The organism is Curtobacterium sp. ME-Dv--P-122a (assembly GCF_030209645.1).
Taxonomy (GTDB): Bacteria; Actinomycetota; Actinomycetes; order Actinomycetales; family Microbacteriaceae; genus Curtobacterium; species Curtobacterium flaccumfaciens.
Genome location: NZ_JARVRO010000013.1, coordinates 227099 through 284022, shown reverse-complemented (window position 1 = coordinate 284022; position 56924 = coordinate 227099). Strand labels below are relative to the sequence as shown.

The window sequence follows — 56924 nt, the reverse complement described above, 5'->3', positions numbered from 1 at the left end:
CAGCCCGGCATCGAGACCGACGACCAGATCGCCGGCTGGCGCCGCGTGACCGACGCCGTGCACGCCGCCGGCGGCACGATCGTCATGCAGCTCATGCACGGCGGCCGCGTCTCGCACACCGACATCTCGCAGACCCCGCGCATCGTCGCCCCGTCCGCCATCGCCGCCCCCGGGCAGACGCACCTGGCTGACGGCTCGAAGGCCGACATGCCCGTCCCGCACGAGCTGACCACCGCCGAGGTGCAGGAGGCCGTGCAGGGCTTCGTGCAGGCCGCCCGCAACGCGATCGCCGCCGGACTCGACGGCGTCGAGGTCCACGGCGCCAACGGCTACCTGGTGCACGAGTTCATGTCGCCGGTGTCGAACACCCGCACCGACCAGTACGGCGGCTCCCCCGAGAACCGCGCACGCTTCGCGATCGAGGTCACCACCGCCATCGCCGAGGCCATCGGCGCCGACCGCACCGGCATCCGCCTGTCGCCCGAGCACGGAATCCAGGGCGTCATCGAGGACGACGCCGCCGACGTCCGCGCCACCTACACCGCCGTCGCCGAGGGCCTCGCGCCGCTCGGCCTCGCCTTCGTCGACGTCCTGCACGCCGAGCCGACCGGCGACCTGGTGCAGCACGTCCGCCGTACCGCGGGCGCGCCGTTCATCGTGAACTCGGGCTTCTCGTCGCTCACCACCCGTGACGAGGCCATCGCGATCGTCGACGGCGACCACGCCGACGCCGTCGCCGTGGGCCGCGCCGCGATCGCCAACCCGGACCTCGCGCACCGCTGGGAGCACGACGCCGAGCTCAACGAGCCGCGTCCGGAGCTCTTCTACGGCGCGACCGCCGAGGGCTACACCGACTACCCGTCGCTGGCCGAGGCGCGCGCGACCGTCGCGTAGTCGACGCACCACCTGACGGACGGGAGGCCCGTGGCGACACCGCCACGGGCCTCCCGTCCGTACCGGGGCCACGTCGCAGGCGTGCGCCGACGGTCAGTGGTCGAGGACCGACATCGAACCGACCACCGCGACGGCCAACGGTCCGCTGTAGGACACGCAGACGACGCCCATCCACACGGCCCCCGCCCACGTCGCTCGCAGACGGCTCTTCCGCCGGTCGCGGAGCACGAGGCGACGCCCCGCGGCGGCGATCGCGTCGGCGTGCCCGTCCTCGAGCAGCGAGCGGTCGTCCTGGTACCGGGAGGCGGCGCGCACGATGCGCGGCACGACCTCGCCCAGGACTGCCTCGACCTGCATCCACGGCGCAGGGCGCGACCAGTCCGCGGCCCCCGGCGCCGAGAAGACCAGCCGGTCGTCGACCATCTCGACGTTCCAGCCGGCCGCGTGGTCGACGAGCGCTGCCATCACGTCAGGGGTGAGGACGTACAGCGCGTCCCGGCCGTAGTCCTCCGGCGCCCACACCCGGAAGTGCCGGTCGAAGTCGCCCTCCAGCGACATCCGCTGCCGGTGGCGGAGCACCACCGGCAGGTCGCTGCGACGACCGTCGTTCGCCGTGGCGTCGAGGAGCAGGTGCGGCAACGCTCCGGGCAGCCGGACGGCCAGGTACGTCCAGTCCCGCGAGACCATCCAGCGCCGCAGGACGCAGCCGAACTCGACGTCCGGGACGCCGTCGACGTGCACGGGGGCGGTGCCGAACCGGGGGTGGACACGGATACCGGAGGAGCGCGGGGTGATCATCGAGTCGAGCGGCTTCGGACGGACCGGACGCGCCGGGTACCCACTGGCCTCCCCCGTCAGCACCGCCCGGACCTCGTCCGGACGCAGGGTCCGAGGTCGTTCGCCCCGGACCAGGAGCACGACGAGCCCGACCACACCGGCGACGAGCACCACGAACCAGGCCACCCAGTGGACGACGTCGCCGACACCCGCACCGTTGTGGACGAGCCCGGTGCCCCAGACCACGAGCGCGGACGCGAGCCACGCGAGCGGGACCTCGATCGCCAGGAGCAGCGCGTTCCACCACCACGGGGCCTGTCGCGGGCGGCGCATCCGCGGCCGTCGCGCCGTCTCCGCCGCGAACTCGTCGTCGGACGCGGTCAACCAGCGCAGGTCCATCGGCCCCCCTCTGGAGAAGGATCGTAGCGTCCGCGCCGAGAACGCCCGGCGGAGCCGTCCACGTCTCCTAGGATCGACGCAGTGAGTACAGCAACGCCGGGCGAGCGGGGCCCCGCGCACCGAGCGCGCGACACCACGCGGTGGGACATCCAGGGCCTCCGCGCGTTCGCCGTCCTCGCGGTCGTCGTCTACCACCTGTGGCCGGGCGCCCTGCACGGCGGGTTCGTCGGCGTCGACGTCTTCTTCGTGATCTCCGGCTTCCTGATCACCGGGTTGCTGCTGCGGGAACAGCTGGCGACGGGCACGATCCGGCTCGGACGGTTCTGGTCGCGCCGGGCCAAACGCCTGCTGCCGGCCGCGTTCCTCACCATCGTCGTCACGGGCATCGCGGTGCTCGTCGCCGTGCCGAGCGCGCTGTGGGGGCAGTACGGGCGTGAGCTGATCGCCTCGACGGTGTACCTGCAGAACTGGGAGCTCGCGGCGAACGCCGTCGACTACCTGGCGTCGGCCGACGCCCCCTCACCGTTCCAGCACTTCTGGTCGCTGTCGGTCGAGGAGCAGTTCTACATCCTCCTGCCGCTCCTGCTGCTCGGCGTCGGGGCACTCGCGCGCCGTCGGTTCACGCCGTTGGCGACCGCGCGGCTGCTGCTCGGCAGCGTCGTCGTGCTGTCCCTCGTGTGGAGCATCGTGCAGACCGCCACCGACCCCGGCGTCGCCTACTTCTCCACCGGCACCCGCGCGTGGGAGTTCGCACTCGGCGGTCTCGTCGCCACCGTGCACCTGCCCGAGGTCCGCACCGAGGTCGCCCGACGGGTCCGCCTGGTCGCCACCGGCATCGGCGTCGTGGCCCTCGCACTGTCCCTCGTCGTGATCACCCCGGAGACGGCGTTCCCCGGGATCGCGGCGCTGCTGCCGGTCGCCGGTGCGGCACTGGTGCTGTTGTTCGGTGCGGGGACCGAGTTCGAGGACGTCGGGGCGCTGCGGCCCGTCGCCTTCTTCGGTCGGATCTCGTACGCGCTCTACCTCTGGCACTGGCCCCTCGTCGTCATCCTGCCGATCATGCTCGGCCGTCCGCTCGACTGGGCGACGAGTTCGGCGGTGCTGCTCGTCGCGATCGGTCTGGCCACCGTGACGACGATCTGGTTCGAGGAACCCGTCCGGTTCTCGACGTGGCTGCGGGACCTGCAGCCCCGGGGCGTCGTCTCGCTCGCCGTCATCTGCAGCTTCACCGTCGTGACGCTCGGGGCAGCCACCCTGACCGCCGTCTACGTGCAGGAGGTCAACGCGACCACGGTCACGAAGCAGGTCACCGCGGAGCAGGAGGACGACGACGAGTCCTGCTTCGGTGCCGCCGCGCGCATCGGGTTCGCCGACCCCTGCGTCGACCCCGAGCTCGCCGACGTCCGTGTGCCCGCTCCGGCCGTGGCCAAGGACGACGACGACAACCGCGCCGAGTGCTGGAGCGGCACGTTCCGGCCCTGCGTCCTCGGCAAGGCCACCGGCTGGTCGAAGCACCTCATCGTCATCGGCGACTCGCACAGCAACGCACTGCTCGGCGCGTACGAGAAGATCGCCGACGACAACGGCTGGCGGATCGACCTGGCCGGCGCCGGCGGGTGTTACCTCACCACCGCGCAGCAGGACTCGCTGAGCCCCTCGTCGATGCGGGGCTGCAACTCGTGGAAGCACGCCGCCATCGACTACGTCCGCGAGCACCGCGACGCCGACGCCCTGGTCGTCACCCACTCCACCACGCAGATGCCGGTCAGCCTGCCGCCCGGACCGGCCCGCGACAAGGCCACCCGCAACGGCCTGGTCGACGCGTGGGAGCAGGCCGCCGGTGACGAACTGCCCGTCATCGCCGTCCGTGACAACCCGGTGCCACGCCCCGACGTCGTCGCCTGCCTGAGCACGATGTCCGGGCCGACGACGGACGCCTGCGACCGGTCGCGCGCCGAAGCACTCGGCACGACGGACTCGTCGGTCGAGGCCGTCGCCGCGTTCCGGGCAGCCGGGGGCAAGGCAGCGTCGATCGACCTGAGCCGCTACTACTGCACCGACACCACGTGCCCCGCGGTCGTCGGGGGCGTCCTGGTCTACCGGGACAGCACGCACATCACGGCGACGTGGGCGTCCTCGCTCGAGCCGTACCTGGAGCGTGCGCTGCGGGACCGGTTGGCGGCGTTCGCGCGCTGAGCCGGGCGGCCCGAACGGGGGGACTGAGCGCTTCATCAGACGATCGTCTGCCGAATTGCAGGACCGTCCCAAGTTGAGGGACGAAGTTGCTCGGACCATGCCGCGGCCATCAGCATCGCACAACGCGATCGACGGCCAGCGGACGCTCGAGGCAACTGAAGGGGCACCCCCGTGCACATCTCGCGCCGAACTGCGCTCATCGGCATCACCGCCACCGTCCCGCTCGTCACGACCGCGCTCGCGGCCCCGGCCGACGCCGCCACCCCGTCCGGCGCGGCCGGCTCCACAGGGTCGACCGGTTCCTCCGGCTCCGCCGACTCGGGCGTCCTGGCCGTGCAGCGCTGGCTCAACACGACCTTCGGGCACCTGCACGGATGGGTGCACGTGGACGAGGACGGGCGGACCGGCAGCGGCACCGTGCTCGGGATCGTGCAGGCCACCCAGTCGCTGCTCGGCATCTCCCCCGTCGTCGCGACGTTCGGGCCGACGACCCGTCGGAAGCTCGAACAGCACGGCGACGTCGGGGCCGAGACGGGCGACGACGCCGCGACCTGGCGCCGGCTCGTCCAGGCCGGACTGGTCTGCAAGGGCGCCTCGACCGTCACGCTCACCGGTGAGTACGACGCAGCAACCGTCGCGGCCGTGCAGGCGCTCCGATCCGACCTGGGTGCCGAGCCCGGCGCGCTCCCGCTGTCGGCCCACCTGTTCGGCGCGCTCCTGACCGTCGACCCCGTGCGACTCGCCTCCGGCGGGTCCCGAGCGGTGCGCGCGGTGCAGCAGTACCTCAACCGCACCTACGCCGAGGCGACCGGCGGCGCGTACGGCAGCACGAGCGGACTCGTCGACACGAGCACGTACTCGGCGGCGATCCGCGCGGTGCAGGTCGCGGTGGGCGTCACGGTCGACGGTGCCTGGGGCCCGGGGACGGCTGCCGCGCTCCGTGCCGCGGGACCGAGCGTCGTCGGGGTCGGGGCCACCGGCGCCTGGGTACTGCTCGTCAAGGCGCTCCTGGTGCTGAACGGCGAGCGCGTCGTGTTCAGCAGTGCCTACTCGGCGGCGGACGCCGCGGTGGTCCGTGCGTTCCAGCAGTTCCAGGCGTTCCCGCCCGCCGAGCAGACCGGGACGTGCGACGCCGGCACCTGGGCCGCCCTGGCCGCGAGCACGGGAGACCCGGACCGCGCCACGACCGGTGCCGACACCGCGGTGCGCCTCGACGACGCCCGCGCGGCGGCCGTCCGGGCGTCCGGTGCCACCAGCGTCGGCCGGTACCTCACGAACCACCAGCGTTCCGGGGCACTCGACAAGGCCCTGACCCCCGAGGAACTCCGTGTGATGGCGAGCGCCGGGCTCGGGCTGTGGCCGATCTTCGAGGAGGGCGGGTTCGCTGCCTCGTGGTTCACGGAGGAACAGGGCGTCCGCGACGCCCACCGCGCCCACGACGCGGCCCGGAAGCTCGGGATCCCGAAGCAGACCACCGTCTACTTCGCCGCCGACTTCGACGCGACCTCGGCACAGGACGAGTCGCTCGTGGTGCCGTACTTCCGTGGCGTCGCCGCCGGCCTGCGGGACCGGGGGAACCTGTACAAGGCGGGCGTCTACGGCTCCCGCGCCACGTGCACCGCCGTGAGCAGCGCCGGACTCGCGCACTTCTCGTTCGTCGCCGGGATGTCGCCGGCCTGGGCGGGCAACCAGCTCGAGCCACTGCCGGGCAACTGGTCGCTCAACCAGATCCAGAACCGCACGGTCGGGTCGGGCAACGGGTCCACCGAGATCGACGCGGTGGTGGACTCCGGGCGCGACCCCGGCGTCCCCGCGGCTCGGCTGGCCGGCTGACGGACTGCCGACCGGGATCGAGCACCGCCGTGACCACCACGACCCCGCGTGACGACGAGCCGCACGCCGTGTTCCCGCACCGTGCCACCTACGTCTTCTCGAACTTCGAGGAGGCGATCTCGATGGACTGCTACTGCGACGAGGGCGCCGACCACTTCGGCGTCTACCCGTTCTACGACGAGGTCATCAAACCGATCATCGACGATCTGACCCGACGCGTCCGGCGCCGGTTCGGGAAGGAAACCCCGTGAACACCGCACACCACACCACCCCGACCACCGCCCGGCGCCGCAGCCGCCGGACCGCCGCGACGGCCCTGGCCTTCGGGCTGCTCGCGGCGGGCATCGCCCTGCCGACCTCGGCGGCGAATGCCGATCCCCTGCCCACGTCCGCCGAACCGACGGGTTCCACGATGACCATCTCCCACGACGGTTCCCGTCCCGCGGCGTCGACGGCACAGCTCGACACCATCGGCACGCTCATCCTCCGACGGCTCGAGCTCGCCGACCCGGTGGCGGAGTCGAAGTGGCTCAGCGGCAAGCCGGTCGCCGACCCGGTGCGCGAACAGGCCGTCGTCGACGAAGCGGTGACCCTGGCGGAGCAGCAGGGCGTCGACCCCGTGCTGGTGACCCGGGTGATCCGCGCACAGATCGCCGCGAGCAAGGTCGTCCAGCGCGGCCTCATCAACCACTGGACGCACAACCCGTGGACCGCACCCACGACGGCACCGGACCTGACGACCATCCGCCCCCAGCTCGACGCCATCGACACGGACCTGGTGACCGCGCTCGGCCAGGCCCAGACCGTCGCCCAGGACCACCGGTGCGCACACCTGGTGGACGCGGAGCGGAAGCACCTCGACGTCGGACTCGACTCGCTGCACCGGAAGGGGATCGACGTGGCCTGGCACACGTTCTGCGCTGCCTGACGCGGGCAGGGGACGGGCCGTCATCATGAGCGGCCCTAAGATGTGGTGTTCACTGATCGCTCAGCTCCGGGCGAGGAAGGACACCGCGCCAGATGAACCAGCGGCAGCTCGCCATGGAGGCGTCTCGTCGAGCCATCATCGACGCCGCAGGGCAGCAGTTCGCGGCCTTCGGCTACGAGGCGACCACGTTCTCCCGTGTCGCCGAGGCGATGGGGAAGCCGAAGTCGGCGATCGGGTACCACCTGTTCCCGTCGAAGAAGGACCTGGCGACGGCGGTCATCGAACTGCAGCAGCAGCGCTGGCGTGAACTCTTCGACGCACTCCCCGCGCAGCCGGGCATCGAGCGGCTGACGGTGTTCCTCCTGACCACCGGGATGGACGTCCGCCGGGGTTCGGTCGCGGGCGGCGCGGTCCGGCTCCTGCACGAACTCGGCAAGGCCGGCGTGCCGGTGCCGCGCGGCTTCGACTGGTTCGAGATGACGCGGGGCGAACTCGTCAGCGCCGGGGTCGCGGCGGCGGACGTCGACGCGGCCGCGGTCCAGCCGTCCGTCCTGCTGCTCCTCAACACGACGCTGGGCATGGTGGACGGTTCGACGCAGCTGACCGACGACGAACTCGTGGCGCAGCTCAAGGCGCTGTGGGCACCGCTCTTCACGTCGTTCGGCATCGCCGGTGCGTCCGAGGTCATCGAGGCGGCCCAGCCGTACACGCCCGCCACTTCGTGAGCAGGAACGGTCGAGTCCGTCTCGGGGACTCGACCGTTCCTGCTCACGAAGTCGCACGGAGCTGACGCGCGACGGACGGACCCGTGCGCGCACGCCGGCCGGAACGCCGGAACGACGAAGGGCCCCGGTGGAATCCACCGGGGCCCTTCGTCGTTCTGCTTGCCTGTGCGCTCGAAGGGACTCGAACCCCCAACCTTCTGATCCGTAGTCAGATGCTCTATCCATTGAGCTACGAGCGCGTGGCCTTGCGGCCGTGGAAGACTCTACAACAGGTGCGGCCCGGGCGCCAATCGAGCCCCTCCGGCCCCCGTGCTCGGCGTGTCGCGAACGGTCTCCGACGGCCGCACCGTCACAGCGCCGCGGGCTCCTCGTCGAACACCTCGGCCAGGAACACCCGGAGCGCCTGCCACGACCGGCGGTCGGCACGCTCCTGGTACTGCGCGCCGTGGTCCGGGGCGTCGGTGCCCGGCACGGCGAACGCGTGCATCGCGCCCGAGTACGTCACGACCTGCCAGTCGACGTCCGGCGCCGCCCGCATCTCGTCCTGCCACGCGTGCACGGCCTCGTCCGGCACGACGGGGTCGGCGCCCCCGGTGAGGACGAGCAGCTTCGCCCGGATGTCCGCGGCGTCCGAGGGGTCGTGCGCGATGAGGCCACCGTGGAACGCCACGGCCCCGACCAGGTCGGCACCGGTCCGCGCGAGTTCGAGTGCGGTCGAGCCACCGAAGCAGTAGCCCATCACGACGACGCGGGCGGGGTCGACGTCCGGGTCGGCGAGCAGTCGCTCGAGCCCGGCGGTGGCGCGGGCGCGCAGCAGGGGCAGGTCCTGGTAGAAACCGCCGGCGACCTGGGCCGCGGTGTCGTCCCCGGGCCGGACGCCGGCTCCGTAGATGTCCGCGCCGAACGCGACGTAGCCGAGCCGGGCGAGCATCGTCACCCGGGCCTCGACGTGTTCGTTCACGCCGTGCCAGTCGTGCACGACGAGGACGGCCGGACGACGGCCCGCGATCGCGGCGTCCTTCGCGAGCACACCGAGCAGTTCGGTGCCCTCGTGGTCGTAGGGGACGTCGTCGACACGGATGTCGGCGCCGGCGGGTTCGGGAACGGTCTGCAGGACGTCGTCGGTGGTGTTCACGTCGCCCGACGCTACGCCGCCACTCGGGCTCAGGCCTCGATGTTGTCCCAGCCGTCCGGGCCGACGGACCCGGCGGCGTACTCGTCGAGGGGTGTCTTGCCGGCCTTCCACGCGTCGAGGAACGGCCCGACGACCTTCCAGCCCTGCACGGCGCTGTCACCGCGGACCGACAGCGTGGCGTCGCCCTCGAGCACGCCGGCCAGCACCTCGCCGTAGGCGCTCAGGCGCCCGGGGTTGAACGTCACCTCGAGGCTCGTGTGGTCGATCGTGTACGGGTCACCGGCGCCGTTGACGTTGAGCTCGAGCTGCATCTCGTCCGGGGCGATCCAGATGCGCAGCCGGTCGGGCAGCTCGGTGCCGGTGAGCCCCTCGGGCACGTGCGGGGAGTCCTTGAACGTGATGACGATCTCGCGGCGCTGCGCGGCGAGCGCCTTGCCGGACCGCAGGGTGAAGGGCACGCCTGCCCAGCGCCAGTTCGCGATCTCCAGGGTGAGCTGGGCGAGGGTCTCGGTGCCGAGCGACGGGTCCACGCCGTCCTCGTCGACGTACGACGGCAGCTGGCGGTCCCCGACGGTGCCGGCGGTGTACCGGGCGCGCTTGCCGGCCGTGACGACGTCGCCGCCCCACGGTCGGACGGCCCGCAGCACGAGCTCCTTCTGGGTGCGCAGGTCGTCGGCCTTGATCGAGGCGGGGGCCTCCATCGCGACGACGGCCATCACCTGCAGCAGGTGGCTCTGGATCATGTCGGTGAGCGCCCCGGCCTTGTCGTAGTAGCGCGCCCGGCCCTCGAGCCCGAGGGTCTCGTCGTAGACGATGTCCACGCGCTCGACGTGCTGCGACGACAGCAGCGGTTCGATGATGCGGTTGGCGAAGCGCAGCCCGAGCAGGTTGAGCACGGTGGAGCGGCCGAGGAAGTGGTCGACGCGGTGGATGCGCTCCTCGGGGATGAACGAGTGCAGCAGGTCGTTCAGGTGCGAGGCGCTGTCGGCGTCGGTGCCGAACGGCTTCTCGAGCGCCAGGCGCGTGCCGGCGGGCAGGTCGAGGTGGGCGAGCTGCTCGCAGCTCTTCTCGGTGACCGCGGGCGGCAGCGCGAAGTAGATCGCGGGGTCATGCTCGCACACGGCGAGCAGTGCGCGCAGGTCGTCGGGGTCGGTGACGTCGGCCTTCCGGTAGGTCGAGGCGTCGACCACGGCCTGCAGTCGCTCCGGCAGCGCTGTGTCACCCGAGGCGCCCTCGTCCTCCTCGTTCTTCGACGCCTGCGCGTTCTCGAAGGACTCGCGCACCTGCGCCTTCCAGTCGGTGTCGGACAGGTCCTCGACACCGGCCCCGACGAGCTGGACGTCCCAGTCGTCCTTCACCTGGAGCAGGGTGGCGAGGCCGGGCAGGAGCAGGCGCTTGGACAGGTCGCCGCTGGCTCCGAGGATGAGCAGGCTGGTCTGGAGGCTCGACATGCAGCAGACGGTACTCATCGGCCCCGGTGGATGACCGGGCCGCTACGGTGGTGTCATTCCGGCGCGAGGGAGCACCATGAGCAGTGGGTACGAAGGGCGACGCCTCCGCGTCGCCGTGGTCGGGACGGGCATGATCGCCGGCGTCCACGCCCGGGCGGCCCGGGCCTCCGGTGCCGAGGTCCTCGGTGTGCTCGGCCGGAACGCCGCCCGCTCCGAGCAGGTGGCGGCGCAGCTCGACCTGCCCCGTGGCTACGCCTCCCTCGACGAGGTCATCGCCGACGTCCCCGACGTCGTGCACATCTGCACCCCGAACGACCAGCACCACCCGCAGGCGCTCGCGGTGATCGCGGCCGGCATCAACGTGGTGTGCGAGAAGCCCCTGGCGATCGACCCCGCCCAGGCCGCCGAGCTCGTCGCCGCCGCAGCCGAGGCCGGTGTCGTGGCCACCGTGCCGTTCGTGTACCGGTACCACCCGATGGTCCGCGAGATCCGGGCGCGCATCGCCGACGGGGAGCTCGGCCGGCTGCTCGCGGTGCACGGCCACTACCTGCAGGACTGGATGCTCGACGAGGACGCCTCGAGCTGGCGGGTCGACCCGACCTCGAGCGGGCTGTCCCGCGCGTTCGCCGACATCGGCTCGCACTGGTGCGACCTGGTCGAGTTCGTCACGGGCGAGCGCTTCGCCTCGGTGTCCGCCGCGACCGACATCGTCTACCCGACGCGGCCGGCGGCGTCCGGTCCGTCGTTCTCCGGCTCCCCCGACCCGGACCCGGTGGCCGACGCGGCCGAACGCGCCGAGGTCACCACCGAGGACACCGCCGTCGCCACCTTCCGCACCGCCACGGGCCGCATCGGGAACGTCGTGATCTCGCAGGTCGCGTCGGGCCGGAAGAACCGCCTGTGGTTCGAGGTCGACGGCACCCGCGGCAGCGCGGCGTTCGACCAGGAGCAGCCCGAGTCCGCGTGGTTCGGCAACGAGCGCGGCGCCCAGATCGTGGTCCGCGACCCGTCGCAGGGGTACCCGGACCAGCGCCGGCTTGCGATCGTGCCGGCCGGGCACCCGCAGGGGTACCTCGACGCCTTCGCGGCCTTCGTCGCCGACACCTACACCGCGGTCCGCACCGGGGTGGCCCCCGACGGACTGCCGACGTTCGCGGACGGCGCCCGCTCCGCCGACATCATCGAGGCCGTGATCGGCAGCGCGGCCGAGACGACCTGGCGGGAGATCCGGTGAAGCTCGGCATGCTGACCGCCTGCCTGCCCGGCTGGTCGCTCGACCGGATCGCCGGGTTCGCCCAGCAGCAGGGCTACGAGCGGCTCGAGGTCGCCGTCTGGCCCGGCACCGGCGGCCGCGACTTCGAGGCGGCGCACCTGCCGGTCGCCACCTTCACCGACGAGGACGCCCTCGCCACCCGCGCCCTGCTCGACCGCACCGGTCTCGAGATCTCCGCGCTCGCGTACTACGAGAACAACCTGCACCGGGACCCGGAGCACCGGGCGGCGGTGCGGACCCACCTCAAGCACGCCATCGACACCGCACAGACGCTCGGCATCCCGTACGTCGGCACCTTCATCGGCCGCGACACCACGAAGTCCGTCCGCGAGAACATGGCCGAGGGGAACCGGGTCCTGCCTGAGCTCGTCGACTACGCCGGCGAGCGGGGCGTGCGGCTCATCATCGAGAACTGCGTGATGGAGGGCTGGCACCCCGACGGGTACCCCGGCAACATCGCGTACTCCCCCGAGCTCTGGGGCTGGGTCACCGGCCTGGGCTTCGGCCTGAACTGGGACCCGTCGCACCTGACGTGGATCGGCATCGACCCGGTCGAGACGATCCTGCCCTTCGCCGAGCACATCGTGCACGCCCAGGCGAAGGACCTGGAGCTGTTCCCCGAGCGGCGCAACGAGTACGGGTTCTTCGGCAAGGTCGACAAGGGCGACGACCCGTGGGACATGGGCTGGTGGCGGTTCCGGGTGCCGGGCCGCGGCGTCGTGGACTGGCCGCGCGTCGTCGACCGCCTCTACGAGGCGGGCTTCGACGGCACGCTGAGCGTCGAGCACGAGGACCCGCTCTGGGGCGGCACCGACGACCGGGTGCTCGAGGGGCTGCGCATCGCGCACCGCACGCTGCGTCCGCTGATCGCGCAGGAGCAGTAGCGAGCGCCCACCGGCAACGAGCACAGGGCCCTGGTCTGGAGGCCCGGATCACGTGACCGACGTCGGTCACGTGACCCGCGCCTCCCGTCCACTCCGCGTGGACCGACCACGCGTGTTGCCGATGTGAACGTCGTGTGACGAGTTCGGCAGGGGGCTGGCGAGTCGCCTGTGCGTCTTCGTAGGTTCGACGGCGATGAACACTTCCCACACCACCGGAACCGCCGGTGCGACGACCCGACGACGCCTCGGCGCCGGCGCGGCCCTCGCCACCGCCGGGGTCCTGGTCGCACTGTCCGTCCCGTCCGCAGCCGTCGCCGCCGAGGGCGACACGACGATCGACATCATCGACGTCAACGACTTCCACGGTCGCATCGAGTCCGAGGGCACCGCCGCCGACAAGGCCGCCGGTGCTGCGAAGCTCGCCGGCGTCGTGCAGTCGTACCGCGAGGCCAACCCGAACACGATCTTCGCCAGCGTCGGCGACAACGTGGGCGCCTCGACCTTCACCTCGCTCATCCAGCAGGACTCCCCCACGATCGACGCCCTGAACGCCATGGACCTCGACGTCAGCGCGATCGGCAACCACGAGCTCGACAAGGGCCAGGACGACCTGACCGGCCGCATCGAGGACCGCGCCGACTGGCCGTACGTCTCGGCGAACATCGTCAAGGCCGGCACGACCGACCCCGCGTTCACGCCGTACTCCATCGTGGAGAAGGGCGGCGTCAAGGTCGGCTTCATCGGCGCGACGACCGAGGACCTCATCCCCGGGCTCGTCAGCCCCGGTGGGGTCGAGGGCCTCGCGATGGCCCCGATCGTCAGCCAGGTCAACCGGTACGCCGAGCAGCTCACCGACGGCAAGGACGACAACGGCGAGGCCGACGTGCTCGTCCTGCTCGTGCACGAGGGCGCCACCACGAGTGCGCTCACCGACGCCACCGGCACCGGCGCGTTCGGCAAGATCACCTCGGGCGTCTCGTCGAAGGTCTCGGCCATCGTGTCGGCGCACACCCACGCGACGTACAACCACTCCATCGCCGGCCCCGACGGCACGAAGCGTCCGGTGATCCAGGCCGGGTCCTACGGGGTGAACCTCGGACACCTGCAGCTCACCGTGGACGCCGACAAGCAGCTCACCGGCATCACGTCGTCGGTCACCTCCGTCAACGAGGACAAGCGTGTCCCCGCCGACACCACCTCGGTCAACGCCGTGAGCGACATCGTGACCGCCGCGAAGGCCGTCGCCGACGTCAAGGGCGGCGAGAAGCTCGGCGAGATCACGGGTGACCTGCGTCGCGCCGTGCAGTCCGACCGCAAGGCCGAGAACCGCGGCGGCGAGTCCGTCCTGGGCAACTACATCGCCGAGGTCCAGCGCAGCGCCACCGAGCGGAACGGCTCGCAGGTCGCCTTCATGAACCCGGGCGGTCTCCGCACCGACATGGTCTACGCGTCCAGCGGCGCCGGCGACCCGGACGGCACCGTCACCTACAAGGAGGCCGCGCTCGTCCAGCCGTTCGCCAACACCCTGGTGACGAAGGACATGACCGGCCAGCAGATCAAGAACGCCCTCGAGCAGCAGTGGCAGCCGGACGGCCTCGAGCGTCCGTTCCTGAAGCTCGGCGTCTCGGACGGCTTCGCGTACACCTACGACCCGTCGAAGGGTCGCGGCGAGCGCATCACCGGCATGACCCTCGACGGCACGGCGATCGCGCTGGCCGACACCCTCAAGGTGACCGTCAACTCGTTCCTGTCGACCGGTGGCGACAACTTCGCCGCCTTCGCGACCGGCACGAACGTCGCCGACTCCGGCCAGGTCGACCTGCAAGCCCAGGTGGACTACTTCCTCGCCAACCCGAAGGTCACGCCCCCGGTCGACCAGCGCGCCGTCGGCGTCACGGTCACGCCGACCCCGGCCGGTGGCTTCCAGCCCGGTGACGCAATCGAGCTCGACCTGTCGTCGCTCGTGTTCAGCAGCGAGGACCCGGCGAAGGCCGGCACCGTCTCGGTCACCGCGGACGGCAAGGAGCTCGCAACGTCAGCGATCGACCCGACGATCACCGACAAGAACGACGAGCAGGGTCGCGCGACCCTGACCGTCACGGTCCCCGAGATCGAGGCGCCGGCCGCACGCGCTGCCGCCCGCACCGCCGGCTCCGTCTCCCTCGCCGCGGTGGCCGAGCCGGTCGCCACGACGGACGCACCGCTCGTCGTCACCCTGCCGGGTGGCCAGACCGTCACCCTCGCCGTGACGATCCCGGTCGCCGCAGCGGTCGACCCGACCGACCCGACGGACCCGACCGACCCCACGGACCCGGTCGACCCGACCCCGGCTCCGACCCCGGACCCGGGCGGCGGGGTCATCCCCGGCCCCGGCGCGGGTGACGGTGACGACGCGGGCATCGGTGGCGTCGGCGGGACCGACGACGACCCGCGCGCCGGTGGCGACCTCGCCTACACGGGTGCGGACCTGACCGCTCCGGCGATCGCGGCGGGCCTGCTCCTGCTCGCCGGGATCACGGCACTCGTGGTCCTCCGCCGCACCCGCGCACGACGTGCCGCGACGGTCCTGACGGACTGACCCACAGTCTGCGGGCACACACGCGAACGGGCCGTCTCACCCTGGTGAGGCGGCCCGTTCGCGTCGGTCAGGAGGCCCGGGGCACGTCCGGCGCACACCTCGCGCGACCCGGCGGTCACGGTTGCTGTCCCATCCCGGTCGATCACTGCGGATCCGCGGATCCGCGGGGTACTCTCGGGGTTGTCGCACCGCGACGCGTCGTGCCGGGTCGCTTTCAGCAAGTCGACGGTGGTTCCGTTCGGCGAGACTCCGCGACGCGGGCGTCCTCCGCCTCCAGGGAAACGGCGGAGGGCGCCCACCCCTTCGGGTCAGCGACGCAGCTCAGCGGAAGAGCTGCTCGCCGATGTACGACCCCTTGCGGGGTGCCGGCGGCACGGCGAACACCGCAGAGCCGATGTGCGAGACGTACTCGTTCAGCCGGTCCGAGGCGCCGAGCTTCCGCTGCAGCCGCGTGAAGTGGTCCGGGTCGTTCACGTAGGCGATGAACAGCAGCCCGGCGTCGAGCTGGCCGTACTCGTTGAGCCCGTCGGTGTAGTTGTACGGCCGGCGCAGGATCTTCACGCCGCCGTTCGCCTCGTGCGCGGCGAGGGCGATGTGCGACGTCGCGTCGATCTTCGTCGCACCGTCGTCGTCCTTCGCGTGGAAGTCCGGGGTGGTGTGCTCCTGTCCGCCGGAGAGCGGCGCGCCCTGGATCTTCGTCCGCCCGAACACCCGCTGCTGGTCGCTGACGACGTCGGCGTCCCAGGTCTCGATGTTCATCCGGATCTTCCGCACCACCTGGTAGCTGCCGCCGGCCATCCACCCGGCGTCGCGGTCGAGCCAGACGAACCGGTCGTGGTCGGCGTCGGTCGTGATGTTCCGGGTGCCGTCCTTGAACCCCATCAGGTTGCGGGGCGTGCTCTGGTTCGGCCCCGCCGATGCTCGGCCGAAACCGAGCACGGTCCAGCGGACGGTCGCGGTGCCGCGGGCCATCCGCGCCAGGTCGCGCACCGCGTGGTACGCCACCTGGGGGTCGTCGGCGCAGGCCTGCAGGGACAGGTCCCCACCGGTCAGGCCCTCCTGCAGGTTGTCGCTCGGCAGCGTCGGGATGTCGGCGAGCGAGGCCGGACGGCGGTCGGCGAGCCCGAAGCGCTCGTCGAAGACGCCGGGTCCCAGGCCCACCGTGACGGTCAGGGACGCCGGCCCGAGGTCGAGCGCCTCGCCGGTGTCGGCACCGACCCCGTTGCCGTGCGCCGGCTCGACGCTGCCGACGGTCTTGCCGGCCTGCAGCTGGGCGATCGCGGCCGACCAGCGGGCGAGGAGCACCTGCAGCTCGGTCGTGACGGTCGTCGACAGGTCGAACGTCATGTAGACGCAGTACCGCTGCGGGGTGGTGCGGATCCCGCCCTGCGGCTGCCGTGCCGCGGTGGCGTAGAACGGCTGGCTCTGCGACAGGTCGATCGACTCGTCGCCGTTCGCCACCGCCGTGAACGGGTTCACGCCGGTCGCCGCGGTGGCACCGCCGATGCCCGCTGCCGCGCCGACCCCGGCACCGGCCACGGCCAGGCCGGCGCCGAACAGACCACGGCGGGAGACGTTCGCCCGCGGTGCCTCGTCCACCCGGGGTGCCTCGTCCGGCTCGGTCACGCGGTCGCGACCTTCTCGGCCAGACGGGACAGCGGGTCCTGCAGCGCCTGGATCTGCTGCGAGATCGTGTTCGCGTCGGACTTCTTGGTGGCGGCGTCCCACGTGGCGAAACCGCCCAGGTCGTCGGCGTCGCGGTAGCCGTCCATCATCGTGTTCGTGGCGTCGAACTGCTTGGCGATCTGCTTCGTCAGGGTCGGGTCGAGCTTGGTCAGCCCCGGCTTGAGGTACGCGAAGGCCTGACGGGCACCCTCGACGTTGGCGGCGAGGTCGACGAGGTCGATGTGGCTGTACGCCTCTTCCTCGCCGGTGATCTTGTTCGACTGCACCTCTTCGAGCAGGCCGGCGGCACCGTTCGCCAGGTCCTCCGGCTTGTAGTCCAGCGTCGGCACGAGCTTCGCGAGCAGCTGCACGTCCTCGGTCAGGTCCGCGGCGGTCTGCTTGGTCGACGCGGTGATCTTCCCGGCCTGGAACAGGTCCTTCTCGACGGCGTGGAACCCGCTCCAGCCGACGGCCGGGTCGAGGTTCGAGGCGCGCATGTCGATCAGGTAGTCGAGGTTGCCCGCGTTGTCGGTGGCCTTGAACCCCTTCTTGACGAAGCCGTCGACGTCGCTCTCGACGTGCTCGTAGAACGGGCGGGCGTTCGCGTAGTCGGTCTTCGCCGCGTCGAGGTCGCCGGCGTCGATGTGCTTCTGCAGCTGCTCGACCGCGGCGACCATGTCGGTGACCTGGCCGTCGACGTAGGTCGCGTAGCCCTTCGTCCCGTCGCGGAGCAGGGTCGAGGCGCTGCTGTTCGCGGTCGACGCTGCCTTGCCGGTGACGGTGAAGTCCGTCAGCTCGGTCTCGGCACCGGGGCAGTACACCTGGTACTTCCCGCCGGTCAGCGTGGCGGTGAAGCGGACGGCGTCGAGGCCGGGTGCCAGGTTCTCCTTCTCGCCGAGGATCCGCTGGTCCTGCAGCAGCTCGACCTCGGTGATCGCGGTCGAGGACTCGTTCTTCACCGTGAAGGTGACGGGGCCCGCCGGGACCTTGGTCGAGGACACCGCACAGGCGTCCTGCCCGTCGTTGGTGAGCGTGATGGTGACGCGGGAGACCTTCGCGTCGCCGGAGCCGGAGCCGCCGGCCTCGGCGGACCCACCGGCGCACCCGGTGAGTGCGAGGGCGGTGACGGCGCCGAGGGCGCCCAGGGTGATCAGGGGTCGGACGGGCTTACCGAAGGACATGGTCGGTGCTCCTTGCAGGGTCCGCGGCCGGAGGGCCACGAGCGGGGACGGGTTCGGGGGTGGGGGTGGTGGGGAGTCGGCGGCGACGGCGGTCACGGAGGGCCAGCAGCGCCTGCGCGGCGGCCGCGATGCCGAGGGCGATCGGCAGCCAGGCCTTCCAGAGCAGCAGGTCCGCGGACCGCGAGTCCGCTGCGGCCACCGAGGCGGCCGACCGCTCGACGCGGGCGTCGGGGACGGACCAGACGGTGCGGTCCAGGGTCGTGGTGCGCGCGGCCGGGAGGCCCCCACCGCTCAGCGTCAGCACCTCGCGTTCGTCGCGGGTCGCGTCCAGGACCCCACCACGGACGGTCCACAGGGTCACCGTGTCCCGCACGGCCCAGCGCGCCGCGAAGGGGCCGGGGTTCGTCGACGGGGAGACCCCGACGGGCAGGCGACCGAACAGGGTGACGAGGTCGTCGAGCGTCAGCGTCGACGGCCGGTCGGCACCGCTCCCCTGCTCACTGGTTCCGTCCTGCACGACGCGCCACCGGTCGGCGGCCACGCCCGCGCGGGTGACGCGGCGGTGGGCCGACGTCGGCAGGGTGATCCGGGCCTCCCGGCCGGTGCCGGCCACGCGGAGGACGCCGGACGCACCGTCGACGCTGGCCGAGACGGAGCTGGCGTCGCCGCTGACCGCGGTGGTGCGGGGCAGGTCGCCCCCGCCCGTCGGCACGGCGATCGCGAGTGCCGCTGCGGCCACGGCGAGTGCGCCGGCGACGACGGCGCGCACCCGGGGCACGCGGTCCGGCGACGGACGCCACGCGCGCGGCCAGAGCGTCAGGGCCAGCACCGGGACGACGTAGAGGACCCAGCCGAGCACCTCGATGACCCGCGGGTCCGGCGGGATGCCGAGCACGCCGGTGACCAGGGCCCCCTGCACCGAACCGTTCGGGGCGAGCCACGACAGGTCGACGGTGCGCTGCTGGCCGATGACGATCCAGCCGGCCTCGTGCGCACGGCGGAGGACGGTCAGCACCAGGCCGCCCGCGACGAAGACCAGGAAGACCCCGGTGCCGGTGAAGAACCGAGACAGGTTGAGGCGGACGCCACCGGTGTAGATGCCGAAGCCGACGACGACCGCGGCCGCGATGCCGATCACGGCACCGAGCGCGGCGAGGCCGGTGTCCGACGATGCCTGGAACGTGGCGAGGAGGAACACCGAGGTCTCGAAGCCCTCCTTCAGGACGGCGAGGAACGCCATGCCGGCGAGGGCCCAGGCGGTGCCACGGCCGAGGGCTGCGGTCGCGCTGGCCTCGAGGTCGGCGGTCAGGGTGCGCGCGTGCGTGCGCATCCAGACGATCATGCCCGTGACGAAGACGACGGCGACGATGCCGATGACCGCCTCCATGCCCTCCTGCTGGGCCTGCGGCAGCGCCTGCTCCACGGCCTGCAGCCCGAAGCCGACGGCGATGCTGAGCAGCACCGCGAGCCCGACGCCCGACCACATCGGGGTGAGCGGGACGCGGTTGCGACGCAGGAACGCGGCGATGATGCCGACGATGAGCGTGGCTTCGAGGCCTTCACGGAGACCGATGACGAGAGTGGCGAGCATGACGAAGGTGAGGCTAACCTAACCGCAGAACGGCCCGCCAGTCGTGCGACGTGATGTTTGATGGTTCTCATGAACCTGCTGTCCGTCGACGGCCTGGCGTCGGTCACGAACGTGCTCGACCTCGCCGGGGTCTTCGCGTCCGCCCTGCTCGGCGGCTCCATCGCCCGCGCGATGGACTTCGACCTGTTCGGGTTCCTGGTCGTCGGGTTCGTCTCCGGACTCGGCGGCGGGATGCTCCGCGACACCCTGCTGCAGAACGGACCACCCGTCGCGCTCGTCGACCCGCTATACGTGCCGGTCGCCGTCGCCGGGGCGCTCATCGCGTTCCTCGTGTCGTTCTCCGAGCTCACCTGGGACCGGCTGTTCACCGTGCTCGACGCCGCCGTGATCGGGTTCTGGGCCGTGGTCGGTGTGCAGCGCACCTACGACGCCGGGCTCGACTGGCCCGCCGCGATCATCATGGGGACCATCACCGCGGTCGGCGGCGGAGCCATGCGCGACCTGCTGCTGCGGCGGGTGCCGGCGGTGTTCGGCGGGAACGCGCTGTACGCCACCGTGGCCGTCGCCGCGTCGGCCGTGATGGTGATCGCCTCGGCACTCGGGTCGCCGTCGCTCGGCATCCTGCTCGCGATCACCCTGTCGCTCGGGCTCCGCTGGGGAGCGGTCCGCCGGGGCTGGGGGCTGCCGAACGGCCGTGACTGGCAGCCGAAGTCGACCCTCGGTTCGCTGCTGCGGCGGGGTCGGAGCCTGCGGCCGGACGCGCTCCGGTTGCTCCGGCGCCCGGGCCGTCGGACGGGTGCCGGCAGTGTCCGAGAAGAGCACGAGGACTGAGGGGCTGTCCTCCGCGGCTCCGCGACGGTACGATCAGTACCGCCGGGTATCGACCTGGCTGTTCTGCCGGGCACGTCCCGGTGAACGCTGTCCGCACAGCACCGACGCGACCCGAACGCGGCGGTTCCGAGCAGACGTGGGGATGGGGGCTTCGCTGATGCCGCGCGGGATCAGACGCGCGGCGCGGCAGGTCTCCACCACGATGCTCTCCCCGACGACCACCGGCACAGGTCGGAGCAGCAACCGATGAGCGACGACGCTTCCCCCACCCAGCGCATCCCGCGGGCCGAGGTCCGGGAACGCCTGCTCGCCGCCGGAGCCGCGGTCTTCGCCGAACAGGGTGTGTACGGCGCGCGGCTCGACGACGTCGCCGCGCGCGCGGGGTTCAGCAAGGGTGCGGTCTACTCGAACTTCTCGTCGAAGGAAGACCTGCTCGCCCAGGTCATGCAGCGGTCCACGAACGTCGTGCTCAGCTCACTGCAGGAACTCGTGCACGCGGACATCGCCGCCGTCGACGTCGGGGACGTCCTGCGCGCCGCGTTCGGGCAGAACGACCAGAGCGAGCAGTTCGCGCTGCTCTCGGCGTTCCGCGGGTACGCCGTCCGGCACCCCGAGTTCCTGCCCGAGTTCATCCGGCAGCGCCGGATCCTGCAGGACGGCGTGCTCGAGCTGGTGCGGCTGTGGCTCGGCGCCCACCCCGAGGTCGAGGTCGGCATGACCCCGGAGGACTTCGCGACCGTGCTCATCGGGGCGAACGTCGGCCTGGTGTTCGACGCGCCGGCGCTGCCCGGAGTCGACCCCGGCGAGCGCATCGCGACCCTGGTCGAGGCGGTCATCCGCCGGCGCTGACGCTGGCGGCGCCGCGCCCGAACGGTGCGAGGTTCCGTAGTCCGTGCGAGGCCGCGCCGGTCGCACGGAGTACGGAACCTCGCACCACGAGCACGCGCACGCGCCCGCGTCAGGCCGTGCGACGATCCCGACGGCGGGGCTTCGGCCCGTCGTGGGACCAGGCGGACGACGGCAACAGACTCGGCGGCAACAGGCGCGACCGCACGACGCGCACCGTGGGGACCGAGGCGTCGAGCGCCTCCCGAGCGTCGCGGACGTGACGCTCCAACGCCGCCGTGTCCACCGAGGCGGCCCCGTCGGCGGCGAAGCGCTCCCGATCGACCGCGTCGACCGCGGCCTCCAGGTGCGGCACGACCGACTCCGGCAACCCGGGACGCAGGCGCCCGAGCACGGCTCGGGCGGTCCGGGCCACGGCGGCGGCGTCACCCGGCGGCGCGAGGCCCGGCGCGTACCCGTGGTCGGCGACGTCGTCGAGCAACTCGCGCCACGCCTGCACGGCGGGCGACCGGCCGGCGGCGATCGCCGACAGCCTCGACCGACGGCGAACCGCACGCACGAGACCCGGGGCGACGAGGACCGCGAGCACGAGCAGCAGGCCCACGAGCAGCCCGACCGGACCACCGCCGCCGCCGGTGCCGGACGCACCCGTGGCACCCGGAACCGGGGACGCCGACGGGGTCGGTGACGCTGACTCGTCCGCCGGGGTGGTCTGCTCGGGTGCCGGCAGCGGGGTCTCCGGTGCCGCCGCGGTCGGCGAGGCCGAGGGCTCCTCGGAGGGCGCGGCTTCGTCGGAGTCGGGCGTCGGCTCGAAGGCGACCCACCCGGCGCCCTGGATGTAGAGCTCCGGCCAGGAGTGCAGCTGCCGGTTCGACACCGCGTACTCACCGTCGGGCTGCGGCGACCCGGCCCGGTACCCGACCGCGATGCGCGAGGGGATGCCGAGCGTGCGGGCCATCACGGCCATCGCGGACGAGAAGTGCACGCAGTACCCGTCGCGGACCTTCAGGAACGTCGAGACGACGTCCATGCTGTCGCCGTCGTAGCCCTGCTCGACGGGAGCGGTCTCGGAGTACGTGAACAGGTCGCTGCGGAACCACTGCTCGAGTGCCCGCGCTCGCCCGTAGTCGTCGGTCGCGGCTGCTGCGACGCGGGTCGCGGTGGTCGAGATGTTGGCGGGCAGGTCGTCGGGTAGGGCGAGGTCGGTGCGCAGCTGCTCGCGGCTGGGCTCCCGGAAGCCACGGCCGTCGGATCGCGCGAGCACCCCCGAGGCGGCGACCGCGTCGAGGTAGTCGTTGGCGAACGTCGAGGCCCCGTAGACCTCGTACATCGCGCCGCGGGCGGTCGCGGCACCCGTCGACCGCACGGTGCTCGAGTTCCCCATCCACCGCCACTGCGACAGGTCGAGGTTGGTGGACTGCGACTCGATCGACACCGCCCCCGACGGTACCGGCAGGTAGGTGCTGGACAGCCCGGTGATCCGGACGGTCACGTCGCCGCGGCTCGCGAGGCGCGGGTTGACGCCCTCGGCCCACTGCTGCTCGTCGGCAGTGTCGGCCTCGGCCGCGTTCGTCACGGTCGGCACCCAGTCCCCCGTACCGAACTCGTCCAGGTCGGCGAGCTTGAGGTACTCGGGCTGCCCGTCGGACGAGCGGTACCGGAACACCTCGAGCTCGCTCGGACGGCGCAGGTCGTTGCCGAGTTCGAGCAGGGTGCCGGGCCGTCCGGGCTGGATCGGCGACTGGATCGCACCGGTCACGCCGGACAACCAGCTGGCGTTGAGCGGCACGATCGTCGGCAGTCCGATGGCGACGACGAGCCCGATCGCCCCGACGACCGCGGCCGGCAGTGCGCGCTGCACCGGGCGGACGGACAGCCAGAGCAGGGCGAGGAACGCCACCGCCGTGGCGATGATGAGCGGGGTGCCGGCGGGCTGCCCGGTGATGACACCCGGCACGATCAGGATGACGAGGGCCGGCGCAGCGGCGAGCGACGGGATCCGCGCGATGGCGGCGAGGAACAGCGAGACCGCCGCCACCCAGCCGATCGACGCGGTGACGACGAGCCGGATCGCGTCGGTCTGCGGTAGTGGTGCGGGGTTCAGGCGGATCGCGGCGAGCGTCTCCCCGAGGGCCCCGTCGGCGTCGAGCCACCCGAGCGGTTGGATGTCGTTGACCAGGGCGGCGGCGGACGAGCAGGCGATGACCGTGCCGACCAGGACGACGAAGCGGACGCCGGGCGTCTGGCGGCGCACCGCGAGCATCACGGCGACGAGCACGGCGACGACGACGACGCCCGATGCCCACCAGGCGATGCCCTGCACGAGCGGCCGGATGGCGAGGGCGGCGAGGAGCACGGGCACCGGTGCGAGGGCCACGACCCAGGCGCTCGGGACGTCACGCAGGTCGTCGTCGCGGTCGAGGATCTCGCGCACGTCGGCACGGCCACGCGCCGGTGCGCTCACCCCGGTCACCGGGCGGCTCCGGACGGCGTCGCGCCGACGACCGGCACCACGAGGGTCCGCCAGCCGCCGCGGTCGAGGATGCCCCGGACGGCCGGGTCCGGCGGCACGATCGTCGCCAGGATGCCGCGGCTCGAACCGCTGGTCGCACTGACCAGTTCGGCGGCTTCCTCCGCGGTGCAGGTGCCCGTGACGACGGCGGTCATGCCGTGCACGTCGCGGCCACGGACCTCGGGCAGGACGTCGGTGACTTCGCGGGCGTCGGAGCGGAGCCGGACGTCGGCGAGCCCGACGAGCACGTCGGTCAGCCCGCCGACGTCGCCCGCGTGCCGGGTCGCGCCTTCGGGACCGTCGAACACGAGCACGACACGGGAGGTTCGGGCGGCGAGCGCGCGGGCGACACTGGCGGCCACCACGACGGCGTGCTCGAAGGCCTGGTCGCCGCCCAGGTCGGAGAGCTCGGCGAGGTCCTCTCGCCCGAGCCGCTGGTAGGACTCGCGCCGGACGTCGAGGGCGATCACGGCCTCGGGCGGCTGGGCCTGGGTGCTCTGGCGGACGTGGAGTTCCCCGCGCCGTGCGCTCTGGGCCCAGTGCACCCGGCGGATCGGGTCACCCGGTCGGTACGGACGGAGTTCGCTGTCGTCGGCGGAACCACCCTGTCCGACCCGGCCCTCGTCGGCCGAGACCGCACCGGCGAGCGCCCCGGCGTCGATCGCCCCGAGGGGTGCCGAGGCCGGGACGACGACGACCTCCTCAGCAGGGACGACGGGACGGTCGATGCGGAGCAGACCGAACGGGTCCTCGACCCGGATCGTCACGGGGCCGACCAGCGAGCGGCCGCGGTGCATCGCGAGTGCCTCGACGTCGAGCACGGCCGGCGGCAGGTTCGGCCCGACCTCGGCGTAGGTCTCCGCCTCGGCCAGGCTGGCGAAGGCGTCCTCGAGCTGTTCGCGCACGAGCAGCGTCGCCCGCGGGCCGATCGGCAGGCTGGTGCTGCCGAGGGTGATGCGTTCCCGGTAGACCTCGCCCACCTGCACGATCGCCCGTGCGGTGCTGCGGCTGCCGCGGAGCGGGGTGGCGACGACGAACGCCATCACGATGCCGAGCACGACCAGCACGAGCAGCAGCAGGCCGGCGGTGACGGCGACGCTCGTCGTGCCGACCAGACCGCCGCCGACCAGGCCGATGCCGACGGCGATGACCGTCCAGCCCCGGATCGTCGGGCGCGGGAACGGGGTGCGGCGGGCCAGCGACAGCCCGCGGCGGCCCAACCGGGCCGCGGTGGACCGCGCGGCACCGACGCGTCGCAGCAGCGACGGCGGTGCCGATGGACCGGCCATCAGGAGCGGACGGGGGTGGCCGTGAACGGGATGGCGGTGTCGGAGACGATGCGGACGACGATCTCGCGCACGGTGTCCTCGCCGGTGCCGCCGAGCCCACGGGCGACCGGTACGAGCCGGTGCGCGAGCACGATCGGGGCGAGCGTCGCGACGTCGTCGGGGGTGACGAACGGGCGGCCGAGCAGGGCCGCGTGCGCACGGGCCGCCTGCGCCAGGTGCAGCGTCGCGCGGGGGCTCGCACCGAGCACGAGGTCGGGGTGGGTGCGCGTCGACCGGACGACCGCGATGATGTACGCCTCGACGTCCGGGGCGATGTGCACCCCGGCGACGGTCTCGATGATCGCCCGCAGCGTGGTGACGTCGACGATCGGCCGCAGGCGCGACAGCGGGTCGCTGCCGCCACGGTTCGCGAGCATCTGCCGTTCGGCGTCGACGCTCGGGTAGCCCATCGCGATGCGCGCCATGAAGCGGTCGCGCTGCGCCTCGGGCAGCGGGTACGTGCCCTCCATGTCGATCGGGTTCTGCGTGGCGACGATCATGAACGGCCGGTCGAGCGGACGCGTCACACCGTCGACGGTGACCTGCGACTCCGCCATCGCCTCGAGCAGGGCCGACTGGGTCTTCGGGCTGGTGCGGTTGATCTCGTCGCCGATGACCACGTTCGCGAACACCGGGCCGGGCGAGAACCGGAAGGTGCCCGACGACTGGTCGAAGATGTTCACGCCCGTGACGTCGGACGGCAGCATGTCCGAGGTGAACTGGATGCGGTTCACGGAGCCGCCGACCGAGGCCCCGAGCGCCTTGGCGAGCACGGTCTTGCCGACGCCGGGGACGTCCTCGACGAGCAGGTGCCCCTCGGCGAGCATCACCGTCAGGGCCGTGCGGATGGCTTCCGCCTTGCCGTCGATCACCGTGGCGACGGAGGCCACGATGTCGTCGCCCACCGCCCGCACGTGTTCGAGCGGGAAGGCGGGGTGGGTCGGCTCCGGCACGCAGGGCTCCATCGTCGGGGACAGGTGTCGTGCATGCTACATCGGGCCGGTGACAGCACCCGGTACGGGTGCACGGACTGGTCGTTCCGCGCACCGGTGGCCGATCCGCGTGTGGTGGGGCCGGGAGGCACGGCCCACCACTTGCGGGTCCGTCACCCGGTGCGCGGAACGGTCCACGGGCCTCCAGGCAGTGACCGGGTCGGCTGACGGACCGTCAGGACCGTAGGCGCCAGCGCCGCGTCCGCGGCGCGCAGCACGCGTGCGGCGACCGCGACCTCTTCTTCGCGCCCGAGCTCGGTGTCCTCGTGCTCGATGTTCACCCACATGTCCGGGTCGATCGCACGCAGGGCCTCGAGGAACGTCGTCCAGTACGCCTCGTCGTGGCCCTTGCCGAGCGCGACGAAGTCCCACGCCGACGGCTTCGGCCACTCGTTCGCCCACTCGTCGCCGCCGAGGTTCGTGCGTGACTCGTCCGGCGACAACCGGCGGAACGAGTTGTCGAGCACCCCGTTGATCGCGGCGTGCGGGTTGATCCGGACGTCCTTCGCGGCGGCGTGGAACACGAGCGGGCCGAGGTCGTGGGCGACCGCCACCGGGTCCATCTGCTGCCAGAACAGGTGCGAGGCGTCGAGCTCCACCCCCACGTTGGTCAGCCCGCCGCGCTCGACGAGCTCCCGGATCGACGCCGGGTTGAAGACGAGGTTCTGCGGGTGCAGCTCGAGTGCGACCTTGACGCCGTGCTCCCGGGCCAGGGCGTCGATCTCCTGCCAGAACGGCACCGCGACGCTCCACTGGTGCTCGAGGACGTCGAGCGCAGCCGAGTTCCAGGCGTTCACGATCCAGTTCGGCCGCGTCCCGCCCGGCTCCCCCGCCGGCAGTCCGGACATCGTGACGACGCGGTCCTGCCCGAGGCGGGCCGCCAGGCGGATGCTGCGCCGGACGTCCTCGGCGTGCGCGGGACCGATCGCCGGGTCGGGGTGCAGCGGGTTGCCGTTGCAGTTGAGCCCGGCGATCTCGACGCCGGTGCCCGCGAACTGGGCGAGGAACGCGTCCCGCGCCCCGTCGTCCTGCAGGATCGCGTCGATGTCGGGCACGTGCACCGGGGGCAGGAACCCGCCGGTGTTCAGCTCGATGCCGGTGAGGCCGTTGGCCGCGATGACCCGGAGTGCGTCGGCGAGGGGCCGGTCGTGCAGGATCGCGTTGTAGAGGCCGAGCTTCATGCCGTCACTGCTTCCTTGATCGTCTCGGTGGTGCCCCCGGCCGCGGCGGACCGTGCCACCGCGTCGAGGACCTCCATGTTGTGCACGCCGTCGTCGAACGTGGCGTTCGCGGGCAGGGCATCGGGCACGGCGCCGGACAGCCCGGCGATCTCGTCGAGGAACGCCCGCGCCTGGTACTCGAACATCTGGTTCTGCCCCCAGCCGACCCCCGGGGCGTCCATCGCCATACCACCGGCGACGTAGGGGTGGTCCGGGCCGAGCACGACCTGGCGGTACCCACCCAGACGCGAGCCGTCGGACTGCAGCGCGAGGCCGATCTCGGAGGCGCGCTCCTGGTCCCAGCGGGCGGCGCCGCGCTCGCAGAACACCTCGATGACGAGGCCGTTCGGGTGCCCGGCCGCGACGCGGGAGGCCTCGAGCGCCCCCACGACCGTGCCGTCGCCGAAGCGTGCACTGAACGTGGCGTAGTCGTCGTTGCCGACGGCCGCGGTCTCACCGGTGAGCGGGACGGCCTGCCCCCGCAGGGCGTGTCCGGCGGCCACGGGTCGCTCGGTGATCGACGTGGTGAAGGTCCCACCGCTGACGCTCCGGACCGGGCCGGCCAGGAACTCGGCGACGTAGGACAGGTGCGAGCCGACGTCGGCGAGCGCGCCGGAACCGGGCGCCCCGGCGAAGCGCCACGAGAACGGGACGTCGGGCGAGGCGCCGTAGTCGGTCCAGTACCGGCCGGAGACGTGCAGGACCCGGCCGAGCGTGCCGTCCTCGACGAACTCCTTGATGGCCGCGAGGCCGGGAGCCCGGCGGTAGGTGAACCCGATGCGGCCGAGCACCCCGCGCTGCGCGGCCTCGGCAGCGGCGGACGCCATGGCGCGGGCATCGTCGAGCGAGTCGGACAGCGGCTTCTCGCACAGCACGTGCTTGCCGGCGGCGAGCAGGCCCTCGACGATCTCGCGGTGCAGGGTGTTCGCGACGACGACGCTCACCACGTCGATGTCGTCCGCTGCCGCGATGGCTCGCCAGTCGGTGTCGTGCCGCTCGTAGCCGAAGCGCCGTGCAGCCTCGGCGGCGAGGGGCTCGTAGACGTCGCCGACCGAGACGAGCCGGACCGGCGGCAGCGTCGAGGTGAAGAGGGAGGGTGCGTTCCGCCACGCAGCCATGTGGGCCTTGCCCGCCATGCCCGCGCCGATGACGGCGACGCCGATGCTGTCGCTCATGTTCTCTCCTTCGAGAAGGTCGCTGGATCTCGATTCTGGAACGTTCCATAACGTGTCGGTAGACTGTAGCCGCAGCAGCCCATGTCCTGTCAAGCACCGTGCCGGAAAGGCTCAGCGTGACCCCTCGCCCGCCGACGATCATCGACGTCGCCGCACGCGCAGGCGTCTCGAAGTCCCTGGTGTCGATGGTGCTGCGCGACGATCCCGGGGTCTCCCCGGCCCGCCGCTCCGCGGTGCTCGCCGCCGTCGCAGAACTCGGCTACCGCCCGAACCGCGCCGCCGCCATCCTCGCCGGCACCCGGACCCGCACCGTCGGGGTCATCGTCGACGACTTCCGGAACCCCTGGTACGTCCCGATGCTCGACGGCATCCGCGAGGCCCTCGCCCCGCACGGACTCCGCCTCACCCTCGCCGACACCCGCGCCAACGCCCACCTCGACTCATCCCCGTTCGACGACCTGGTCTCCCTGCGGGTCGACGGCGTGGTGCTCGCCGCCGAGGGCTTCCCCGACGTCGTCGTTCCCGCCGACACCCCGGTCGTGGTCGCCGGCGCACGCGAGGACGTCCCCGGCGGACTCGACGTGGTCGCCTCCGACGAAGCCGCCGGCGGACGGTTGGCAGCGGATCACCTGATCGGCCTGGGTCACCGCCGCATCGCCCACGTCACCGGCTCGGGAGGCCCGGCTGCGCTCCGCCGCGACGCCACCGTCGCGCAGCTGGTCGCGTCCGGCATCGAGCCGATGGTCTACGGCTCCGGCCCGACCTCGGAGACGACCGGCTACGAGGGCATGCGGCTCGCCCTGCGGGAGCACCCCGACCTGACCGCGGTGTTCGCCGCGAACGACGTCATGGCGATGGGCGCGATCGCCGCCGTGCAGGAAGCCGGACTCCGCGTGCCGCAGGACGTCTCGGTGATCGGCAACGACGAGACCCCGCTCGCCGCCTCACCCCTGCTGCGCCTGACGACGGTCGACCCGCACAACGACGAGGTCGGGCGCCTGGCGGCTGCGCGGTTGGTCGAGCGGATCGGCGCCGCAGCGGGGACGCCGACGGATCCCCTCCGGACACTCGTGCCGCCGACGCTCGTCGTGCGCTCGACGACGGGGCCGCCGCGCGCCTGAGTGGTGACCGCCCCGGGGCCGACGCCGGCGGGGCGGAGGTGCGCCGGGCCTCCAGGCCGGGTGCGAGGTGACCCGAGGTCAGACGCGCGCGCCCTCGAGCCGCTCGACGGACTCGGCCAGGTCGGCGAGCTCGGGGACCTCGTGCGCCTCGGCGAGGGCGCCCTCGAGCGCCGCGGCGTGGATCGGCGTCGCACGCTCGAGCAGGACCTGCCCGGCGTGCGTGAGCTCCGTGTAGAGCCCGCGACGGTCGTCGGCGCACAGGACGCGGGTCAGCAGGGCGCGCTCCTCGAGCCGGTTCACCAGTCGGGTGGTCGCACTCGGGCTGAGGGCGGCCGCGCGGGCGAGCTGCTGCATGCGCATGTGGAAGCCGTCCTGGCGGCGCAGGGCATCGAGCACCGTGAACTCCACGACGGACAGGTCGACTTCGCGCAGCGCCCGCTCCAGGCGCGTCTCGATCAAGCCGTGCAGCGCCGCCAGGGTGCGCCAGCCGTGGGCACGGACGGCGGTGGAGGTGTCGTCGACGGACATCGGGGCTCCTTCGGTCGGTGCAGACGGCGACAGTTGCTTGCGCGGATACCCCGCGTGTGCAACTATCGATATCCCGCGTCTGCAACAACCAGCGTACGCGGCACAGCTGCACAACGGAAGGACATCCATGCCCGCGGGACTCATCGCCCTCGCACTCGGCGGATTCGGCATCGGCCTGACCGAGTTCGTCATCACCGGCCTGCTGCCCGAGGTGGCGGCCGACTACGGCGTCACCGAGACCACCGCCGGCTGGCTCGTCACCGGGTACGCCCTGGCGGTCATCGTCGGGGCCCTCGGGCTCACCGCCGCGACCACGCGACTCCCCCGCAAGCCCGTCCTGCTCGGGCTGCTCGTGCTGTTCATCGTCGGCAACACCCTGTCCGCGATCGCCCCGACCTACGGCGTGATGATGACCGGCCGCGTCATCGCCGCCCTGTGCCACGGAGCGTTCTTCGGCATCGGCTCGGTCGTCGCCGCGAACATGGTCGAGCGGTCCAAGCGCGCCTCGGCCGTCGCGCTGATGTTCACCGGGCTCACCGCGTCGAACGTGCTCGGCGTCCCGTTCGGTACCTTCCTCGGCCAGGCCGCCGGGTGGCGTGCGACGTTCTGGGCGATCGCGGCCATCGGCGTCGTCGCCCTGATCGGCGTGCTCGTCCTCGTCCCCGCAGTCCGCTCCACCGAGGTCCCGTCGCTCGCCCGCGAGCTCGGCGCCTTCCGGTCCGGGCAGGTCTGGCTGTCGCTCGGCATGACCGTGCTCGGCTACGGCGGGATGTTCGGCGCCTTCACCTACATCGCGTACACGCTGACCTCGGTGTCCGGGTTCCCGTCGTCGGCGGTGCCGTGGCTGCTCATCGTGTTCGGCATCGGGCTGTTCGTCGGCAACTTCGCCGGCGGCAAGCTCGCGGCCCGCTCGATCGACCGCACGTTGCTCGTGGTGCTCGTCGTGCTGACCGTGGTGCTCGCGGTGTTCGCCCTCGTCGCGACCTCGCCGGTGCTCACCGTGATCGCCCTCGTGCTGATGGGGGCGTTCGGGTTCGCGACCGTGCCGGCCCTGCAGACGCGGGTGATGCAGTACGCCGACCACGCGCCGACCCTGGCGAGCGGGGCGAACATCGCCGCGTTCAACCTCGGCAACGCGCTCGGGGCCTGGATCGGCGGCCTGACCATCGCCGCCGGGCTCGGGTACACGTCGCCGATCTGGGCGGGGTCGGGGATCACCCTGGCGGCCGTGGTGCTGACGCTCGTGGCGATGGGCGCGGTGCGTCGGGGGCGCGCGGGAGTGCGGACCACGACGACGGGGAGCATCGCGACGGTCTGACGCGGGCGCTTCGGAGCCAGCAACGACGAAAGCCCGGTCCGATCGGACCGGGCTTTCGTGGAGTGCGGAGACGGAGGGATTTGAACCCTCGGTCCCCTCAAAGGGGACTCCACCTTAGCAGGGTGGTGCACTCGGCCGGACTATGCGACGTCTCCAAGCACTCTCGCGAGCGCTGCGACCACCATACAGGAGGACCGCGCCACTCTCGACCCGACGCACACCCGCGCGTGGCACGACCCGTCACACTCGGTCCCCCGAAGTGGGGACACATTGGGGTTGTCGGGGCGTACCCCACTGCATAGCATCATCGGGACGCGGCAATCACGTTCCGGGGCTCGTCCCCGTCGTCGCGACACAGCACCCGACGTCGTTCCCCGTGCGGGCCCGGCGCGCCCGATCGCGTGGCGCCCGGCGGGGAGCGACTTCCCCTGGGGGCGCGGCCCACCACCGCGCCCCCGTTTCTGTGTTCGGGGGCGGGGCGGGTGCACTGCTGACGTCCCGGCGCACGCACGCACGCGCGGCAACGGTCGGGCCCACGAAAGCGACACTGTGCCGCCGAGCTCGGCCGTCACTGGCGCCAGGGCGACAGAGTGCCGCGGATGTTCGGCGGCAGACTGTCGCTTTCGCGGAAGGGGACAGGGGCGGGGGGCGGCAAGCGACCGTCCGTCCGCCCGCGCCTCAGTACCCGAACGCCTTGGAGCAGGTCTGCTGGTCGGCGGACTGGCCCTCGAGCCCGTCGATGGTCTCGGGCGTCGCCGAGGGGGTACGCGGCGCAGCGGACGAAGGCGCCGCCGGTGTCGCGGGGGTCGCGGTCTCCGGCGCAGCGGCCGGCGACGACGGTGCAGCGGTCGGCTGCTGCGGACTCGGCTGCGTCGGGTTCGGCTGCGTCGGACTCGTCTCGGACCCGATGCCCGTGCTGTCCGCCCCGAGGGAGAACGACTGGTCGGCCTTGATCTTCGCGAACAGCCGGTCGGCCAGGTACGTGGTCGGCTCGACCTTGCCCTCGTAGACACCGGTGCCGCCCGTGGTGCCCGGGTACTGCACGAAGTTCACCTGCGCCAGCGGCAGGTCGCGCAGCGCCAGGCCCATCTGCACCATCGTCCCGATGTCGTTCAGGCTCTGGGACAGCTGCATGTTGGACGCCGCGGCCCGGGCCAGCTTGTACAGGCGGGCCGGCGAACCGAGGGTGTCGTTCGACTTCACGGTGCGGAGCAGCGACGACAGGAACACCTGCTGGCTCGAGATCCGGCCGAGGTCGGATCCGTCACCGACCCCGTGCCGGGTGCGCAGGAATGCCAGGGCCTCGTCGCCCTGCAGGGTCGAGGTGCCGGCGGGCAGGTTCAGCCCGGTGTACGAGTCGGTGATCGGCTGGGCGACGCAGACGGGCACGCCGCCGATCGCGTTCGACATCTCGATGACGCCCTTGAACGACACCGCGGCCGAGTACTGGATGTCGAGCCCGGTCAGCCCGGCGACGGTCTGGGTGACGCAGTTCAGGCCGCCCTCGCCGAACGAGGTGTTGATCGGCTGCGCCGCCATCGCCGGGGCCGTGCCCGTGCCGTCGGTCTTCTTGCAGGCCGGGATCGGGGTGACGAGGTCGCGCGGGATGCTCACCGCGGTCGCGTTGGTGTGGTCGGCCGAGACGTGCAGCAGGATGTTGACGTCGTTGAGGGTCGCATCGCGCTCCCCGAAGGCCGCACTCTGCTCGGGGTCGTTGTCGGTGCCGACGACGAGCATGTTGAACCCGCCCTTGAAGGCACTGATCGGCTTCGCGCCGCCCTTCGCCTGCGGTGCCGGCTGTCCCTGGATCTCGACGCCGTCACCCAGGTCGTCCGTGACCTGCTTCGCCGCGATCGCCGTGACCGAGACCGAACTCACCAGGGCCACTGCGACGACGGCGGAGACCGTCTTGGCAGCGGTCGCGAAGGGCCTCGAGCGCCGCAGACGTCCGTGCCGTGCGATCCCGGACGCTCGGTTCAAGCGGTGGGATCGATCGCGGACGTCGTTCACGGGCACTCCTGTCGTCGGTGGACACGCCGGGGACGGCAACCGGTCAAGGCTGCCACGACGTTGCCTGACGATCCAGTGCGAGGGACACCGGTGGCGCTCGCTGCTCAGTGCCGCGACCTGCGGATCCACGGCGGTCGGCGCAGACCTGAGCGGATCCGCAGCCGACGAAGGTTCAGGCGGACACGACGACCCGGAAGCGGTCCGGCAGGGCGATCAGGGCGGACGACAGTTCGAGGAGCGCCGCGGCACAGTCGTCGAGGGCGTCTCGCTCCGCAGCGGCCACGGCCCGCTCGACGATCTCGACCCGTCGTCGCCGGTCGACCACGGCTTCGATCCCGTTCGCCAGGGCGACGTCGTCGGTGAAGAACATGTCGAGCACGATGCGCTGCGACAGCAACCAGTCGCCACTGATCGACGACCCGCGGCGCCGCAGGTACCAGGCGCCGAGTTCGACGAAGGCCCCGGCTTCGGTCCAGCACTCCCGCAGCCACACCTTGTCGAACCGGTCGTGGTACCCGACGGAGTTCGACGGCGGATCGACGAGCAGGGCCTGGGCGATCCGCATCCGCTCGATCATCTGGTCGACCGACCACTGCGAGATCACGACACCGACGTACCGCTGCACGCTGGCCAGCTGCAGGGACTCGAGGGTCACGAGGGCTTCGCGCACCGGTGTGCGCGACACCCGCATGTCCGATGCCAGGGTGTCGAGCCGCAGCCGCTGCCCGCGGCGGTACTCCCCCCGCAGGACGTTGTCGAGCAGTCGCAGGAACACCGCGTCGCGCAGCAGGCTGCGGCGCAGGCCGTGGGGATCGAGTCCGCCGGCGCCGGCTCGGATGGGGGTGTGCTCCATCAGCCCAGGTTCACGCACGGACGGCACCCCCGAGGCGAGGGCGGTCGCTGCCGTGGATCGTGGTCGCCGGTGTCGCGCTGTGGAGGAGTGCCATGCAGGCACAGTGACAGCGCTGCGACGGTGGCGCTAAACACTCTGCATACAGAATGTCAGGCCGCCGCCGCAGGGCTCACCTCCGGTCGGACTTCGCGTCCCCGGTGAGCACCGAGAGCGGTTGGGTGACGTCCTCGAGCCCCTTCCGCGCGGCGTCGACCCCGAATATCAACGCCACCACGCCGCCGCCGATCATCACGGCAGAACCGAGCAAGTACCCCCAGAACAGCGGCTCCCGGGATGACCCGTCGCCGATGAAGGCACCGTAGATGGCTGGTGCGACCGCACCGAAGATCTGCGCCAGGGCGAAGAAGTACGAGATCGCCTGCGACCGCAGCTCGAGCGGGAAGATCTCGCTGACGGTCAGGTAGGCGCTCGACGCCCCGGCCGAGGCGAAGAAGAACGAGACGCACCAGAATGCGACCTGCACCGTCGCCGAGATCGCGTCGGCCCGGAAAAGGAACGCCGACGTGGCGAGCACGAGCCCGGACACCAGGTACGTCAGGAAGATCATCTGCCGACGACCCCAGGTGTCGAAGAAGCGCCCCAGGATGATCGGGCCGAGCAGGTTGCCGATCGCGAACGGGAAGAAGTAGACCGCCGTCTCCGCCGTCTTCAGGCCGAAGAAGTTCGTGAGCACCAGGGCGTAGGTGAAGAAGATCGCGTTGTACAGGAAGGCCTGCGTGATCATCATCGTCGCGCCGACGAGCGTGCGCGTCGGGTACTGCTTCAGCAGCACGCGCGCGATGGTCAGGAACCCGACGCGGTCGGTCGGCGTGACCGTCATCGCCTTCGACTGGTCGACCTCGGGCAGGGGCTTGCCGGTCGCCTTCTCCACCGACGCCTCGATGCGGGAGACGGTGGCCTCGGCCTCTTCCTCGCGCCCGTGCGTCATCAGCCACCGCGGACTCTCCGGGATGTGGCGTCGCAGGAAGATGATCGCGATGCCGAGCACCGGGCCGAGGAAGAACCCGATGCGCCAGCCGATGTTCTCGGCGAAGTAGGACGTGTCGAGCAGGTAGATGTTCGCGAACGCGCCGAGTGCGGCACCGCCCCAGTACGTGCCGTTGATGGCGATGTCGACGTGCCCGCGGTACTTCGCCGGGATGAGCTCGTCGATCGCCGAGTTGATCGCCGCGTACTCGCCGCCGATGCCCAGCCCCGCGACGAACCGGAAGGCCGCCAGGAACCAGAAGTCCTGCGCGAGGCCCGCGATGCCCGAACCGATCAGGTAGATCGCGAGCGTCAGGATGAACAGCTTGCGCCGCCCCAGCCGGTCGGACATGCGCCCGAACACCAGGGCACCGACGACCTGGCCGACCAGGTAGATCGTGCCGAGCAAGGTCACCTGTTGCGTCGACAGGTTCAGGTCCGCCTGGAAACCCGCGTTCGAGACGATCTGGATCTCGAGACCGTCGAGGATCCAGGACACGCCGAGTCCGACGACGACGCTCCAGTGGAACCGGGTCCACGGCAAGCGGTCCATCCTGGCGGGCACCAGGCTCTTGATGGTTGCGTTCGCGCTGCTCACGAGATGGGACCGTACGCCGAGATCGCCGATGTGGTTCAGATGCGGAACGAGCAACCGGGGGCGGAGCCGGATCCCCCTACTTCGAATCCGGCTCCGTCGCCGGGATCTCAATGATCGCAAGTGCGATGGAAACCCACAAGCGGACGGACGGGAGGCCCGTGGCGGGCCCCGCCACGGGCCTCCCGTCCGACAAGGCGTAACGTCCAGAACGTGACCCGACCTGACATCCGCACGGTCGGCGAGCTCCGCACCTCTGGTCACGTCCAGAAGACGGTCCGCGCCGAGATCCGCGACAACCTGCTCACCGCCCTGCGCCAGGGCACCGATCCGTGGCCCGGCCTGCACGGCTTCGAGACCACCGTCATCCCCCAGCTCGAACGCGCCCTCATCGCCGGGCACGACGTCGTCCTGCTCGGCGAGCGCGGCCAGGGCAAGACCCGCCTGCTCCGCACCCTGCAGGGCCTGCTCGACGAGTGGACGCCGGTCATCACCGGCTCCGAGCTCGGCGAGCACCCGTACGAACCGATCACCACCGCGAGCATCCGGCGCGCCGACGACCTCGGCGACGCCCTGCCGATCAGCTGGCGGCACCGCGACGACCGCTACGTCGAGAAGCTCGCGACGCCGGACACGAGCGTCGCCGACCTGATCGGCGACGTCGACCCGATGAAGGTCGCCGAGGGCCGCAGCCTGGGTGACCCGGAGACCATCCACTTCGGGCTCGTCCCCCGCGGGCACCGTGGCATCGTCGCGATCAACGAGCTGCCCGACCTCGCCGAACGCATCCAGGTCGCGATGCTCAACGTGATGGAGGAGCGCGACGTCCAGATCCGCGGCTACGTGCTGCGGCTGCCGCTCGACGTGCTCGTCGTGGCGAGCGCGAACCCCGAGGACTACACGAACCGCGGCCGGATCATCACGCCGCTGAAGGACCGCTTCGGCGCCGAGATCCGCACGCACTACCCGATCGAGCTCGACGACGAGATCGCCGTCATCCGGCAGGAGGCCCAGCTGACGGCCGAGGTCCCCGACGCCCTGATCGAGATCCTCGCCCGGTTCACCCGCGCACTGCGTGGTTCGAGCGCCGTCGACCAGCGCAGCGGTGTGAGCGCCCGGTTCGCGATCGCCGGTGCCGAGACGGTGTCCGCTGCTGCGGTGCACCGCGCAGCTCGCCAGGGCGAGGACGAGGCGGTCGCCCGGCCGATCGACCTCGAGACCGCGGTGGACGTCCTCGGCGGCAAGATCGAGTTCGAGAACGGCGAAGAGGACCGGGCCGACGAGGTCCTCGAGCACCTGCTCCGCACCGCGACCGCCGAGACCGTGCGCTCCCGGTTCAAGGGCCTCGACTTCGCGGTGCTCGTGGACGCGCTCGACGGCGGCACGATGGTGACCACGGGCGAGCAGGTCAGCGCCCGGGCGTTCCTCGAAGGGCTCCCGTCGATCGGTGAGTCCGACCTGTACGACCAGGTGTGCGACCGGATGGGTGCCACGAACGACGGCGAACGCGCCGGCGCGATCGAGCTCGCCCTCGAGGGCCTGTTCCTGGCCCGGCGCATCAGCAAGGAATCCGGCGGGGGCGAAGCCGTCTATGGCTAGGCAGAACCGGCGCCTGACGCGCGACACCCGGTACGGCCGGTACACCGACGGCCCCGACCCGCTCGCCGCCCCGGTCGACCTGGCCGAGGCGCTCGACGCCATCGGGCAGGACGTGATGGGCGGCACGTCGCCCGAGCGCGCGATGCGGGAGTTCCTGCGGCGCGGCGGCCGGACGCAGCGCGGTCTCGACGACCTGGCCCGCCGGGTGGCCGAGCGCCGCCGTGAGCTGACGAGCAGGAACAACCTCGACGGCACCCTGCAGCAGGTGCGCGAGCTCCTCGACCAGGCGCTGCTCGCCGAGCGCGGGGAGCTCGCCCGCAACGTCGACCTCGACGACGGCGACCGGGCCCTGGCCGAACTGCAGCTCGACAGCCTGTCGCCCTCCCCCGCTGCCGCCGTGCAGGAACTCGGCGACTACGACTGGACGAGCCCGGCCGCGCGCCAGAAGTACGACGAGATCAAGGACCTGCTCGGCCGCGAGGTGCTCGACCAGCGCTTCGCCGGCATGAAACAGGCGCTCGAGGGTGCCACCGACCAGGACCGGGCCGCCGTCAGCGCGATGATGCAGGACCTCAACGCCCTGCTCGAGGCGCATGCCCGCGGCGAGGACACCCAGCAGCAGTTCGACGATTTCATGGACCAGCACGGCGAGTACTTCCCGTCGAACCCGGCGAACGTCGACGAGCTGCTCGACGACCTGGCAGCCCGCGCGGCCGCTGCGCAGCGCATGCGGAACTCGATGACCCAGGAGCAGCGGGACGAACTCGACGCCCTCGCCCAGCAGGCCTTCGGCTCCCCCGACCTGATGGAGCAGCTGTCCCAGCTCGACAGCACGCTGCGCGCACTGCGTCCCGGCGAGGACTGGGGCGGATTCGAGCGCATGCACGGCGAACAGGGCCTCGGCCTGGGCGACGGCACCGGGGTGTTCCAGGACATCGCGGACCTCGACGCCCTCGCCGACCAGCTCGCCCAGTCCGGGCCGGGCTCGGAGCTCGACGACCTGGACCTCGACGCGCTGTCCCGGCAGCTCGGCGACGAGGCTGCGGTCGACGCGAAGACCCTGCAGCGCCTCGAGCAGGCGCTCCGGAACTCCGGAGCGATGCGCCGCGGTGCCGACGGGCAGCTCCGGCTCACCCCGAAGGCGATGCGGCAGCTCGGCAAGAGCCTGCTCAAGGACGTCGCCCAGCGGATGTCCGGTCGCCAGGGCGCGCGGGACCTCCGTCGCTCGGGCGCCGCGGGCGAACCCTCGGGGGCGTCGCGGCAGTGGGCGTTCGGCGACACCGAGCCGTGGGACATCCCCCGCACGATCACGAACGCCGTGGTGCGGACGGCGGCGAGCGGACGACAGGGAGCCGGCGTGCGCCTGAGCATCGAGGACGTCGAGGTGCAGGAGACCGAGGCCCGCACCCAGGCCTGCGTCGCGCTGCTCGTCGACACGTCGTTCTCGATGGCGATGGAGGACCGCTGGGTGCCGATGAAGCGCACCGCCCTGGCGCTGCACACCCTGGTGTCGACCCGGTTCCGCGGCGACGACCTGCAGCTCATCGCCTTCGGTCGCGAGGCCGAGGTGATGGACGTCGAACAGCTCGTCGGCCTGGACGCGATGTGGGACAAGGGCACGAACCTGCACCACGCCCTGCTGCTCGCCAACCGGCACTTCCGGAAGCACCCCACGGCCCAACCGGTGCTCCTCATCGTCACCGACGGCGAGCCGACGTCGCACCTCGAGCCGAACGGGCAGGTCTGGTTCGACTACCCGCCCGACCCGGTGACGATCGCGCTGACCGTACGGGAGCTCGAGAACGCCGGACGCCTCGGCGCCCAGACGACGTTCTTCCGGCTCGGCGAGGACCCGGGGCTCGCCCGGTTCATCGACGCGATGGCGAAGCGGGTGGACGGCAGCGTCGTGGCACCGGAGAACGACGATCTGGGGGTCGCCGTGGTCGGCTCGTACCTCGGCTCGCGTCGCGGGGCCGGCGGCGCGCTCTTCCGCGACGACTGGGGGCTCTGAAGCCCCACACGAGACGGACTGGAGGCCCGTGGCGACACCGCCACGGGCCTCCAGTCCGTTGTCGGGTGCGTCTAGAACAGCGGCCAGGGCACGGCGGGGCCGTGACCGGGCGGCGGCGGGAAGATCCCGACGGCGCGCAGGGCCGCGCAGCGCGCCCGGAGCGTGTCGATCTCCTCGTCCGTCAGGTGCTCGGCGAGCTCGTCGCCGAGACCGCCGCGCAGGGCGTAGGACAGCCGGTCGAGGCCCTCGAGCTCGTCCGGCCCGAGCGGCTCCCCGATCCAGCCCCACAGGACCGTCCGGAGCTTGTGCTCGACGTGGAAGGTGAGCCCGTGGTCGACGCCGAAGCGGTGGCCGTCGGGCATCGCGAGCACGTGCCCGCCCTTGCGGTCGGCGTTGTTCACGACGACGTCGAAGACGGCCATCCGGCGCAGGGCCTCGGAGTCCTCGTGCACGAGCGTGACGGGCTGGTCGTGTTCGTCGATGGCCTCGAGCACGGGCAGCCAGGGCGAACCGTCCGCCTCGGCGAGATCCGGCGCCACCAGGTCGACGGCGTCCTGCTCGGGGTCGACGTCCTGCCAGCGCTGCACCATGCCGGGCCCGAACGGACCGTCACCCATCCACGTGGGTGGGACGACACCCCAGCCGAACGCCTCGGAGACCAGGTGCGCGGCGATCTCGCGGCCGGCGAGCGTGCCGTCCGGGAAGTCCCACAGCGGGCGCTCGCCCTCGACGGGCTTGTAGACGACGGTCGCGCCGTCGAGTTCGGCGAGGAAGGTGGCGTTGGACGCCTCACGGATGCGCGCCCGGACGGAGAGCGAGCCGTCGCTCATGCGTCGCCGGGCCGACGACCGGCGGCGACGACCTCGCGCGTGCGCTCGACGAAGGCCCGGGCGGTGCCGACCGGGATCTTCACCTGGAACAGCTCGGCGGGCTCGGGGATCTCGACGACGGCCTCGATCTCGATGCCGTCCTCGCTCTCCTCGGACACGATCTCGACCTCGTCGTCGATCGGGTACGCCTCGATGACGACCTGCGCGGTGGACGGGTCGAAGCCCAGGCTCAGGGCCCCGGCGCGGAACTCGGCCTCGACGGGCTGGTCGAGCGGCTCCGGGTCGCGGAGTTCGACGGGCACCGACGGCGGCACGCTGAAGCGGTTGTCGTCGACGGTCGCCACCTCGTCGAGGAGCTCGTCGATCTTGTCGGCGAGGACGGCGGTCTGCTCCTTCTCGAGCGCGACGCTGGTGACGCGCCGACCGGAGCGGGCCTGGATGTAGAAGGCGCGCTCACCCGGACGGCCGATGGTGCCGACGACGAGGCGGTCCGGCCAGTCGAAGCCGTGGACGATGGTGGGCATACCCGCATTGTAGGAGCGCTCGGCTCCGGCCGTTCAGGGTCCGGCAGGACCCGCGGGCGCGTCGGGTGCCGGACGCCCGGTGCCGGTGTGCGCATCGGGTTCCGGATGGCCCGCCCCGCCGCCGACCGCGGCGTCCCCGCTGGGTGCCGGGGCGGTGCGCAGCCAGGAGAGGTCACCGGACTCGGTGTTCGTCGCGACGACCTCGGGGCGGTGCTCGCCGTAGCGCACGACGGACACCGAGGCCGGCCCGACGCCGATGCGCTGGAACAGGTCCAGGTGCATGCCGAAGGCGTCGGCGAGGACGCTCTTGATGATGTCGCCGTGGCTCACCGCGACCCAGACGGCGCCGGGTCCGTGCTCCGCCTCGACCTCGGCGTCGATGCGCCGGACGGCCGCGACGGCCCGGGACTGCATCGTCTGCATGGACTCACCGCCGGGGAACACGACGGCGCTCGGGTTCGCCTGCACCGTACGCCAGAGGGGCTCCTTCGCCAGGTCGGCGAGCTTCCGGCCCTGCCACTGCCCGTAGTCGGCCTCGGTGATGGCCCGCTCGATCAGCGAGGCGGGCGCACCGGTCTGCCGGTCCGTCTGCCGGTCCGTCTGCCGGTCCGTCTGCCGGTCCAGGATCGCGCGGGCGGTCTGCCGGCAACGCTCGAGCGGACTCGACACCACGGCGACGACGGGCACCGCGGCGATGCGCTCCGCGGTCCGCTCGGCCTGGGTGCGGCCGACGGCGTCGAGTCGCACGCCGGCGGTGCGTCCGGCCAGGACGCCGGTGGCGTTCGCGGTGGTGCGTCCGTGACGGACGAGGAGGACGGTCGCCATGCGCCCGATCCTAAGCGCGGGACGCGGTCGCCCTTGACGGGCCGCCCGGGGACCGATCAGATGGGGGCATGGCCGGGCGGCATCGACTCGCACTCTTCGCCACGTCGACGGTGACCGGGTTCGGGATCGCGACGTGGATCACCCGGACGCCCGCGATCCGCGATGAGCTCGGAGCCTCGATCGAGGCGATGGGCCTCGTCTTGCTCGGGCTGTCGATCGGGTCGATGATCGGGATCCTCGGCGCCGGGGCACTGGTGCGACGGACCGGCAACCGCCCGCTGATCCTGCTCGGGGGCGCGCTGCCCGTCGTCGGCATGGTGCTCGTCGCGCTGCTCGCCCCGGCGCAGGTCGCCGCCGGGGTCTGGGTCGGGCTGTTCCTGATCGGCTTCGGGGCGGGCGTCGCCGAGATCGGGCTGAACGTCGAGGCCGCCGCGGTCGAACGGCAGATCGGACGACCGGTCGTGCCGGTGCTGCACGCCTGCTTCAGCCTCGGCAGCGTGGTCGGTGGGGTCGTCGGCATCGCCATGACGGCGGCGGGGACCCCGGTCCGGGTGCACCTGCTCGTCGGCGCCGCGGTGATGGCCGCGCTGGCGGTGTTCGCGGCGCTGAACCTGCGGCCGGTGCCCCGTGAGACACCGAGCGATGCGCCTGCCGTTGCCGGCGGCACCCGTCGGGGAGCTCGCCGCTCCGTCCTCACCGTGCAGCTCGCCATGATCGCCGTGATCACGCTGGCGATGGCCTTCGCTGAGGGTGCCGCGAGCGACTGGCTCCCGCTGCTGATGACCACCGACCACGACGCCCCCGAGTCCGTCGGGTCCCTCGTGTTCACCGGGTTCGCCCTCGCCATGCTCATCGGTCGCGCGGCCGGCACCCCGCTCGTCGCCCGGTTCGGGCGCGCCCCGGTCGTCCGGGTCTGCGCAGCCGTCGGTGCGGTGGGGGTCCTGCTCGTCGTGCTGTCACCGAGTCCGATCGTCACCGCGGCTGCCGCCGGCGTCTGGGGGCTCGGCATCGCCCTCGGGTTCCCGCTGTCGATCTCCGCCGCGGGCGACCACCCCACCGACGGCGACCGCCGGGTGTCGGTGGTGGCCACCGCCGGGTACATCGCGTTCCTGGTGGGGCCGCCGCTGCTCGGGTTCGTCGGGGAGCACCTCGGCCTGCAGACGGCGATGCTCGTGCCGCTCGTCCTGCTGGTCGCGGCGTTCCTGGTCGCCCCGGCGACGCGGGGACAGGACACCGGTCGGACGATCGAGCCGTCGGAACCGGCGCGGCGGCCGTCCGGTCGGTAGCGTCTCCGGCATGCCGTTCTTCCGCGACGCTCCGCGCCCGACCACCCCAGCCGCTCCGTCCAGGGTCCAAGCCGCGTGGTCAGACTCCGCCGGGCACTTCGCGACCCGGTGCCTGCAGCTCATCATCGTCGTGGTGGTCGTCGCCGGCGTCGTCTGGGCGAGCAACATCCTGAGCGTCGTCACGATCCCGGTGCTCCTCGCGCTCATCATCGCGTCGGCCATGCACCCCGTGGTGTCGTGGCTCCGCAAGCACCGGGTGCCGTCGGTGGTGGCCACCCTCGCGGTGCTCATCGGCGTCCTCGCGATCCTGGGGTTGATCGGCTGGCTCATCGTCGTCGCGGTCGAGAACCAGTGGGCACAGCTGCAGAAGTCGGCAGTCGACGGATTCGAGCAGCTGCAGACCTTCGCGAAGACCCTGCCGTTCTCGATCTCCGACAAGCAGATCGACGACGCCGTCGCCGGGGCCTCCGACTTCGTCACGAGCGCGCAGTTCGGCTCCGGTGCCCTCGCCGGAGCCTCGGCCACCGCGAACTTCCTGACCGGGCTCGTGCTAATGATCGTCGTGCTGTTCTTCTTCCTGAAGGACGGCCCGAGCATCTGGGAGTTCCTGCTCCGCCCCTTCACCGGTGAGCGCTACGCCCGAGCACGTCGCGTCGGCGACCGGGTCGTCTCGACCCTCGGCGGGTACGTCCGCGGTACGGCCACCGTCGCTGCCGTCGACGCGATCGGCATCGGTGTCAGCATCGCGATCGTCGGCGTCCCCCTCGCCCTGCCGCTGGCCGTCATCGTGTTCATCACGGCGTTCATCCCGATCGTCGGCGCCACCGCCGCCGGCATCCTCGCCGCCCTGGTCGCGCTCGTGGCCCTCGGCCCGCTGCAGGCACTCATCGTGATCGGCATCGTGATCGTCGTGAACCAGCTCGAGGGCAACTTCCTGCAGCCGGTCCTGATGGGGCGCACCCTCAAGCTGCACGGCCTCGTCATCCTGATCGGGCTGACCGCCGGCACCGTCCTCGCCGGCATCACCGGCGCGATCATCTCGGTGCCGCTGATCGCCGCCGCCTGGGGCGCGATCCTGGTGTGGGACGGCCCGAACACCCCGGCACGACCGTGGCGGAAGAAGCGCAACGAGGACGTCACCGCGCACGAGCTGCCGCAGGGCTGATCCGCGGCACTGATCCGCGGGGCGCGTTGCGGACATCCGCTTCGCGCAACGGCCTTCCACCCAGCAGGATGGAGGAGTGCTCGTCTCCATCGTCTACATGAGCCGTGCCGTCGTCCCCTTCGACGACCAGGCCATGGCGGTGTTGCTCGCGGAGTCCCGGCTGCGCAACGAAGCGCTCGGGGTCTCCGGACTCCTGCTCGCCAAGGGCGGCCGGTTCATGCAGCTGCTCGAGGGGCCGGCGTGGAGCGTGCAGGACCGGTACGACGTCATCGCGAAGGACCGACGGCACGGTGAGGTGAAGTCACTCGTGCGCGAGGAGATCGAGCGCCGACGGTTCGACGGCTGGTCGATGGCCTACCGCGCGCTCGACGACTCGGACATCCGCTCCGAAGCGGGCTTCAGTCCCTTCCTGTCCGGCACGATGGACTTCCCGCGCTCGTTCGACCGGACCAGTGCGGCCTGGCTGCTGAAGTGGTTCCGCGACCGCGAGCTGCACGACCTCTGATCCGACCCCGCACGCCGTCGCGGATCAGCCTTCGTTGAACGCGTCCTCGACGACGGCGAGCAGCCGGTCGCGGTGCTTCGGGTCCGCCGTCGCCGCGATCACCACGCGCCACATCGTCGCCACCGCCGGCATCAGGTCGGTGCGCCGCGTCCGGACGTCGGACACGAGCTGCACGCCGGTGAAGTAGGGCACCACCGTCGATCCGAGCTGCTCCGCGGTCAGGTCCGTCCGGAGTTCCCCGCTCGCGACCGCCAACCGGAACACGTCGACGATCCCGCCGATCCACTGCTCGTAGAAGCTCAGCGTCGCGGTCTGGAACTCGCCGCGCTCCAGCGACAGCCGGATCCCGGCCCGCACGATCGGGTCGGTCCGGAGCAGGTCGGCGATGCCGTGCGACGCCCCGATCAGCGCGGCGACCGGCGAGCTGTCGGTGTGGCTGACGACGTCGAAGGTGCGGGCGTTCTGCTCGCCGATGACGCCGAGCGCCAGGGCGAGCTTCGTCGGGAAGTGGAAGTGCAGCGTTCCCTGCGAGACGCCCGCCGCGCGGGCGATGCCCGCGATCGTCGCGCCGGCGAAGCCGACGCGGTCGAACTCCTCCGCCGCGGCCACCAGGATCTGCTCACGTCGTTCCACGGGACCAGTCTCACAGTCTGGAGGCACGGTGCCAGCTGGCACCGCGCCTCCAGTCCGAGGGGTGGTGCGTCTCAGGCCGCGTGCCGGCAGTCCGAGGTGTGGTGCGGCTCAGGCCGCGTGCCGGCCGAGCGTGATGCGCTCCTCGGGCAGGTCCTGCAGGTCGCGCCCACGGAACCAGCGGAGCAGCCAGTCGGCGGGCGTGCCCGCCACCCCGGTCGGCAGACCGGTGCGGTCGCTGAGGAAGGTACTGAACCCGGGCTCGTCACGGAGCTCGTCCCCGGTCGGGCTGCCGAACGCCATCGACCAGCCGTCGAACCGACGCGTGCTGATGGACTCACGCGACAACGACTTCACGCCGGTGTGCCGCGGGTCGCGCTCGATCGCGGCGAAGCGGTCCTCGACGCTCCAGACCGGACCCTCGAGCACCTGCATGAAGCGGCCGCCCTTGGCGAGCAGGAGCCCGGAGACGCCGAGCGCGTGGTTGCGGAGCCGCGCCTCACGCAGCATGGCGACCAGCTGGTCGTCGGTCAGGTCGTCGACGGCGACGGACATGTAGACGAGGGAGGTGAGGGAGGTCATCCCCTGCAGTCTGGGTCGTGGTCGGCGGCACGGTCAACGCGTCGTCCGCACACCGCACCGGACGGTGCGGCATGCGGACGACGGGCGGGGTTTCGGGTGTCGGGTTTCGGGTTTCGGGTTTCGGGTTTCGGGTTTCGGGTGTCGATCAGGTGAGGGCGAGCAGGTTGTTGACCTGCTCGTTGACCCCGGTCAGCGTCGAGATCGGCTTGCCGTTCGCGTAGACGTCGTCGAAGGCGGGCTGCAGCAGGGCCTGCACGTCGGCGGGGTTCTTCGTGACCGGGAACAGGAACGTGGTGTCCTCCTCGACCTGCCGGGTGAACGCCGAGACATCGAGCCCGCGCTTCCGGAACGACGCCACGGCAGCCTCGGTGCCAGCGGGACGAGCGGGGAACACGATCCCGCTCTCACCGACGATCCGCTGCGCCTCGTCGCTGCCCAGGAACGCCACCCACTTCGCGGCGGCCTCGGGGTCCTTCGCCTGTTTCGTGATCGAGTCGCCGAGCCCGTTGAACATCGACGCACGATGACCCGACGGGCCGATCGGGGTCGGAGCGACCGCGACGTCGAGGTCCTCCATGCCGAGGTACGAACCGATCATCCACGAGCCGTTGAACGACAGCGCGCACTTGCCGGCGCCGAGCTGGACCTCGGGCCCGGTCGTGGTGGAGAACACCCCGTACTTCGCCATGTAGCCCTTCTCGGCCAGCCGGTAGTACCAGGCGAGGGTGTCCTGCACGACCCGCTCGTCGTAGCGGAACCTGTCGCCCCACGGGTTCTCGTTCGTGTAGAACCAGTCGACCGATCCGGTGAACGGTGACCACTGGGTCTGGCCGAAGCCGTCACCGCCCGAGCCGTTCGACGAGATGCCGTAGACGGCGACGTCGTCCTTGTCGAAGCCGTCCTCGTCGCCGCGCCGGCCCTTCGAGTCGACGGTCAGCCGCGCGAGCATCCGTTCGAACGTGCCGCCGTCCTCCGGGTTCCACTCGAGCGACCCGAGCTCCTCGGCAGAGACGCCGGCCTTCGCCATCGCCTTCCGGTCGTAGAACATCGCGACGGTGTCCCAGTCCTTCGGCGAGCCGTAGCGGTGGCCGTCCTGGCCCTTCCACAGTTCGGCGAGTCCGGACTGGTAGTCGTCGTCCCGGATGCCCTTCGTGGCGTCGAGTTCGTCGAGCTTGTAGAGCACGTCGAGGTCGGCGTACTGCGGGAACTTCGTCAGGTGGTCGGTGAAGACGTCGGGAGCGGTGCCGGCGATGAAGCCCGCGGTGAGCTTGGTCCAGTAGTCGTTCCAGCCGAGCTGGGTGATCTTCACGGTGATGTCTGGGTTCGCGCGGTGGAACGCGTCGGCGACGGCCTGGTACGCGGGCTGCTGGTTGGCGTCCCAGAGCCAGTAGCTCACGGTGCGCGCACCCGACCGGTTCGTCGTGCGGCGACCGGGCGACGAGCAGGCGGCGAGCGCGCCGAGGGCCAGGGCGGAGGCACCGCCGGCGAAGAGCGTGCGGCGGGTCAGGTGGTTCGTCATGGTGTTCGTCCTGTCCGACAGCCGGGTCACTTGATCCCGGAGAAGCCGATGGAGTTGACGATCCGCTTGGCGAAGACGCCGAACAGCAGGATCATCGGGAGCGCCGCCACCAGGGTCGCGGCCATGAGCCCCGCCCAGTCGGTGCCGGACTGCGGGGTCTGCGACTTGAAGACGCCGAGCGCGACGGTCAGCACCCTCGAGCTGTCGGTGTACGACACCATGAGCGGCCAGAAGTAGTCGTTCCAGCTCGTGATGTACGTCAGCACGGCGAGGGTGGCGATCGGGGCCGCCGCCATCGGGATGACGAGCCGGAAGAACACGCGGACCTTCCCGGCGCCGTCGATGAGCGCAGCCTCTTCGACCTCCTTCGAGATGCCGAGGAAGAACTGCCGCAGGAAGAACACCGCGAACGGGGTCATGAACATCGTCGGCAGGGCGATGCCGAGCAGGTTGTCGACGAGCCCGAGCTGCTTGATGAGCGTGAAGTTCGGCAGCAGGGTGAAGATCGCGGGGACCATCAGCCCGGCCAGGAACACCCCGAACACCTTGTCGCGACCAGGCCAGCGCAGCCGGGCGAAGGCGTAGGCGGCCGCTGCCGAGAAGAACACCTGGCCGACGGTGACGAGCGTCGACACCAGGATCGAGTTGAGCAGGTACCGCCAGAAGTTCAGTGCGGCGCCGGAGCCGCCCTGCGCCAACGCCTCTTCGGTGGACTGCAGGCCGAAGACCCGCTCGAACCCGCCCAGGCTGAACCCGACGGGCAGCAGCGAGGTGGGGTCGGAGTTGATCGCGGTGTTCGACGACAGCGCGGTGCGCAGGATCCAGTAGAACGGGAACAGGGTGACGACGATGACGAGGATCATCGCGACCCAGGCGAGCACCCGGCCGAGCGACGGGCGGCGGCGGTGGCCGGCGCCCATCCGCGGCGGGCGGGACGTGGTGACGGAGCGGGTGAGTGTCGTGGTCATGGCGCTTCCGTTCAGTCCAGGTCGGACTCACCCGAGCGGGTGAGGCGGTACTGGATGATCGTGATGATGCTGAGGACGATGAGGAGCGCGACCGAGACCGCGGACGCGTACCCGAACTGGAACCGGCCGAACGCCAGGTTGTAGATGTAGTTCTGCACGACGTTCGTGGCGTTCGCGGGGCCGCCCTGCGTGGTGACGGCGACGGTGTCGAACACCTGGAACGACCCGATCACGGTGATGATCAGCACCAGGGACAGGATCGGGCGGAGCAGCGGCACCGTGATGCGCCAGAACATCTTCCACTCGCTCGCACCGTCGATGCGTCCGGCCTCGTACACGGTCTCGGGCAGCGACTGCAGGCCGGCGAAGATGAGCAGCGCCGTGTAGCCGACGTGCCGCCAGACGTTGATGAGCGCGATCGAGGGGATGCCCCAGACGTCGCTCTGCAGGAACGGGATGCGGTCGAGCCCGAGTGCGGCGAGCATCTCGTTGCCGATGCCGAGCTGGGTGTCGAGGATCCAGAGCCAGACCAGGGCGGCGACGACGTTCGACACCAGGTACGGCGCGAGCACGATGCCGCGCACGAAGGTCGACTTCGTCAGGCGGTGCATCATCACGGCGATGAACAGCGCGACGACGGTCTGGATGACGATGTTGATGAGCACGTACTCGACGGTCACCACCATCGAGTGCCAGAAGATCGAGTCCTGCACCAGGCGGGCGTAGTTCTGCAGGCCGGTGAACTCGGGCTCGGTGAGCAGGTTGTACGACGTGAAGCTCAGGTAGATGCCCCGCACGGTCGGCCAGGCGAGGAACACCGCGAACCCGACGGCTGCCGGTGCGATGAAGACGAGCGCGAGCCACAGGTCGTTCCTGGGGCGGCGCCGTGGTGCGGTGGTGCGGGCACGGGCGAGGTCGGCGGGCCGACTCCTCCGTCTCGTGCTGGCGGTCGTCAAGGGTGACGACACAGGGCTCTCGGTTGCCATCGCGACTCCTTCGTCTGCGGTGGACTGACGTGCAGCAGTCCGTGAGCCGGGAATCTACACGTGGGGACCAGCGCTGGCAAGGGGCTTTTTCCGGGCTGTCGACGGGGGTTGTCACGTGTAGACAGCGTGTGTCAGGATGGCGCTCGATCGCATCGGAGCGACCCGCTCGGCGACGCATCCCACACCCCTGGAAAGGTCACTGATGATCTCTGTCGGAATGGTCGGCGCGGGCCAGTTCGCCCCCCAGTTCGCCAAGCTGTTCAAGCTCCACCCCGACGTGGACCGGGTCTACGTCACGGACCTCGTCGGCGAGCGCGCGTCGGAACTCGTCGAGACGCAGCACCTCGACGGCACGTTCCCGGACTTCGACGCCGTCCTCGCCTCGGACGTCGACGCCGTCGCGATCTTCACGCAGCGCTGGACCCACGGCCCGCTCGTGGTCAAGGCCCTGCGCGCCGGCAAGCACGTGTACTCCGCCGTGCCGATGGCGATCTCCGTCGACGAGATCCGCGACATCATCCAGGCGGTCCGCGAGACCGGGCTGACCTACATGATGGGCGAGACGAGCTACTACAACCCCGCGACGGTGTTCGCCCGGAAGCAGGTCGCCGCCGGCGCCTTCGGCCGGGTGTTCTACGCCGAGGGCGACTACGTGCACGACATGGATCTCGGCTTCTACGCCGCGTACCAGTACAGCGGTGGCGACGAGTGGAAGCGCACCGCCAGCTACCCGCCCATGCTCTACCCGACGCACTCGGTCGGCGGGGTCCTCGGTGCGATCCCCGGGCACGCGGTCAGCGTCAGCTGCATCGGCGTCAAGGACGACCGCGGCGACGGCGTCTTCGACAAGGACGTCAGCCAGTTCGACAACGACTTCTCGAACGCCACCGCGCTGTTCGAGCTCGACAACGGCGGCGTCATGCGCATCAACGAGATGCGTCGTGTCGGCTACCCGTCGCACATCCGTGAGTCGCGCTTCCGCTACTTCGGCACCGAGGCCAGCTTCGAGCAGCTCGCGAAGACCAGCGTCTGGCAGGACAAGGAGGACTCGTACGACATCAGCGACAAGATCGACACGCAGGCGACGATGTCCCTCGACGACCCGCGCCTGGCCGACGTCGACCCGTCCCTGCGCGACGCGTTCGTCTCCGGCTACGCCGAGGTGCACGACACCGACCGTCTGCCCGCCGAGTACGACGGCGTGCCGACCGGGCACGAGGGCAGCCACCAGTTCCTCGCCGACGACTTCGTCCGTGCCGTCGTCGACCGGACCCTGCCGCCGGTGAACGCCTGGACCGCCGCGCGCTTCACCCTGCCGGGCATCATCGCCCACCAGTCCGCGCTGCAGGGCGGCGCCCGCCTCGACGTGCCGGACTTCGGTGACGCCCCGGAGACGGCGAGCACTGCGACGGCGAGCGCACCGACGTCAGCAGGCAGCACGTCGTCGGCTACGATCGCGTCCGAGTAACACGTGTCGTTCGGGTGCCGGTCCGTCGTGGGCCGGCACCCGAACGACGCTCCCGGACCCGACGAAGGTGGCACCCGTGACCGTCCCGACGAACCCGAGGGCGGTCACCCGTGCGGACGTCGCCCGCTACGCCGGGGTCAGCACCTCCGTCGTCAGCTACGTCGTGCACGACGGACCGCGCCCCGTGGCCGCCACCACCGCCGCCCGGGTGCGCGAGGCCATCCGCGTCCTCGGCTACCGCCCGAACGCGAGCGCCCAGGCCCTGCGCACCGGCTCGTCGAAGATGCTCGGCCTGATCGTGCCCGAGCTCGACAACCCGTTCTGGTCCGAGCTCGCCGTCGCCGTCACCCACGCCGCCGCTGCACGCGGCTACGACGTCCTGCTCGCCAACAGCGACGGTGACGCCGCCCAGGAGCGCGAGCGGCTCCGCAGCCTCTCCGCTCGCCAGGTCGACGGCATCATCGTGACGAGCATCATGACCCACCCGGACCTGTCGACCGTCACCGACCCCGGCCTGCCGATGGTCCTGCTCAACACGTTCTTCGAGGTCCCCGAGTACGCCAGCATCGGTGTCGACGCCCTGCGCGGTGCCCTCGACGGCACGCAGCACCTGGTCGAGCACGGCTACCGCTCGATCGGCCTCGTGATGGGGCACACCGGCTCGATGGAGCTCCGCGAGCAGGGCTGGATGCGTGCCCTGCGCCAGGCTGGCCTGCCCGACGGGCCCATCGTCCGCACCGACTTCACCCGGCGCGGAGGCTACGAAGCCGGCCTCCGGATGTTCGCCGACGAGACCGGACCCCGAGCCGTCTTCGTCAGCTCGGACATGCAGGCGATCGGCGTCATGCGCGCGCTGTGGGAACTCGGGCTGCGCGTCCCCGAGGACGTCGCGATCGTGTCGTTCGACGGAGCGGCCGAGGCGGACTACACGAACCCGCAGCTCACCACGGTCCGGCAGCCGATCGAGACGATGGCGGTCGCCGCGGTCGACCGCGTGCTCGGCCTCGACGCCGACAACCAGTGGCACCGCGACCTGGTCCCCGCCGAGTTGGTCCTCGGCGCGAGTTGCGGGTGCGACGTGCGTCGCTGACGCACCCAAAAGCGGACTGGAGGCGCGGGGCGGGGCCACCACGGGCCTCCTGTCCGTCAGCTGGTCGCGTTCAGGACGCTGGCTCCATGACGGCGCGGAGGCGCGCGGTCGGGATGCGCTGCTGCGCATCCACGGTCACGGCGGCGACCTCGACCGCCTCGCCGGTCTCGGCGTCGACGAAGCGCAGGTCCGACGCCCGCTCGGACGGCCGGTGTCGGTCTGCCCAGCCGCCGAGGGCGAGCAGCACGAGCGACAGGTCCCGGCCGGCGTCGGTCAGGACGTACTCCTCGCGGGCACGTGCCCCCTCGGGCTTGTAGGTCGTGCGCTCGAGCACTCCCCCGTCGACGAGTGAGGCCAAGCGTGCGGTCAGGATCTCGCGCGGGATGCCGAGGCTCTGCTGGAACTGGCTGAAGCGCGTCGAGCCGCCGAGGGCGTCGCGGACGATCATGAGCGTCCACTTCTCGCCGAGGACGTCGAGGGAGCGTGCGATGGGGCAGCGCTCGTCGCCGCCGAGGATGCCGAGCATGCGTTCATCCTAGCTGGGTTCGATTTCCGGACACAACGTGCTAGGTTCGGTTTCCGTACTCAACTTCCCTTCTCAGGAGCACTCATGACCGACCTCACCAACGCCGTCGTCCTCGTCACCGGAGCGAACGGCGGCCTCGGCGCCGAGTTCGTCCGCCAGGCCCTGGAGCGTGGCGCCACCAAGGTCTACGCGACCGCCCGCAACCCCCGCACCTGGGACGACGAGCGCATCGTCCCGCTCGCCCTCGACGTCACGAGCCAGGAGAGCGTCGACGCCGCGGCCCGCACCGCAGCCGACGTGACCGTCGTCGTGAACAACGCCGGGATCGCCGGCTCCGACCCGCTCGTCGACGTCTCCGTCGAAGAGGTCGAGCGCATCTTCGCCACCAACGTCTTCGGTGCACTCCGTGTCGCCAAGGCATTCGCGCCCTCGATCGCCAACGGTGCACTGATCGACGTGCACTCCGCCCTGAGCTGGGTCGCCCTCGCCGGCGCGTACTCGGCGTCGAAGGCCGCGTTCTGGTCGATCACGAACTCCCTGCGCCTCGAGCTCGCACCCCAGGGCACCCAGGTCGTCGGCGCCCACCTCGGCTACACCGACACCGGCATGATCGCCGACCTCGACGTCGAGAAGTCCGACCCCGCCGACATCGTCCGTTCGATCTGGGACGCGGTCGAGGCCGGCGAGCACGAGGTCCTCGCCGACCAGGTCAGCCGCGACGTCCGTGCCGGCCTGAGCGCCCCGCTCACCGCGCTCTACCCGATGCTCGCCAGCGCCTGAGGCCGGTTCTCGTCGGGACGGTGACGGTTCTGGTTCACGAACACCCGGGTTCCTGAACCAGAACCGTCACCCGCCCCGATCGTGTCAGCCACCCGCGCCGCGGTCGGTGATCCGACGGTTCGTGGCGGTGATGGCGGCGCGCTCGTCGTCGGTCAAGCCGCCGGCGCGCAGGATCCGGCCCAGCACCTCGCTCTTCCGCTCGATGTAGTCGTCGATGTCCTCAGCCTCGGTGGCCGCCCGGCGTTTCACGGCGGCGTACTCGTCGCGCAGCACCGGGTCGGAACGCAGCACGTCACGGACGGCCAGGTGGTTCCGCAGCGCGAGCGACTCGGCCGCGACCACGTAGGTGTTGGTCGGGGCGAAGCGCTCCGGAGCCCGGAACGCGCGCCGGTCCGGGACGCCGAGTTCACCGCGCGGTTCGAAGCCGATCGTCGCCATCGCCGCCACCGCAGCCGGGACGTCGGCAGCGTCCACCACGACGTCGACGTCGAGCACGGGCTTCGCCGCCAGGCCCGGCACGGACGTGCTGCCGACGTGCTCGATGCTCCGGAACGGCACATCGGCGTCGTCGAGCGCGGCGGCGTACGCATCGTGGAGCTGCCGGAACCGCTCGGGCCACGACGACCGGTACTCGACGACCTCGATCACGGGGCCGGCGTCGGCGCGAGGAGCTGGAACATGACGTGGTCGCGCCAGACCCCGTTGATCTTGATGTACTCCGGCGCGAAGCCGTACCGGGTGAAGCCGGCCGACTCGAGCGCACGCTGCGAGCCGACGTTCTCGGGCAGGGTCTCGGCCTGCACGCGGTGCAGACGGAGCACGTCGAACGCGTGATCGGCCGCCGCGCGGACAGCGCGGGACGCATGACCCTGGCGTGTGCGGTCGGCGCGGATCCAGTAGCCCATCGCGCACGACTGCAGCGCGCCGCGGACGACGCCGCTCAGCGTGATGCGGCCGAGGAGTTCCCCGTCGGCCGACTCGATGACGAACGGCACCGCGTTGCCCGCGCGCTGCGTGGCGAGGGCCTGCGTGATGACGTCCCGCTGGCCGGACTCCGTGTAGTACGACGGCGCTCGGGCCGGTTCCCACGGTCGCAGGTGGTCGGCGTTCTCGGTGATGACCGCAGCCAGGACGGCCGCGTCGTCGAGGCGGAGTGGGCGCAACCGTGTGTCCATCGCGGAGGGTGTGGGATTCGAACCCACGAGACATCTCTGCCCACCTGTTTTCAAGACAGGCTCCATCGGCCGCTCGGACAACCCTCCAGTGACGCGACCACGTGGCGAGACGTGATCGCGTCCCGGGAAGTCTACCCGGGCCTCCAGGCTGGGGTGCGCGCGAGCGCGGACTAGCGAGGCAGGGAGTCGAGCGCCGCTGCCAGGCCGTCGTCGGTGATGCCGCCGGTGAGCTCGTTGCCGGCGTCGACGACGTCGTCAGGGGCCTGGCCCATGACGACGCCGCGACCGGAGGTCGAGGCCCAGCGGAGCATGTCGATGTCGTTGCGGCCGTCACCCGCGGCGAAGACCCGGGATCGCGGGATGTCGAGCCATTCGCGGACGCGCTCCATCGCGGTGGCCTTCGTCACGCCCTCGGGAGCGATGTCGAGCCACGACGTCCAGCCGACGGAGTACGAGACCTTGTGCAGGCCCATCTGCTCGACGATCTGCAGGAAGTCCTCGGTGTCGTGGCCGGGCGAGATGACGACGACGCGGGTGGCTTCGACGCCGAGCAGCTGCTCGAACGGCACGTGCTCGCCCTCGACGGTCATCGTGTCGTCGGGGAAGTTGCCGGACAGCAGGAAGTGACCGGTCTCGTCCTCGACGCCGAACGCCGCGTTCTCGAGCGCGCCGTGGATGGTCTGCAGCACCTCGGACGGGTCGAACCGCTCGACGTGTTCGCGCACGTAGGAGCCGTCGGCGCGACGGGCCAGGATGAGCGCACCGTTGGCGCAGACCAGGTACTTCGGCCGGATGCCGAGGGTCTCGAGCAGGGGCACGGTCATGCCCTCGCTGCGGCCGGTCGAGAGCATGACCTCGTGCCCGGCGGCCTCGGCGTCACGGACTGCCGCCACGACGGCCTCGGTGATGACACCGTCCTCGCGCATGGTGGTGCCGTCGATGTCGAGCGCGACCAGCCAGCGCTTGGTGCGGGCGGGCGCGTCGGTGCCCGCGCCCTGCTCGGTGCCGTCCACGAACCGTCCCTGGGTGCTCATCGGGGCTCGATCACCTCGACGCCACCGAGGTAGGGGCGCAGGACCTCCGGCACGACGACGGAACCGTCGGCCTGCTGGTGCGTCTCGAGGATCGCGACGATCCAGCGGGTGGTGGCGAGGGTGCCGTTCAGGGTGGCGACCGGGGCCGTCTTGCCGCTCTCGGTGCGGTACCGGATGTCGAGGCGGCGGGCCTGGAACGTCGTGCAGTTCGACGTCGAGGTGAGCTCGCGGAACGTGCCCTGCGTCGGGACCCAGGCCTCGATGTCGTACTTCTTCGCGGCGCTCGTGCCGAGGTCGCCGGCGGCGACGTCGATCACGCGGTAGTGGAGCCCGAGGTCCTGGAGCATCTCCTCCTGGTGGGCGACGAGGCGCTCGTGCTCGGCCTCGGCCTGGTCGGGGTGGACGTAGGCGAACATCTCGAGCTTGTTGAACTGGTGCACGCGGAGGATGCCGCGGTTGTCCTTGCCCGCCGAACCGGCCTCGCGCCGGTAGCAGGTCGACCAGCCGGCGTAGCGGTGGGCCTGTCCTTCCTCGAGCGGCAGGATCTCGTCGGCGTGGAACCCGGCGAGGGCGACCTCGCTCGTGCCGGTCAGGTACAGGTCGTCGGCTTCGAGCCGGTAGACCTCGGCCGCGTGCTCACCGAGGAACCCGGTGCCGGCCATCGTCTCGGGGCGGACGAGCGTCGGCGTGATGAGCGGCTCGAAGCCGGCGGCGATCGCACGGTCGAGGCCGAGCGACATCAGCGCGATCTCGAGCCGGGCGCCCATGCCGCGCAGGAAGTAGAAGCGCGAGCCTGAGACCTTCACGCCGCGGGGGATGTCGATGATGCCGAGGTGCTCACCGAGGTCGGCGTGGTCCTTCGGCTCGAAGTCGAACTCGGGCTTGGTGCCGACGGTGCGGAGCGTGACGAAGTCGTCCTCGCCGCCCTCGGGCACACCGGGGAGCACGACGTTCGGGATGCCGCGGACGACGGTGTTGAAGGTGTCCTCGGCCGCGGTGACGGTGGCCTGCGCCTCCTTCACCTTTGCGGCGAGGGCCTGGGCCTGCTGCACGAGCGCGGCCTTCTCGTCCTTCGGGGCCTTGGCGACGGTCTTGCCGAACGCGTTCTGCTCGGCGCGGAGCGACTCGAACGAGGTGATCGCACTGCGGCGGGCGGAATCGGCGGCGACGGCTTCGTCGACGACGGCCACGGAGGCACCACGCGCCTGCTGTGAAGCCTTGATGACGTCCGGGTTGTCGCGAAGCAGCTGTGGATCGATCACCGCCCCATCCTAGACGGGGGCAACCGCACGCAGCCTCGATCGGTAGCGTGGACGTATGTCGACCCCTTCGGAGACCGCGCCCGCGGACCAGGACGCCCTCCCCACCGAGCAGCGGACGGCCGCGGTGGTCTACAACCCGGTCAAGGTCCACCTGCCGACCCTCAAGCGCACGGTGCAGGAACACCAGCAGCAGGCCGGTTGGGCCGAGACCCTGTGGTTCGAGACCTCCGAAGAGGACCCGGGCGGCGGCATGGCCCGCGCGGCGATCGAGGCCGGTGCCGACGTCGTCGCGGC

50 protein-coding genes and 3 tRNA genes (2 of these 53 running past the window's edge) are annotated in these 56924 nt (G+C 71.5%); 22 read left to right on the top strand and 31 right to left on the bottom strand.

From position 1 onward, the window contains the following. Nucleotides 1–894: the 3' portion of an alkene reductase gene (locus QRN49_RS14675; protein WP_110865182.1), read on the top strand. 228 nt of this gene lie to the left of the window's left edge; the window shows 894 of its 1122 coding nt (coding positions 229–1122); its start codon lies off the left edge, out of view; it ends in the stop codon at nucleotides 892–894. 93 nt (nucleotides 895–987) lie between these two features. Here QRN49_RS14675 and QRN49_RS14670 read toward each other — a convergent pair whose 3' ends face one another. Next, a complete protein-coding gene (locus tag QRN49_RS14670) occupies nucleotides 988–2070 on the bottom strand; it encodes a hypothetical protein (protein ID WP_284756519.1) in 1083 nt (360 codons plus the stop codon). Between the two features lie 81 nt (nucleotides 2071–2151). Between QRN49_RS14670 and QRN49_RS14665 the strand changes: the two genes are divergently transcribed. From QRN49_RS14665 to QRN49_RS14645, 5 genes are all read left to right on the top strand, one after another. Then, nucleotides 2152–4266, top strand: coding sequence for an acyltransferase family protein (locus QRN49_RS14665; RefSeq protein ID WP_284756518.1), 2115 nt, complete (start codon nucleotides 2152–2154; stop codon nucleotides 4264–4266). 171 nt (nucleotides 4267–4437) lie between these two features. Then, nucleotides 4438–6099 carry a glycoside hydrolase domain-containing protein gene (locus QRN49_RS14660; RefSeq protein ID WP_284756517.1) on the top strand — a complete coding sequence of 554 codons (1662 nt, stop codon included), beginning with the start codon at nucleotides 4438–4440 and terminating at the stop codon, nucleotides 6097–6099. Between the two features lie 29 nt (nucleotides 6100–6128). Further along, a complete protein-coding gene (locus QRN49_RS14655) occupies nucleotides 6129–6350 on the top strand; it encodes a hypothetical protein (RefSeq protein WP_071406470.1) in 222 nt (73 codons plus the stop codon). Beyond that, nucleotides 6347–7027, top strand: coding sequence for a gamma subclass chorismate mutase AroQ (aroQ, locus tag QRN49_RS14650; protein WP_284756516.1), 681 nt, complete (start codon nucleotides 6347–6349; stop codon nucleotides 7025–7027). The genes QRN49_RS14655 and aroQ overlap by 4 nt, the downstream gene beginning before the upstream one ends. 92 nt (nucleotides 7028–7119) lie before the next feature. After that, nucleotides 7120–7752: a TetR/AcrR family transcriptional regulator gene (locus QRN49_RS14645; protein ID WP_284756515.1), complete on the top strand. Its 633-nt coding sequence runs from the start codon at nucleotides 7120–7122 to the stop codon at nucleotides 7750–7752. A 166-nt stretch (nucleotides 7753–7918) separates the two neighbouring features. On the opposite strand, the gene QRN49_RS14640 is transcribed toward QRN49_RS14645, so the two are convergent. The 3 genes from QRN49_RS14640 to QRN49_RS14630 all read right to left on the bottom strand — a co-directional run bounded on the left by QRN49_RS14640 (nucleotide 7919) and on the right by QRN49_RS14630 (nucleotide 10338). Beyond that, a tRNA-Arg gene (locus tag QRN49_RS14640) sits at nucleotides 7919–7991 on the bottom strand. 110 nt (nucleotides 7992–8101) lie between these two features. Continuing rightward, nucleotides 8102–8887 (bottom strand): dienelactone hydrolase family protein, encoded by a 786-nt coding sequence (locus QRN49_RS14635; protein ID WP_071246870.1) that lies wholly within the window; start codon nucleotides 8885–8887, stop codon nucleotides 8102–8104. Between the two features lie 29 nt (nucleotides 8888–8916). Further along, nucleotides 8917–10338, bottom strand: coding sequence for a glucose-6-phosphate dehydrogenase (locus QRN49_RS14630; RefSeq protein WP_284756514.1), 1422 nt, complete (start codon nucleotides 10336–10338; stop codon nucleotides 8917–8919). A gap of 76 nt (nucleotides 10339–10414) precedes the next feature. Here QRN49_RS14630 and QRN49_RS14625 point away from each other — a divergent pair, with 76 nt between their 5' ends. The 3 genes from QRN49_RS14625 to QRN49_RS14615 all read left to right on the top strand — a co-directional run bounded on the left by QRN49_RS14625 (nucleotide 10415) and on the right by QRN49_RS14615 (nucleotide 15073). Then, nucleotides 10415–11572, top strand: a complete 1158-nt coding sequence (locus QRN49_RS14625; protein ID WP_245165136.1) for a Gfo/Idh/MocA family protein — start codon at nucleotides 10415–10417, stop codon at nucleotides 11570–11572. Further along, on the top strand, nucleotides 11569–12495 hold the full coding sequence (locus tag QRN49_RS14620; protein ID WP_111047724.1) for a sugar phosphate isomerase/epimerase family protein: 927 nt from the start codon (nucleotides 11569–11571) through the stop codon (nucleotides 12493–12495). Before QRN49_RS14625 ends, QRN49_RS14620 begins: the two co-directional genes overlap by 4 nt. 193 nt (nucleotides 12496–12688) lie before the next feature. Beyond that, nucleotides 12689–15073: a bifunctional metallophosphatase/5'-nucleotidase gene (locus tag QRN49_RS14615; RefSeq protein WP_284756513.1), complete on the top strand. Its 2385-nt coding sequence runs from the start codon at nucleotides 12689–12691 to the stop codon at nucleotides 15071–15073. Between the two features lie 321 nt (nucleotides 15074–15394). On the opposite strand, the gene efeB is transcribed toward QRN49_RS14615, so the two are convergent. The 3 genes from efeB to efeU are packed head-to-tail and all read right to left on the bottom strand — an operon-like array spanning nucleotide 15395 to nucleotide 19510. Further along, nucleotides 15395–16699 carry an iron uptake transporter deferrochelatase/peroxidase subunit gene (efeB, locus tag QRN49_RS14610; protein ID WP_284756512.1) on the bottom strand — a complete coding sequence of 435 codons (1305 nt, stop codon included), beginning with the start codon at nucleotides 16697–16699 and terminating at the stop codon, nucleotides 15395–15397. Further along, nucleotides 16696–17919, bottom strand: coding sequence for an iron uptake system protein EfeO (efeO, locus tag QRN49_RS14605; RefSeq protein WP_284756511.1), 1224 nt, complete (start codon nucleotides 17917–17919; stop codon nucleotides 16696–16698). The genes efeB and efeO overlap by 4 nt, the downstream gene beginning before the upstream one ends. Further along, nucleotides 17906–19510, bottom strand: a complete 1605-nt coding sequence (gene efeU, locus QRN49_RS14600) for an iron uptake transporter permease EfeU (RefSeq protein ID WP_284756510.1) — start codon at nucleotides 19508–19510, stop codon at nucleotides 17906–17908. The genes efeO and efeU overlap by 14 nt, the downstream gene beginning before the upstream one ends. Nucleotides 19511–19579: 69 nt before the next feature. Here efeU and QRN49_RS14595 point away from each other — a divergent pair, with 69 nt between their 5' ends. Together QRN49_RS14595 and QRN49_RS14590 are read left to right on the top strand one after the other, a co-directional pair. Further along, nucleotides 19580–20341 carry a trimeric intracellular cation channel family protein gene (locus QRN49_RS14595; protein WP_071406483.1) on the top strand — a complete coding sequence of 254 codons (762 nt, stop codon included), beginning with the start codon at nucleotides 19580–19582 and terminating at the stop codon, nucleotides 20339–20341. Nucleotides 20342–20587: 246 nt separating this feature from the next. Further along, on the top strand, nucleotides 20588–21190 hold the full coding sequence (locus tag QRN49_RS14590; protein WP_284756509.1) for a TetR/AcrR family transcriptional regulator: 603 nt from the start codon (nucleotides 20588–20590) through the stop codon (nucleotides 21188–21190). Nucleotides 21191–21299: 109 nt separating this feature from the next. On the opposite strand, the gene QRN49_RS14585 is transcribed toward QRN49_RS14590, so the two are convergent. The 5 genes from QRN49_RS14585 to QRN49_RS14565 all read right to left on the bottom strand — a co-directional run bounded on the left by QRN49_RS14585 (nucleotide 21300) and on the right by QRN49_RS14565 (nucleotide 28414). Further along, a complete protein-coding gene (locus QRN49_RS14585; RefSeq protein WP_284756508.1) occupies nucleotides 21300–23651 on the bottom strand; it encodes a transglutaminase TgpA family protein in 2352 nt (783 codons plus the stop codon). A gap of 5 nt (nucleotides 23652–23656) precedes the next feature. After that, nucleotides 23657–24988, bottom strand: coding sequence for a DUF58 domain-containing protein (locus QRN49_RS14580; protein ID WP_284756507.1), 1332 nt, complete (start codon nucleotides 24986–24988; stop codon nucleotides 23657–23659). Beyond that, complete coding sequence (locus QRN49_RS14575) at nucleotides 24988–25992, bottom strand: AAA family ATPase (RefSeq protein WP_284756506.1); 1005 nt, start codon at nucleotides 25990–25992, stop codon at nucleotides 24988–24990. The genes QRN49_RS14580 and QRN49_RS14575 overlap by 1 nt, the downstream gene beginning before the upstream one ends. Nucleotides 25993–26132: 140 nt before the next feature. Further along, complete coding sequence (locus QRN49_RS14570) at nucleotides 26133–27200, bottom strand: sugar phosphate isomerase/epimerase family protein (protein ID WP_284756505.1); 1068 nt, start codon at nucleotides 27198–27200, stop codon at nucleotides 26133–26135. Beyond that, nucleotides 27197–28414 carry a Gfo/Idh/MocA family protein gene (locus QRN49_RS14565; protein WP_284756504.1) on the bottom strand — a complete coding sequence of 406 codons (1218 nt, stop codon included), beginning with the start codon at nucleotides 28412–28414 and terminating at the stop codon, nucleotides 27197–27199. Before QRN49_RS14565 ends, QRN49_RS14570 begins: the two co-directional genes overlap by 4 nt. A gap of 116 nt (nucleotides 28415–28530) precedes the next feature. Here QRN49_RS14565 and QRN49_RS14560 point away from each other — a divergent pair, with 116 nt between their 5' ends. Beyond that, on the top strand, nucleotides 28531–29535 hold the full coding sequence (locus QRN49_RS14560; protein ID WP_284756503.1) for a LacI family DNA-binding transcriptional regulator: 1005 nt from the start codon (nucleotides 28531–28533) through the stop codon (nucleotides 29533–29535). Nucleotides 29536–29613: 78 nt separating this feature from the next. Here the strand turns inward: QRN49_RS14560 and QRN49_RS14555 are convergent, their stop codons facing one another. Then, the gene (locus QRN49_RS14555) at nucleotides 29614–30063 is read right to left on the bottom strand and encodes a MarR family winged helix-turn-helix transcriptional regulator (RefSeq protein ID WP_284756502.1); all 450 of its coding nucleotides are present in this window, start codon (nucleotides 30061–30063) and stop codon (nucleotides 29614–29616) included. A gap of 127 nt (nucleotides 30064–30190) precedes the next feature. On the opposite strand from QRN49_RS14555, the gene QRN49_RS14550 reads away from it, so the two are divergent. Next, entirely contained in the window at nucleotides 30191–31381 is a 1191-nt protein-coding gene (locus tag QRN49_RS14550; RefSeq protein ID WP_111113917.1) for an MFS transporter, read from the top strand. A gap of 65 nt (nucleotides 31382–31446) precedes the next feature. Here QRN49_RS14550 and QRN49_RS14545 read toward each other — a convergent pair. From QRN49_RS14545 to QRN49_RS14530, 4 genes are all read right to left on the bottom strand, one after another. After that, nucleotides 31447–31536, bottom strand: a tRNA-Ser gene (locus tag QRN49_RS14545). 523 nt (nucleotides 31537–32059) lie between these two features. Next, nucleotides 32060–33361 carry an LCP family protein gene (locus QRN49_RS14540; RefSeq protein WP_284756501.1) on the bottom strand — a complete coding sequence of 434 codons (1302 nt, stop codon included), beginning with the start codon at nucleotides 33359–33361 and terminating at the stop codon, nucleotides 32060–32062. A gap of 202 nt (nucleotides 33362–33563) precedes the next feature. Then, nucleotides 33564–34244: a GntR family transcriptional regulator gene (locus QRN49_RS14535; RefSeq protein WP_284756500.1), complete on the bottom strand. Its 681-nt coding sequence runs from the start codon at nucleotides 34242–34244 to the stop codon at nucleotides 33564–33566. A 169-nt stretch (nucleotides 34245–34413) separates the two neighbouring features. Next, nucleotides 34414–35823 carry an MFS transporter gene (locus tag QRN49_RS14530; protein WP_284756533.1) on the bottom strand — a complete coding sequence of 470 codons (1410 nt, stop codon included), beginning with the start codon at nucleotides 35821–35823 and terminating at the stop codon, nucleotides 34414–34416. 255 nt (nucleotides 35824–36078) lie between these two features. Here QRN49_RS14530 and QRN49_RS14525 point away from each other — a divergent pair, with 255 nt between their 5' ends. Then, on the top strand, nucleotides 36079–37464 hold the full coding sequence (locus QRN49_RS14525) for a MoxR family ATPase (RefSeq protein WP_027466108.1): 1386 nt from the start codon (nucleotides 36079–36081) through the stop codon (nucleotides 37462–37464). After that, on the top strand, nucleotides 37457–39475 hold the full coding sequence (locus QRN49_RS14520; RefSeq protein ID WP_284756499.1) for a vWA domain-containing protein: 2019 nt from the start codon (nucleotides 37457–37459) through the stop codon (nucleotides 39473–39475). The genes QRN49_RS14525 and QRN49_RS14520 overlap by 8 nt, the downstream gene beginning before the upstream one ends. Before the next feature lie 71 nt (nucleotides 39476–39546). Here QRN49_RS14520 and QRN49_RS14515 read toward each other — a convergent pair whose 3' ends face one another. Genes QRN49_RS14515 through QRN49_RS14505 form a run of 3 tightly spaced genes read right to left on the bottom strand, consistent with a single transcriptional unit; the run spans nucleotide 39547 to nucleotide 41654 of the window. Continuing rightward, a complete protein-coding gene (locus tag QRN49_RS14515; RefSeq protein ID WP_284756498.1) occupies nucleotides 39547–40305 on the bottom strand; it encodes an SCO1664 family protein in 759 nt (252 codons plus the stop codon). Next, complete coding sequence (locus QRN49_RS14510; protein WP_284756497.1) at nucleotides 40302–40829, bottom strand: DUF3090 domain-containing protein; 528 nt, start codon at nucleotides 40827–40829, stop codon at nucleotides 40302–40304. Before QRN49_RS14510 ends, QRN49_RS14515 begins: the two co-directional genes overlap by 4 nt. A gap of 33 nt (nucleotides 40830–40862) precedes the next feature. Next, nucleotides 40863–41654: an MSMEG_4193 family putative phosphomutase gene (locus tag QRN49_RS14505; RefSeq protein ID WP_110865507.1), complete on the bottom strand. Its 792-nt coding sequence runs from the start codon at nucleotides 41652–41654 to the stop codon at nucleotides 40863–40865. Between the two features lie 68 nt (nucleotides 41655–41722). On the opposite strand from QRN49_RS14505, the gene QRN49_RS14500 reads away from it, so the two are divergent. The 3 genes from QRN49_RS14500 (at nucleotide 41723) to QRN49_RS14490 (ending at nucleotide 44610) form a co-directional block, all read left to right on the top strand. Beyond that, nucleotides 41723–42940, top strand: coding sequence for an MFS transporter (locus tag QRN49_RS14500; RefSeq protein ID WP_284756496.1), 1218 nt, complete (start codon nucleotides 41723–41725; stop codon nucleotides 42938–42940). A gap of 10 nt (nucleotides 42941–42950) precedes the next feature. Next, on the top strand, nucleotides 42951–44105 hold the full coding sequence (locus QRN49_RS14495) for an AI-2E family transporter (RefSeq protein ID WP_284756495.1): 1155 nt from the start codon (nucleotides 42951–42953) through the stop codon (nucleotides 44103–44105). A gap of 76 nt (nucleotides 44106–44181) precedes the next feature. Next, the gene (locus QRN49_RS14490) at nucleotides 44182–44610 is read left to right on the top strand and encodes a BLUF domain-containing protein (protein ID WP_284756494.1); all 429 of its coding nucleotides are present in this window, start codon (nucleotides 44182–44184) and stop codon (nucleotides 44608–44610) included. 24 nt (nucleotides 44611–44634) lie between these two features. Here the strand turns inward: QRN49_RS14490 and QRN49_RS14485 are convergent, their stop codons facing one another. The 5 genes from QRN49_RS14485 to QRN49_RS14465 all read right to left on the bottom strand — a co-directional run bounded on the left by QRN49_RS14485 (nucleotide 44635) and on the right by QRN49_RS14465 (nucleotide 49295). Further along, nucleotides 44635–45243, bottom strand: a complete 609-nt coding sequence (locus QRN49_RS14485; RefSeq protein WP_146247762.1) for a ScbR family autoregulator-binding transcription factor — start codon at nucleotides 45241–45243, stop codon at nucleotides 44635–44637. A 108-nt stretch (nucleotides 45244–45351) separates the two neighbouring features. Beyond that, complete coding sequence (locus tag QRN49_RS14480) at nucleotides 45352–45822, bottom strand: BLUF domain-containing protein (RefSeq protein ID WP_084741456.1); 471 nt, start codon at nucleotides 45820–45822, stop codon at nucleotides 45352–45354. A 145-nt stretch (nucleotides 45823–45967) separates the two neighbouring features. Further along, nucleotides 45968–47341 (bottom strand): ABC transporter substrate-binding protein, encoded by a 1374-nt coding sequence (locus tag QRN49_RS14475; protein WP_284756493.1) that lies wholly within the window; start codon nucleotides 47339–47341, stop codon nucleotides 45968–45970. 26 nt (nucleotides 47342–47367) lie between these two features. Further along, nucleotides 47368–48309, bottom strand: a complete 942-nt coding sequence (locus QRN49_RS14470) for a carbohydrate ABC transporter permease (protein ID WP_027466099.1) — start codon at nucleotides 48307–48309, stop codon at nucleotides 47368–47370. An 11-nt stretch (nucleotides 48310–48320) separates the two neighbouring features. Continuing rightward, the gene (locus QRN49_RS14465; protein WP_244993209.1) at nucleotides 48321–49295 is read right to left on the bottom strand and encodes a carbohydrate ABC transporter permease; all 975 of its coding nucleotides are present in this window, start codon (nucleotides 49293–49295) and stop codon (nucleotides 48321–48323) included. Nucleotides 49296–49497: 202 nt separating this feature from the next. Here QRN49_RS14465 and QRN49_RS14460 point away from each other — a divergent pair, with 202 nt between their 5' ends. Further along, entirely contained in the window at nucleotides 49498–50763 is a 1266-nt protein-coding gene (locus QRN49_RS14460) for a Gfo/Idh/MocA family protein (protein ID WP_419762580.1), read from the top strand. Between the two features lie 76 nt (nucleotides 50764–50839). Next, the gene (locus QRN49_RS14455) at nucleotides 50840–51853 is read left to right on the top strand and encodes a LacI family DNA-binding transcriptional regulator (RefSeq protein ID WP_258370904.1); all 1014 of its coding nucleotides are present in this window, start codon (nucleotides 50840–50842) and stop codon (nucleotides 51851–51853) included. Nucleotides 51854–51923: 70 nt separating this feature from the next. Here QRN49_RS14455 and QRN49_RS14450 read toward each other — a convergent pair whose 3' ends face one another. Continuing rightward, on the bottom strand, nucleotides 51924–52379 hold the full coding sequence (locus QRN49_RS14450; RefSeq protein ID WP_284756492.1) for a winged helix-turn-helix transcriptional regulator: 456 nt from the start codon (nucleotides 52377–52379) through the stop codon (nucleotides 51924–51926). Nucleotides 52380–52463: 84 nt separating this feature from the next. Here QRN49_RS14450 and QRN49_RS14445 point away from each other — a divergent pair, with 84 nt between their 5' ends. Next, nucleotides 52464–53159 carry an SDR family oxidoreductase gene (locus QRN49_RS14445; protein WP_111029862.1) on the top strand — a complete coding sequence of 232 codons (696 nt, stop codon included), beginning with the start codon at nucleotides 52464–52466 and terminating at the stop codon, nucleotides 53157–53159. Between the two features lie 84 nt (nucleotides 53160–53243). On the opposite strand, the gene QRN49_RS14440 is transcribed toward QRN49_RS14445, so the two are convergent. The 5 genes from QRN49_RS14440 to serS all read right to left on the bottom strand — a co-directional run bounded on the left by QRN49_RS14440 (nucleotide 53244) and on the right by serS (nucleotide 56630). Next, nucleotides 53244–53807, bottom strand: coding sequence for a GrpB family protein (locus QRN49_RS14440; RefSeq protein ID WP_284756491.1), 564 nt, complete (start codon nucleotides 53805–53807; stop codon nucleotides 53244–53246). Further along, on the bottom strand, nucleotides 53804–54334 hold the full coding sequence (locus QRN49_RS14435) for a GNAT family N-acetyltransferase (RefSeq protein ID WP_284756490.1): 531 nt from the start codon (nucleotides 54332–54334) through the stop codon (nucleotides 53804–53806). Before QRN49_RS14435 ends, QRN49_RS14440 begins: the two co-directional genes overlap by 4 nt. Nucleotides 54335–54336: 2 nt before the next feature. Beyond that, nucleotides 54337–54421, bottom strand: a tRNA-Ser gene (locus QRN49_RS14430). Between the two features lie 83 nt (nucleotides 54422–54504). Continuing rightward, nucleotides 54505–55368: an HAD family hydrolase gene (locus tag QRN49_RS14425; RefSeq protein ID WP_084741461.1), complete on the bottom strand. Its 864-nt coding sequence runs from the start codon at nucleotides 55366–55368 to the stop codon at nucleotides 54505–54507. Further along, nucleotides 55365–56630, bottom strand: coding sequence for a serine--tRNA ligase (gene serS, locus QRN49_RS14420; protein ID WP_259572332.1), 1266 nt, complete (start codon nucleotides 56628–56630; stop codon nucleotides 55365–55367). The genes QRN49_RS14425 and serS overlap by 4 nt, the downstream gene beginning before the upstream one ends. Nucleotides 56631–56685: 55 nt before the next feature. Here serS and QRN49_RS14415 point away from each other — a divergent pair, with 55 nt between their 5' ends. Next, nucleotides 56686–56924, top strand: the beginning of a protein-coding gene (locus QRN49_RS14415; protein ID WP_111023675.1) for a diacylglycerol/lipid kinase family protein. The gene runs 832 nt beyond the window's last position; 239 of the gene's 1071 nt are visible here — the first part of the coding sequence; it begins with the start codon at nucleotides 56686–56688; the stop codon falls past the right edge of the window.

Coding starts and splice junctions, on each gene's coding strand:
- QRN49_RS14575 (WP_284756506.1), bottom strand. CDS start 25,992: ATGGAGCCCTGCGTGCCGGAGCCGACCCACCCCGCCTTCCCGCTCGAA.
- QRN49_RS14480 (WP_084741456.1), bottom strand. CDS start 45,822: ATGACCTCCCTCACCTCCCTCGTCTACATGTCCGTCGCCGTCGACGAC.
- QRN49_RS14535 (WP_284756500.1), bottom strand. CDS start 34,244: ATGGAGCACACCCCCATCCGAGCCGGCGCCGGCGGACTCGATCCCCAC.
- QRN49_RS14475 (WP_284756493.1), bottom strand. CDS start 47,341: ATGACGAACCACCTGACCCGCCGCACGCTCTTCGCCGGCGGTGCCTCC.
- QRN49_RS14425 (WP_084741461.1), bottom strand. CDS start 55,368: ATGAGCACCCAGGGACGGTTCGTGGACGGCACCGAGCAGGGCGCGGGC.
- QRN49_RS14555 (WP_284756502.1), bottom strand. CDS start 30,063: ATGTCCGTCGACGACACCTCCACCGCCGTCCGTGCCCACGGCTGGCGC.
- QRN49_RS14505 (WP_110865507.1), bottom strand. CDS start 41,654: ATGGCGACCGTCCTCCTCGTCCGTCACGGACGCACCACCGCGAACGCC.
- QRN49_RS14570 (WP_284756505.1), bottom strand. CDS start 27,200: ATGAAGCTCGGCCTCTACAACGCGATCCTGCACGACCGGCCCCTCGCC.
- QRN49_RS14625 (WP_245165136.1), top strand. CDS start 10,415: ATGAGCAGTGGGTACGAAGGGCGACGCCTCCGCGTCGCCGTGGTCGGG.
- QRN49_RS14630 (WP_284756514.1), bottom strand. CDS start 10,338: ATGTCGAGCCTCCAGACCAGCCTGCTCATCCTCGGAGCCAGCGGCGAC.
- QRN49_RS14460 (WP_419762580.1), top strand. CDS start 49,498: ATGATCTCTGTCGGAATGGTCGGCGCGGGCCAGTTCGCCCCCCAGTTC.
- QRN49_RS14520 (WP_284756499.1), top strand. CDS start 37,457: ATGGCTAGGCAGAACCGGCGCCTGACGCGCGACACCCGGTACGGCCGG.
- QRN49_RS14450 (WP_284756492.1), bottom strand. CDS start 52,379: ATGCTCGGCATCCTCGGCGGCGACGAGCGCTGCCCCATCGCACGCTCC.
- QRN49_RS14465 (WP_244993209.1), bottom strand. CDS start 49,295: ATGGCAACCGAGAGCCCTGTGTCGTCACCCTTGACGACCGCCAGCACG.
- QRN49_RS14470 (WP_027466099.1), bottom strand. CDS start 48,309: ATGACCACGACACTCACCCGCTCCGTCACCACGTCCCGCCCGCCGCGG.
- QRN49_RS14580 (WP_284756507.1), bottom strand. CDS start 24,988: ATGGCCGGTCCATCGGCACCGCCGTCGCTGCTGCGACGCGTCGGTGCC.
- QRN49_RS14435 (WP_284756490.1), bottom strand. CDS start 54,334: ATGGACACACGGTTGCGCCCACTCCGCCTCGACGACGCGGCCGTCCTG.
- efeO (WP_284756511.1), bottom strand. CDS start 17,919: ATGTCCTTCGGTAAGCCCGTCCGACCCCTGATCACCCTGGGCGCCCTC.
- QRN49_RS14615 (WP_284756513.1), top strand. CDS start 12,689: ATGAACACTTCCCACACCACCGGAACCGCCGGTGCGACGACCCGACGA.
- QRN49_RS14510 (WP_284756497.1), bottom strand. CDS start 40,829: ATGCCCACCATCGTCCACGGCTTCGACTGGCCGGACCGCCTCGTCGTC.
- QRN49_RS14515 (WP_284756498.1), bottom strand. CDS start 40,305: ATGAGCGACGGCTCGCTCTCCGTCCGGGCGCGCATCCGTGAGGCGTCC.
- QRN49_RS14500 (WP_284756496.1), top strand. CDS start 41,723: ATGGCCGGGCGGCATCGACTCGCACTCTTCGCCACGTCGACGGTGACC.
- QRN49_RS14550 (WP_111113917.1), top strand. CDS start 30,191: ATGCCCGCGGGACTCATCGCCCTCGCACTCGGCGGATTCGGCATCGGC.
- QRN49_RS14590 (WP_284756509.1), top strand. CDS start 20,588: ATGAGCGACGACGCTTCCCCCACCCAGCGCATCCCGCGGGCCGAGGTC.
- QRN49_RS14670 (WP_284756519.1), bottom strand. CDS start 2,070: ATGGACCTGCGCTGGTTGACCGCGTCCGACGACGAGTTCGCGGCGGAG.
- QRN49_RS14645 (WP_284756515.1), top strand. CDS start 7,120: ATGAACCAGCGGCAGCTCGCCATGGAGGCGTCTCGTCGAGCCATCATC.
- QRN49_RS14595 (WP_071406483.1), top strand. CDS start 19,580: ATGAACCTGCTGTCCGTCGACGGCCTGGCGTCGGTCACGAACGTGCTC.
- efeU (WP_284756510.1), bottom strand. CDS start 19,510: ATGCTCGCCACTCTCGTCATCGGTCTCCGTGAAGGCCTCGAAGCCACG.
- QRN49_RS14565 (WP_284756504.1), bottom strand. CDS start 28,414: ATGAGCGACAGCATCGGCGTCGCCGTCATCGGCGCGGGCATGGCGGGC.
- QRN49_RS14495 (WP_284756495.1), top strand. CDS start 42,951: ATGCCGTTCTTCCGCGACGCTCCGCGCCCGACCACCCCAGCCGCTCCG.
- QRN49_RS14530 (WP_284756533.1), bottom strand. CDS start 35,823: ATGGACCGCTTGCCGTGGACCCGGTTCCACTGGAGCGTCGTCGTCGGA.
- QRN49_RS14445 (WP_111029862.1), top strand. CDS start 52,464: ATGACCGACCTCACCAACGCCGTCGTCCTCGTCACCGGAGCGAACGGC.